This is a genomic window from Streptomyces sp. NBC_01142 (assembly GCF_026341125.1).
In the GTDB taxonomy this organism is placed as follows: domain Bacteria; phylum Actinomycetota; class Actinomycetes; order Streptomycetales; family Streptomycetaceae; genus Streptomyces.
The window spans coordinates 56,635-111,525 of record NZ_JAPEOR010000006.1 but is presented as its reverse complement, the minus strand read 5'-3'; the positions used below and the strand labels follow the sequence as shown (position 1 = coordinate 111,525).

The 54,891-nt window shown below is 70.1% G+C and carries 65 protein-coding genes and 1 pseudogene (1 of these 66 only partly in view); 41 read left to right on the top strand and 25 right to left on the bottom strand.

Annotated features, from left to right (window positions below):
* On the bottom strand, positions 1 to 643 hold the 5' portion of the coding sequence (locus OG883_RS44925; protein ID WP_266554471.1) for a hypothetical protein. The gene continues 290 nt to the left of window position 1, outside the view; only the first 643 of its 933 coding nucleotides appear in the window; its start codon is at positions 641 to 643; its stop codon lies off the left edge, out of view.
* A gap of 65 nt (positions 644 to 708) precedes the next feature.
* Positions 709 to 1,110, bottom strand: a complete 402-nt coding sequence (locus OG883_RS44920) for a hypothetical protein (RefSeq protein WP_266554469.1) — start codon at positions 1,108 to 1,110, stop codon at positions 709 to 711.
* A 173-nt stretch (positions 1,111 to 1,283) separates the two neighbouring features.
* Here OG883_RS44920 and OG883_RS44915 point away from each other — a divergent pair, with 173 nt between their 5' ends.
* The 6 genes from OG883_RS44915 to OG883_RS44890 all read left to right on the top strand — a co-directional run bounded on the left by OG883_RS44915 (position 1,284) and on the right by OG883_RS44890 (position 4,950).
* Complete coding sequence (locus tag OG883_RS44915; RefSeq protein WP_266554467.1) at positions 1,284 to 1,610, top strand: hypothetical protein; 327 nt, start codon at positions 1,284 to 1,286, stop codon at positions 1,608 to 1,610.
* Positions 1,611 to 1,762: 152 nt separating this feature from the next.
* Entirely contained in the window at positions 1,763 to 2,026 is a 264-nt protein-coding gene (locus OG883_RS44910; RefSeq protein WP_266554465.1) for a hypothetical protein, read from the top strand.
* A 58-nt stretch (positions 2,027 to 2,084) separates the two neighbouring features.
* The gene (locus OG883_RS44905) at positions 2,085 to 2,654 is read left to right on the top strand and encodes a hypothetical protein (protein WP_266554463.1); all 570 of its coding nucleotides are present in this window, start codon (positions 2,085 to 2,087) and stop codon (positions 2,652 to 2,654) included.
* The gene (locus OG883_RS44900) at positions 2,651 to 2,890 is read left to right on the top strand and encodes a hypothetical protein (protein ID WP_266554461.1); all 240 of its coding nucleotides are present in this window, start codon (positions 2,651 to 2,653) and stop codon (positions 2,888 to 2,890) included. The genes OG883_RS44905 and OG883_RS44900 overlap by 4 nt, the downstream gene beginning before the upstream one ends.
* Positions 2,891 to 2,981: 91 nt before the next feature.
* Positions 2,982 to 3,956, top strand: a complete 975-nt coding sequence (locus OG883_RS44895; protein WP_266554459.1) for a hypothetical protein — start codon at positions 2,982 to 2,984, stop codon at positions 3,954 to 3,956.
* A gap of 313 nt (positions 3,957 to 4,269) precedes the next feature.
* Entirely contained in the window at positions 4,270 to 4,950 is a 681-nt protein-coding gene (locus OG883_RS44890) for a hypothetical protein (protein ID WP_266554457.1), read from the top strand.
* A 29-nt stretch (positions 4,951 to 4,979) separates the two neighbouring features.
* On the opposite strand, the gene OG883_RS44885 is transcribed toward OG883_RS44890, so the two are convergent.
* Both OG883_RS44885 and OG883_RS44880 read right to left on the bottom strand, forming a co-directional pair.
* A complete protein-coding gene (locus tag OG883_RS44885; RefSeq protein WP_266554455.1) occupies positions 4,980 to 5,357 on the bottom strand; it encodes a hypothetical protein in 378 nt (125 codons plus the stop codon).
* The gene (locus tag OG883_RS44880; RefSeq protein ID WP_266554453.1) at positions 5,354 to 5,557 is read right to left on the bottom strand and encodes a hypothetical protein; all 204 of its coding nucleotides are present in this window, start codon (positions 5,555 to 5,557) and stop codon (positions 5,354 to 5,356) included. The genes OG883_RS44885 and OG883_RS44880 overlap by 4 nt, the downstream gene beginning before the upstream one ends.
* Positions 5,558 to 5,881: 324 nt before the next feature.
* Between OG883_RS44880 and OG883_RS44875 the strand changes: the two genes are divergently transcribed.
* Both OG883_RS44875 and OG883_RS44870 read left to right on the top strand, forming a co-directional pair.
* Entirely contained in the window at positions 5,882 to 6,496 is a 615-nt protein-coding gene (locus OG883_RS44875; protein WP_266554451.1) for a DUF262 domain-containing protein, read from the top strand.
* Positions 6,493 to 7,041, top strand: coding sequence for a DUF6248 family natural product biosynthesis protein (locus OG883_RS44870; RefSeq protein ID WP_266554449.1), 549 nt, complete (start codon positions 6,493 to 6,495; stop codon positions 7,039 to 7,041). Before OG883_RS44875 ends, OG883_RS44870 begins: the two co-directional genes overlap by 4 nt.
* Positions 7,042 to 7,136: 95 nt before the next feature.
* Here the strand turns inward: OG883_RS44870 and OG883_RS44865 are convergent, their stop codons facing one another.
* Positions 7,137 to 7,766: a hypothetical protein gene (locus tag OG883_RS44865; protein ID WP_266554447.1), complete on the bottom strand. Its 630-nt coding sequence runs from the start codon at positions 7,764 to 7,766 to the stop codon at positions 7,137 to 7,139.
* 52 nt (positions 7,767 to 7,818) lie between these two features.
* On the opposite strand from OG883_RS44865, the gene OG883_RS44860 reads away from it, so the two are divergent.
* The 4 genes from OG883_RS44860 (at position 7,819) to OG883_RS44845 (ending at position 11,379) form a co-directional block, all read left to right on the top strand.
* Positions 7,819 to 8,196 (top strand): hypothetical protein, encoded by a 378-nt coding sequence (locus OG883_RS44860; protein WP_266554445.1) that lies wholly within the window; start codon positions 7,819 to 7,821, stop codon positions 8,194 to 8,196.
* A gap of 106 nt (positions 8,197 to 8,302) precedes the next feature.
* Entirely contained in the window at positions 8,303 to 9,202 is a 900-nt protein-coding gene (locus OG883_RS44855) for a radical SAM protein (RefSeq protein WP_266554442.1), read from the top strand.
* Positions 9,203 to 9,215: 13 nt separating this feature from the next.
* Entirely contained in the window at positions 9,216 to 10,394 is a 1,179-nt protein-coding gene (locus OG883_RS44850; RefSeq protein WP_266554440.1) for a methyltransferase domain-containing protein, read from the top strand.
* Between the two features lie 328 nt (positions 10,395 to 10,722).
* A complete protein-coding gene (locus OG883_RS44845; RefSeq protein ID WP_266554438.1) occupies positions 10,723 to 11,379 on the top strand; it encodes a hypothetical protein in 657 nt (218 codons plus the stop codon).
* Positions 11,380 to 11,504: 125 nt separating this feature from the next.
* On the opposite strand, the gene OG883_RS44840 is transcribed toward OG883_RS44845, so the two are convergent.
* The gene (locus tag OG883_RS44840; RefSeq protein ID WP_266554436.1) at positions 11,505 to 11,717 is read right to left on the bottom strand and encodes a hypothetical protein; all 213 of its coding nucleotides are present in this window, start codon (positions 11,715 to 11,717) and stop codon (positions 11,505 to 11,507) included.
* Positions 11,718 to 12,191: 474 nt separating this feature from the next.
* Here OG883_RS44840 and OG883_RS44835 point away from each other — a divergent pair, with 474 nt between their 5' ends.
* On the top strand, positions 12,192 to 13,802 hold the full coding sequence (locus OG883_RS44835) for a hypothetical protein (protein WP_266554434.1): 1,611 nt from the start codon (positions 12,192 to 12,194) through the stop codon (positions 13,800 to 13,802).
* Positions 13,803 to 13,910: 108 nt separating this feature from the next.
* Here the strand turns inward: OG883_RS44835 and OG883_RS44830 are convergent, their stop codons facing one another.
* The 3 genes from OG883_RS44830 to OG883_RS44820 form a co-directional block, all read right to left on the bottom strand.
* Positions 13,911 to 14,129 (bottom strand): hypothetical protein, encoded by a 219-nt coding sequence (locus OG883_RS44830; RefSeq protein WP_266554432.1) that lies wholly within the window; start codon positions 14,127 to 14,129, stop codon positions 13,911 to 13,913.
* A gap of 128 nt (positions 14,130 to 14,257) precedes the next feature.
* The gene (locus OG883_RS44825) at positions 14,258 to 14,794 is read right to left on the bottom strand and encodes a hypothetical protein (protein WP_266554430.1); all 537 of its coding nucleotides are present in this window, start codon (positions 14,792 to 14,794) and stop codon (positions 14,258 to 14,260) included.
* Between the two features lie 73 nt (positions 14,795 to 14,867).
* Positions 14,868 to 15,035 (bottom strand): hypothetical protein, encoded by a 168-nt coding sequence (locus OG883_RS44820; protein WP_266554428.1) that lies wholly within the window; start codon positions 15,033 to 15,035, stop codon positions 14,868 to 14,870.
* Positions 15,036 to 15,200: 165 nt separating this feature from the next.
* On the opposite strand from OG883_RS44820, the gene OG883_RS44815 reads away from it, so the two are divergent.
* From OG883_RS44815 to OG883_RS44800, 4 genes and pseudogenes are all read left to right on the top strand, one after another.
* A complete protein-coding gene (locus OG883_RS44815) occupies positions 15,201 to 16,013 on the top strand; it encodes an RNA ligase family protein (RefSeq protein WP_266554426.1) in 813 nt (270 codons plus the stop codon).
* A 200-nt stretch (positions 16,014 to 16,213) separates the two neighbouring features.
* A complete protein-coding gene (locus tag OG883_RS44810; protein ID WP_266554424.1) occupies positions 16,214 to 16,690 on the top strand; it encodes a hypothetical protein in 477 nt (158 codons plus the stop codon).
* A gap of 101 nt (positions 16,691 to 16,791) precedes the next feature.
* Positions 16,792 to 17,463: pseudogene (locus tag OG883_RS44805) on the top strand (DNA methylase); the annotation flags it as partial.
* A gap of 185 nt (positions 17,464 to 17,648) precedes the next feature.
* Positions 17,649 to 18,083, top strand: coding sequence for a hypothetical protein (locus OG883_RS44800; protein WP_266554422.1), 435 nt, complete (start codon positions 17,649 to 17,651; stop codon positions 18,081 to 18,083).
* Positions 18,084 to 18,132: 49 nt separating this feature from the next.
* Here OG883_RS44800 and OG883_RS44795 read toward each other — a convergent pair whose 3' ends face one another.
* The gene (locus tag OG883_RS44795) at positions 18,133 to 18,306 is read right to left on the bottom strand and encodes a hypothetical protein (protein ID WP_266554420.1); all 174 of its coding nucleotides are present in this window, start codon (positions 18,304 to 18,306) and stop codon (positions 18,133 to 18,135) included.
* A gap of 269 nt (positions 18,307 to 18,575) precedes the next feature.
* Between OG883_RS44795 and OG883_RS44790 the strand changes: the two genes are divergently transcribed.
* The 6 genes from OG883_RS44790 (at position 18,576) to OG883_RS44765 (ending at position 23,379) form a co-directional block, all read left to right on the top strand.
* Complete coding sequence (locus OG883_RS44790; RefSeq protein ID WP_266554418.1) at positions 18,576 to 18,968, top strand: WGR domain-containing protein; 393 nt, start codon at positions 18,576 to 18,578, stop codon at positions 18,966 to 18,968.
* A gap of 51 nt (positions 18,969 to 19,019) precedes the next feature.
* Positions 19,020 to 19,991, top strand: a complete 972-nt coding sequence (locus tag OG883_RS44785) for an AAA family ATPase (RefSeq protein WP_266554416.1) — start codon at positions 19,020 to 19,022, stop codon at positions 19,989 to 19,991.
* Positions 19,988 to 21,787: a VWA domain-containing protein gene (locus OG883_RS44780; RefSeq protein WP_266554414.1), complete on the top strand. Its 1,800-nt coding sequence runs from the start codon at positions 19,988 to 19,990 to the stop codon at positions 21,785 to 21,787. Before OG883_RS44785 ends, OG883_RS44780 begins: the two co-directional genes overlap by 4 nt.
* 85 nt (positions 21,788 to 21,872) lie before the next feature.
* Complete coding sequence (locus OG883_RS44775; RefSeq protein ID WP_266554412.1) at positions 21,873 to 22,505, top strand: hypothetical protein; 633 nt, start codon at positions 21,873 to 21,875, stop codon at positions 22,503 to 22,505.
* Between the two features lie 178 nt (positions 22,506 to 22,683).
* The gene (locus OG883_RS44770) at positions 22,684 to 22,998 is read left to right on the top strand and encodes a hypothetical protein (protein WP_266554410.1); all 315 of its coding nucleotides are present in this window, start codon (positions 22,684 to 22,686) and stop codon (positions 22,996 to 22,998) included.
* Between the two features lie 99 nt (positions 22,999 to 23,097).
* Positions 23,098 to 23,379: a hypothetical protein gene (locus tag OG883_RS44765; RefSeq protein ID WP_266554408.1), complete on the top strand. Its 282-nt coding sequence runs from the start codon at positions 23,098 to 23,100 to the stop codon at positions 23,377 to 23,379.
* An 86-nt stretch (positions 23,380 to 23,465) separates the two neighbouring features.
* Here the strand turns inward: OG883_RS44765 and OG883_RS44760 are convergent, their stop codons facing one another.
* Positions 23,466 to 26,078, bottom strand: coding sequence for an MXAN_6230/SCO0854 family RING domain-containing protein (locus OG883_RS44760; protein ID WP_266554406.1), 2,613 nt, complete (start codon positions 26,076 to 26,078; stop codon positions 23,466 to 23,468).
* A gap of 661 nt (positions 26,079 to 26,739) precedes the next feature.
* On the opposite strand from OG883_RS44760, the gene OG883_RS44755 reads away from it, so the two are divergent.
* From OG883_RS44755 to OG883_RS44745, 3 genes are all read left to right on the top strand, one after another.
* A complete protein-coding gene (locus OG883_RS44755; RefSeq protein WP_266554404.1) occupies positions 26,740 to 27,189 on the top strand; it encodes a hypothetical protein in 450 nt (149 codons plus the stop codon).
* Between the two features lie 70 nt (positions 27,190 to 27,259).
* Positions 27,260 to 27,580 (top strand): hypothetical protein, encoded by a 321-nt coding sequence (locus OG883_RS44750; protein WP_266554402.1) that lies wholly within the window; start codon positions 27,260 to 27,262, stop codon positions 27,578 to 27,580.
* Between the two features lie 237 nt (positions 27,581 to 27,817).
* Positions 27,818 to 28,288, top strand: coding sequence for a hypothetical protein (locus tag OG883_RS44745; protein WP_266554400.1), 471 nt, complete (start codon positions 27,818 to 27,820; stop codon positions 28,286 to 28,288).
* 343 nt (positions 28,289 to 28,631) lie between these two features.
* Here the strand turns inward: OG883_RS44745 and OG883_RS44740 are convergent, their stop codons facing one another.
* Positions 28,632 to 29,483, bottom strand: coding sequence for a DUF4238 domain-containing protein (locus OG883_RS44740; RefSeq protein ID WP_266554398.1), 852 nt, complete (start codon positions 29,481 to 29,483; stop codon positions 28,632 to 28,634).
* A gap of 267 nt (positions 29,484 to 29,750) precedes the next feature.
* Between OG883_RS44740 and OG883_RS44735 the strand changes: the two genes are divergently transcribed.
* A complete protein-coding gene (locus OG883_RS44735) occupies positions 29,751 to 30,377 on the top strand; it encodes a hypothetical protein (protein ID WP_266554396.1) in 627 nt (208 codons plus the stop codon).
* Between the two features lie 49 nt (positions 30,378 to 30,426).
* Here the strand turns inward: OG883_RS44735 and OG883_RS44730 are convergent, their stop codons facing one another.
* From OG883_RS44730 to OG883_RS44710, 5 genes are all read right to left on the bottom strand, one after another.
* Entirely contained in the window at positions 30,427 to 30,846 is a 420-nt protein-coding gene (locus tag OG883_RS44730; protein WP_266554394.1) for a hypothetical protein, read from the bottom strand.
* 53 nt (positions 30,847 to 30,899) lie between these two features.
* Positions 30,900 to 31,481 carry a hypothetical protein gene (locus OG883_RS44725; protein ID WP_266554392.1) on the bottom strand — a complete coding sequence of 194 codons (582 nt, stop codon included), beginning with the start codon at positions 31,479 to 31,481 and terminating at the stop codon, positions 30,900 to 30,902.
* A complete protein-coding gene (locus OG883_RS44720) occupies positions 31,478 to 33,640 on the bottom strand; it encodes a hypothetical protein (RefSeq protein ID WP_266554390.1) in 2,163 nt (720 codons plus the stop codon). The genes OG883_RS44725 and OG883_RS44720 overlap by 4 nt, the downstream gene beginning before the upstream one ends.
* Positions 33,641 to 33,678: 38 nt before the next feature.
* A complete protein-coding gene (locus OG883_RS44715) occupies positions 33,679 to 34,455 on the bottom strand; it encodes a hypothetical protein (protein WP_266554388.1) in 777 nt (258 codons plus the stop codon).
* 173 nt (positions 34,456 to 34,628) lie between these two features.
* Positions 34,629 to 34,910 (bottom strand): HU family DNA-binding protein, encoded by a 282-nt coding sequence (locus OG883_RS44710; protein WP_266554386.1) that lies wholly within the window; start codon positions 34,908 to 34,910, stop codon positions 34,629 to 34,631.
* Between the two features lie 530 nt (positions 34,911 to 35,440).
* On the opposite strand from OG883_RS44710, the gene OG883_RS44705 reads away from it, so the two are divergent.
* From OG883_RS44705 to OG883_RS44670, 8 genes are all read left to right on the top strand, one after another.
* Positions 35,441 to 35,926, top strand: a complete 486-nt coding sequence (locus tag OG883_RS44705; RefSeq protein WP_266554384.1) for a hypothetical protein — start codon at positions 35,441 to 35,443, stop codon at positions 35,924 to 35,926.
* A 72-nt stretch (positions 35,927 to 35,998) separates the two neighbouring features.
* A complete protein-coding gene (locus tag OG883_RS44700) occupies positions 35,999 to 36,508 on the top strand; it encodes a hypothetical protein (protein WP_266554382.1) in 510 nt (169 codons plus the stop codon).
* Between the two features lie 68 nt (positions 36,509 to 36,576).
* A complete protein-coding gene (locus tag OG883_RS44695) occupies positions 36,577 to 37,320 on the top strand; it encodes a hypothetical protein (protein WP_266554380.1) in 744 nt (247 codons plus the stop codon).
* A gap of 246 nt (positions 37,321 to 37,566) precedes the next feature.
* Entirely contained in the window at positions 37,567 to 38,172 is a 606-nt protein-coding gene (locus OG883_RS44690; protein ID WP_266554378.1) for a hypothetical protein, read from the top strand.
* A gap of 45 nt (positions 38,173 to 38,217) precedes the next feature.
* Positions 38,218 to 38,673: a hypothetical protein gene (locus tag OG883_RS44685; RefSeq protein ID WP_266554376.1), complete on the top strand. Its 456-nt coding sequence runs from the start codon at positions 38,218 to 38,220 to the stop codon at positions 38,671 to 38,673.
* Positions 38,674 to 38,740: 67 nt separating this feature from the next.
* A complete protein-coding gene (locus OG883_RS44680) occupies positions 38,741 to 38,947 on the top strand; it encodes a hypothetical protein (RefSeq protein ID WP_266554374.1) in 207 nt (68 codons plus the stop codon).
* A 145-nt stretch (positions 38,948 to 39,092) separates the two neighbouring features.
* A complete protein-coding gene (locus OG883_RS44675; RefSeq protein ID WP_266554372.1) occupies positions 39,093 to 39,584 on the top strand; it encodes a hypothetical protein in 492 nt (163 codons plus the stop codon).
* 67 nt (positions 39,585 to 39,651) lie between these two features.
* Complete coding sequence (locus OG883_RS44670) at positions 39,652 to 40,131, top strand: hypothetical protein (protein WP_266554370.1); 480 nt, start codon at positions 39,652 to 39,654, stop codon at positions 40,129 to 40,131.
* A 265-nt stretch (positions 40,132 to 40,396) separates the two neighbouring features.
* On the opposite strand, the gene OG883_RS44665 is transcribed toward OG883_RS44670, so the two are convergent.
* On the bottom strand, positions 40,397 to 41,140 hold the full coding sequence (locus OG883_RS44665; protein WP_266554368.1) for a nuclease-related domain-containing protein: 744 nt from the start codon (positions 41,138 to 41,140) through the stop codon (positions 40,397 to 40,399).
* Between the two features lie 450 nt (positions 41,141 to 41,590).
* Here OG883_RS44665 and OG883_RS44660 point away from each other — a divergent pair, with 450 nt between their 5' ends.
* Positions 41,591 to 44,248, top strand: a complete 2,658-nt coding sequence (locus OG883_RS44660; protein WP_266554366.1) for a hypothetical protein — start codon at positions 41,591 to 41,593, stop codon at positions 44,246 to 44,248.
* A gap of 428 nt (positions 44,249 to 44,676) precedes the next feature.
* Here OG883_RS44660 and OG883_RS44655 read toward each other — a convergent pair whose 3' ends face one another.
* The 4 genes from OG883_RS44655 to OG883_RS44640 all read right to left on the bottom strand — a co-directional run bounded on the left by OG883_RS44655 (position 44,677) and on the right by OG883_RS44640 (position 47,408).
* A complete protein-coding gene (locus OG883_RS44655; protein ID WP_266554364.1) occupies positions 44,677 to 45,633 on the bottom strand; it encodes a hypothetical protein in 957 nt (318 codons plus the stop codon).
* Complete coding sequence (locus tag OG883_RS44650) at positions 45,630 to 45,851, bottom strand: hypothetical protein (protein WP_266554362.1); 222 nt, start codon at positions 45,849 to 45,851, stop codon at positions 45,630 to 45,632. Before OG883_RS44650 ends, OG883_RS44655 begins: the two co-directional genes overlap by 4 nt.
* A gap of 5 nt (positions 45,852 to 45,856) precedes the next feature.
* Positions 45,857 to 46,387, bottom strand: coding sequence for a hypothetical protein (locus tag OG883_RS44645; RefSeq protein WP_266554360.1), 531 nt, complete (start codon positions 46,385 to 46,387; stop codon positions 45,857 to 45,859).
* A 313-nt stretch (positions 46,388 to 46,700) separates the two neighbouring features.
* On the bottom strand, positions 46,701 to 47,408 hold the full coding sequence (locus OG883_RS44640) for a hypothetical protein (protein WP_266554358.1): 708 nt from the start codon (positions 47,406 to 47,408) through the stop codon (positions 46,701 to 46,703).
* A gap of 227 nt (positions 47,409 to 47,635) precedes the next feature.
* Here OG883_RS44640 and OG883_RS44635 point away from each other — a divergent pair, with 227 nt between their 5' ends.
* From OG883_RS44635 to OG883_RS44620, 4 genes are all read left to right on the top strand, one after another.
* Complete coding sequence (locus OG883_RS44635; protein WP_266554356.1) at positions 47,636 to 48,427, top strand: hypothetical protein; 792 nt, start codon at positions 47,636 to 47,638, stop codon at positions 48,425 to 48,427.
* Positions 48,428 to 48,550: 123 nt separating this feature from the next.
* Entirely contained in the window at positions 48,551 to 48,799 is a 249-nt protein-coding gene (locus tag OG883_RS44630) for a hypothetical protein (protein ID WP_266554354.1), read from the top strand.
* A 165-nt stretch (positions 48,800 to 48,964) separates the two neighbouring features.
* A complete protein-coding gene (locus OG883_RS44625; protein ID WP_266554352.1) occupies positions 48,965 to 49,459 on the top strand; it encodes a GIY-YIG nuclease family protein in 495 nt (164 codons plus the stop codon).
* Positions 49,460 to 49,585: 126 nt separating this feature from the next.
* Positions 49,586 to 50,203 carry a hypothetical protein gene (locus tag OG883_RS44620; protein WP_266554350.1) on the top strand — a complete coding sequence of 206 codons (618 nt, stop codon included), beginning with the start codon at positions 49,586 to 49,588 and terminating at the stop codon, positions 50,201 to 50,203.
* Between the two features lie 167 nt (positions 50,204 to 50,370).
* Here OG883_RS44620 and OG883_RS44615 read toward each other — a convergent pair whose 3' ends face one another.
* Positions 50,371 to 50,829, bottom strand: a complete 459-nt coding sequence (locus OG883_RS44615; protein WP_266554348.1) for a hypothetical protein — start codon at positions 50,827 to 50,829, stop codon at positions 50,371 to 50,373.
* A 296-nt stretch (positions 50,830 to 51,125) separates the two neighbouring features.
* On the opposite strand from OG883_RS44615, the gene OG883_RS44610 reads away from it, so the two are divergent.
* The gene (locus OG883_RS44610; protein ID WP_266554346.1) at positions 51,126 to 52,115 is read left to right on the top strand and encodes a hypothetical protein; all 990 of its coding nucleotides are present in this window, start codon (positions 51,126 to 51,128) and stop codon (positions 52,113 to 52,115) included.
* A 112-nt stretch (positions 52,116 to 52,227) separates the two neighbouring features.
* Here OG883_RS44610 and OG883_RS44605 read toward each other — a convergent pair whose 3' ends face one another.
* The gene (locus OG883_RS44605) at positions 52,228 to 54,243 is read right to left on the bottom strand and encodes a hypothetical protein (RefSeq protein WP_266554344.1); all 2,016 of its coding nucleotides are present in this window, start codon (positions 54,241 to 54,243) and stop codon (positions 52,228 to 52,230) included.
* 216 nt (positions 54,244 to 54,459) lie between these two features.
* Positions 54,460 to 54,792 carry a hypothetical protein gene (locus tag OG883_RS44600; RefSeq protein WP_266554342.1) on the bottom strand — a complete coding sequence of 111 codons (333 nt, stop codon included), beginning with the start codon at positions 54,790 to 54,792 and terminating at the stop codon, positions 54,460 to 54,462.
* Positions 54,793 to 54,891 lie beyond the last annotated feature (99 nt).

The window sequence follows — 54,891 nt, the reverse complement described above, 5'->3', positions numbered from 1 at the left end:
CGTGGCACTTCACCCCAGCAAGGCGCCGGGCGCCGGGCGCGTACAGCACGTGCCGGGTGTGATCCCGGTAGTTCTTCGTGTGGACGACCGTCTGCTCGGCGCCCGGGTTGAGCCGGACGATCCAGAAGGCGTCGCTCTCCTGGTCCTGGAACTGCCAGGTCATGCGGATCTCGGCGGCGATGGCGAGGTCCGGCCAGTCGACGGCGACGCCGGTGTCCTGCCCCTGCCAGGTGTGCAGGTGCACGCTGCTGCGGCCGGCGGCCGGGTCGGCGATCCACATTCCGGGGGTACGCGGCCAGTCCCGCACGCGGCCGAGCAGCAGCACAGACTGGTCGGGCCAGTTCGGCAACTGCGGGTGCTCGCGGGAGTTCTGGTAGACCGGGCAGGCCCCGCACTGCACACGCGGCGTGTCCGGCGAGGCGTTCGGAACCGGCCGTGAAGCGAGCTTCGCGCCCATGCACCGCTCGAAGCCGCCCCAGCGCTGTCGGCCGGTGCGGGCCTCGAAGAGCGAGGCGAACCGGATCGGCCGGAGCCCGCAGTGGGCGGGGGTGTCGAAGTGGGCGTTGAGCGACAGCCTGTTCCACCCCTGGCCGTCCGGCCCGCGCGGGCTGTACTCGTGGGGGTTGTCGAGGTAGATGGGCACAGGGCCTCCGTTCAGAGAGCGCTTGGGCATGCCGGAGTCAGGCGGCAGAGCGGGGGGATGTTTGATCAGATGCCGGAGCCGTAGGCCGCGCGAGCGGGCCTCTCGCCGGCAGTGGAACGGCCGGGCAGCGGCACGGGGTTGAGCATCGGGTCGTCGAGTTGGGCGTACCAGTCCTCCTCGTCGGCGAAGACGGTGTCGCATCCGGCGGTGCAGATCAGCTGGCCGGGCTTGAGGAGCCTCTGCACCTCGTGCACCGCCGGGTGGCCGTAGCCGATAGCGGATCCGTGGTTGCAGAACCCGCGGTCACGTACCGCGTGCCACGCATCGGCCTCGGCGTTCATCTGCGCCATCTCCAGATCGACGTCCAGGCGCTGAGTGAGAACGGCCTCCAACTCGTCGGCGCTGCTCTCGTCGGCGTACAGCAGGTTGGCTCCTTCGTAGGGGTCAGGCCCCGGCGCGATGAGCACCGGCAGAACACCTAATGTACGCAGACAGGTGACGTTAGTCAAAATAAAAGGGTCACCCCCCAGCCACCCTCTTTGAGTGACCCTTTTAATTTGACGCACAATCGCTATATGAGTACATTAGTGCTTGTGAAGGGTGGGAACGGTCCCCGCACCCGGACGACGAGGAGAGCGTGATGGAGCAGTTGCCGGTCGAGATCACCATCCACCGGGTCTACGAGGACGGAATCGTGGAAGACCTGATCTGCCCGCAGGGTCATGACCTGTGGCGGGCCCTCGACTTCGTCCAGCGGGTGATCGCGAAGGGGCACTGGGTTCTCATCGTCCCGGACCAGGGATCCGGCCTCATCGCCGAGGTCTCCGCCCCCATCGCGCCGGGCCTGCTGTCGGAGATCGTGTCCAAGGCGATCGACGCGGGCCAGAGCACGCTCGTCCTGCCCCAGACCATCGACCGGTCAGGCATCCTGCCGGTCCTGCGGAGCCTCTCCGCCGATCCGTCCTAACGAAGACGCGTCGCCTGCGTACTCGGACAACGGCGCAGCCACAGACCCCTGATCAGCCGCCCGGCGCCGCCACCGGAAGCCGAGCTCCCCCACCCCCGACGTCGCGCGCCACCGCCCGCGAGCTGCGCGCCCCCAGTCGAAAGGCCCCGTAAATGATCACGAACGTCGAGAGTCTCGCCCCCGCCCACGTCGTCGGGGAGATCCTCGTTGCGGCGATCCACAACATCGCCGAGCAGAACATCGACGGGCATGACCTCACCGCCGCCAGGAACCGGCTCGACGGCAACCTTTCCGCCATCGTCCGCTCGGCCAAGACGTACGCCGAGTCGGTCAAGGACGGCAAGACCGACGAGGAAGCCAAGCGGGACGCCGCCATCGCGGTCGTCAACAACTACCGCCTGCAGCACAACCTTTAGCCCGTCACGGGCAGTTCCGGCCCTGCCTAACGAAGTGCACCCAACAGAAGGAGACTGCGTGACCGACCTGACCACCCTGCCGCTGACCGGCCTCGAAGTACCGCACGCCCGCTACCGGATCACCAGCCTGCAGCAGGTGACCATGAGCTGCGGCGTCGCGTTCAGCGCGAACGTGCGCCAGGGCCGCGCTCTTGTGGGAGTGATCGAGAACCACGGTCGCGGCGGCGGCACTTGGTTCACCCCGGCAGACCGCACCGGCCGTCAGGGTATGGCCGAGTTCACGCGCACCTGCCGCTGGAAGGGCGAACCGATCGGCGAGGAGGAGGTGTACGAGCACCTCATCGACGAGTACGACCTGGCACGTACGGCCAAGCGGAACGCACGGAAGCGGACGAGCCTGGTGCGCGGGCTCGACGCCGACGGGTACACCGAGCACATCATCGAGGCCAAGGTCCCCGCCGTCTGGCTTGCCAGGGGCGACTACCCGTACATGGACCAGCTGGCCCGCGGGCTCTCCCGGCACCAGCCCGCGCCCGAGGTCTGGCAGGTGTGGGACGGCGAGCAGTGGCAGGAGCTCGTGCTCCCCCACACCGCCAACAACTTGTCCACGGCCAGGTGTTCGGCATGACGGCCGTCTGGTACCGGGCGAACGACGACCGGCGCATCATCGTCCACCTGGAAGACCCGTCCTACGGCATCGACAACGCGCGCTTCGCCCGGTGCGGAACCCTGCTCGCCGAGATCGCACCCCCGCTCGGCGAAGGCGACACCCGGCGCCTGTGCCGTACGTGCGGCCTGAGCGACGACGAGCTCGGCACGACTCGCTCCGGCTTCCATCGCATCCAGCCGATCGCCGTCGGGTAACCCGCTGCCGCCACCGGTGTGGCATTCAGGTCGGCCGTGCCGTGCCCGGCGGTACCTCCGGTGGGCGGGCAGGGCCGGTACGGTGCCGGGCATGCACAATTCCACCCCGCCCCCGGGCGCCGGCCCCGTGCCGGGACAGTGGCGGGTGATCGAGGCCCGACCGCGCCCGGAGGCGGAGGAGTTCGCCCGGACTGCGCGGATCACACGGCACGCCCAGCGGGAGTACATGGGAACGCACATCGTCTCGGAAGGAACGGCTGACGCCGAGATCCGGCAGCTCCTGGAACGATTCCTCGAAGTCGGGCGGCTGGCCCAGGACGCCGGTGGCACCGTGCGGGTGCGCAGCCCCAAGGCCGACGGGGACGACGCCTATTCCTTCCTCCTGTACCTGGAATCCCGGCACATCATCGGCTACCGGGGCCCCGAGCTCTCCTGGTTCGAAGGCGTCCACGCCTCGCTCGAGGACCTCCGCCGGGAGCAGGCCGAGCGACGGGACCGCGACCAGCAGCGGCAACAACAGCGTGCGGCACAGGAGCAGCAGCTGCGGGAGCGCCGTGCGGCGCACGAGGAGCGGATGCGCGAGCAGCAGGCGACGGCCGCGGCCCACCGAGCGGAAGCCCTCAAGCCGACCTGGCCGGTGCTTCCGGCCAGCCACTACGACCGCATCGGCAACGCAGCGCCGGCGCCCGCCCGCCGGCGGCCGATCACCGACGAGGCTCGGATCCGCCACGTCGGTCGACAGCCGCATGTCGTGTACTCCGCCGACGCGCTGAACAGCTCATTCTTCCGCAACGTACCCCCGGAGCACCGGTGTGAGGCCCTGCACCGTGTGCTCGACGTCCTCCTGCGCGCGCCGAGCAAGGGCACGGTGGTCATTGACAACAGCGCCATCACGGTGACCGGCAAGAAGGTCACGATGACCCTCTCCCCCGACTGCGCCGCCGTGCGCACCCTGAACCCGCCCCGGCCGGGCAACAAGAACGAGCCCCCGTGCTACCGGGCCGCAGTCTGGACCAAGGCCCGGGAACGCCGGGAACGCCCCCGAGAGCCGGACCACGAACCGTAGGAACACGGTCCGCCCGGAGCGTCGTGCGGGTCCGGTTCTCGACCGGGCGCGACAGCCCGCCCCATACGCGCGGGCCCAGATCGGCCGGCGGAACCCGCTCGCCGACCGCGCCCCGGATGGGGTGTTGCGATGCCCCGCCCCGCGCGGAGGTCTGCGCCGTCCGTTAAAGGGCGCCTCGGGCGGGCCGCCGCGGAATCAGGTACGAAGCCCGGCGCGCCCCAATCTGAATGACGGCAGCGCTCTTGACACTCTTTCAGGTGTTCTGTCATGTTCTGGCCGCAGTTTCGCGGCAGATGGTCGAGAGGGGATTGCCATGGTGCGACGAAGTGAGTACGACGACGGCCAGGCGGCGAAGCGGCTGAAGGTCCCGGTGGCCGCCTTCCGATGGGCACGCCACTGCGGGCTCGTCCCGGAACCGGATCTGCCTACCCGCCGGTGGTCGCCAGCCGCCGTGGCGGCGATGGACCCGGACGCGATCCGCGAGGCGCTTCCGCGGACGCCGATCTCCGGTGCTGCCGCCGCGAATCAGATCGCCGAGACGCTCGGCACCCCGAACCTGAGCGGCGAGAAGGCTGCCGTCACCGCGTTCGTCGTCCGCCGGCTGATCGACCTGCGGCTCCTCACCGATCTCAGCGCCAATCCGGACGGGTCCCTGGTCAACCCCGACCAGGTGGACCTCGTCTGCGCGCGCGAGGATCTCGCCGAGCTGGTGGCCGCCCACACCCCGCTGGGCCCCGACCAGGCCGCGCAGCGGCTGTCCGTCCGGCGGACCGACTTCGACCACATGTTGCGTCTGGGGTGGATCAAGCCGGCCGATGTCATCGAGGTGCGGTTCGGTACCTCGCGGGCCGGGGCGGTCGACGTCGCTCTGTTTCGCACGAGCGACGTCGATGGCCTGCCGGCCGCTCACCCCGAGATCGGCTGGGCCGCCCTCCGCACCCTCGGAAAGGGGCAGCGCTCGCCACTCGCCGCTCTTCCGGCAGCCACCGCCTGATCGCAGCCGGTGACACCGGGGCTCTGGTGTCAGGTCCAGGACCGGAGGGCGCGGGCGACCCCGCGAAGGTCCTCCTCGCCGGCGCGGACCGCTCCTGCGAGGGACCACAGGGCATCCGGCTTGGCTGCGATGGCCTGCCCGGACATCTGGAGGTAGGCGTCGGCGGCCGCGTAGCCGACGACCAGGTTGTAGTCCTCGAAGGGGCGCAGGACCAGGGCGTGGTGCAGGAACGTGGCCGCTCGGGATACGGCGTCCTCGTAGTACGGCTGTCCGGCGATCTGTTCGTAGCGGTGTGCACTGCCGGTCCAGTGGAGAGCTCCCCAGTCGGCGATGCCGACGTTCCTGGGGGCGGCCTCCTCCTGGATGGCGAGGAGCCATCCAGGGTCGACGTAGACGATCGGGCTCACCGCATACCCTCGGGCGCGTCCTTCACAGCTTCAAGGGCGGTGGGCAGAGCGGTTCGCGCAGCGGTGAGGAAACGGGCCTTGTCGGCGTCGCTGATCAGCAGCTGCTTGGCCCAGGAGCGGGTGGACACGCCCAGACTTTGGGCGTGCTCGTTCACCCGGGCCAGTTCTTCGTCGCTGAGATCCACAGAGATTTTCGGCATGCTCCCACCGTACCGCGCGATGCCTCCACCCGTGGAGGCATTCGCGGAGGCATTGCCCGGTTCCTGGCGGTGCGCAGGCGGACCACCACTGACGTGAGGCCAGGTCGCCCGCCGCGACCCACTTACCCCGATCGACCCAATAATTTTGACTAAACCCCCGGATAGAAGTACATTATACATATCTACGGTGCTCCGCGCGAGGCCAAAGCATCGCGCCGCGTCACCGAGCCCTTCTTCCGCCCGTCCGGTCGGTGGCGCCCATCCCGGGCCGCGCCGACCGGGCTCTTCTGTCCAAGACCGCCTGACCATCTCGGGGAGCCATCCATGACTCGTCAGACCAGTCGCCCGCTTGAGCACCACAACCTGCGCACCTCGGACCGCTCGCCCCGCGAGATCAGCACGAGCTTCCGCGACACCTTCGGGCTCGATCTCGATCCGGACTACCAGCGCGGTGACGTATGGAGCGGCGACCAGCGCATCGCGCTCATCCGGTCGTGGCTGACGGGGACGCCGACCGGTGTGGTGATCCTGAACGACCGCACCACACCCGAGTGGAAGGAAGCCAACGGGTACGACCCGACGGACCGCGGCGAGGCGATGTACGCGTGCATCGATGGCAAGCAGCGCATCACCGCGGCCTACCTGTGGTACGACGATGAACTGGCCGTCCCCGCAACCTGGTTCCCCGCCGACGACGTGACCGTCACCGAGGAGACCGACGACGGCCCCTACGTGCGCCTCTCGGGCTTGAGCAAGCCGGCCCGGCTGAAGTTCGCCAACCGCGCGCACCTGTCCATCGCGATGGCCAAGGTCGCCACGGTTGCCGAGGAAGCCGAGATCTACCTCCTGGTCAACGGTGGCGGCACCCCGCAGAGCGACGGCGACATGGACAACGCGGCCCGCGTCGCGTCGACGGGCTCCCCCAGGGCGGCCCGGTGACCCGTCCCGTCCGGCGTCCTCAGCGCCAGCTCACCGAGGCTGAGCTCGAAGACGTGCGCGGGGTGCAGACCCTCAATCTGCACCGCATGCTCCACCTCGGCCTTGTCGATCCGGTGCCCAACCCGTCCCCGATGACCGAGGACGAGGGCGCCCGGGTCCGCGAGCACGTCTGGCCGGCGTTCTTCCACCGGATCGACGACGGATACGCCTTCGGATTCTGGCGCTGGGCCTTGTGCGAGAGGGGCACCTGCTGGAACTGTCTGGCCGGACGCTGCGAGTGGTGCATGCACCGACAGAAGGGCCGCCCCGACGCCTGCGACAACGCCGAACCCGTACACAACCAGCACGGCCGGACCGTCGCCACCCTCATCCCCCGCCCCGGCGGCGAGCCGTGCGTGTGGTGGTGCCGGTGCCCCTGCCCGAAGGACGACGCCCGGCCGCCCACCGGCCCGGCTCTCACGGTCGCTACGCCGCGCCAGAGCGGCTCGCTCACGCTCGGCTCCGGAAGCGGACCCGACGGCCAGGACCCGCTTCCCGGCCTGTGAAGACTCGCTCGGCACGAGTGCAGCGGGCCACGAATGTCCCCGTGGCCACCGCGTCCGTCCCGACCGTTCCTCACCCGCCGCCGGGGCCACCGCTCCTACTTCTTGGCCTGGTCCGAAGCGGTAGCCGTGGCGCGCTCGCCGTCCTGCACCTGCTGCAGCCGCTTGAGCGTGGCGGCCAGGACATCCTGGGCACCGGTGCTGTCGCCCCCAGTGCCGTCGATCTTCACCCTGATGTTGATGTTGCCCGAGCGGCTGAAGGCGTAGAGCGTGTCCTTGCTCAGGCCGGGATTGGCGACGAGCACGGACTCCTCCCCCACCTGCTTCTTGAGGTTCTGCTCCTTGTCCGACTCCTTGCCCCTCCACGCCGCGTAGGCGGCCTTGGAGTTCTCCGCCGAGTCGTACAGGCAGATCCCGACGTCCATCATGTTGTCCGTGGAGCCGTTGTAGATGAACCACGCGGATCCGCCGCGTACCCAGCCCTTGGGCGCGGCGGTACTGCCCGACGCCGTGCAGTTCGTACCCTCCGAGGTCACCCGCTTGCCCTTGTAGGGCTCCCATCCCGAGAGCACGTCTCCGGTGCCCGGCAGCGCCTGCGATATCTCACCCTGGGCGAGCTGCTTGGTGATGGGCTTGTCCGACTCCTCCCCCGAGCTGTCCGATGAGCAGGAGGTGAGGGCGGCGATGCCGAGGACGACGACGAGGGCTGCGGGACCTTTGCGTGACATGCCCACACCCTAGATCGTTGGTGAACCGCGCAGCCCAACAGCCCTTTTGACTGTGACCGGGATCGCCCCCGGAGCGCTACGCGGGGCCGCACTGCGGTTCATTTTCGGCCCAGCCGCCGGTTTTCGGCCGCTGTTGTCGCGTGTGCGGGCAAACACCGTGTGCACCCGCGCCGCGGCGGCGAGACTGCGGTCGGTTGCCGCCGATACCGAAGGGAACCGGGTAGTGATCGGTCGACTCGCCGAGTCGGAGCTCGCGGCCGATGCGCTGGCGGCACGCGAGTTGTCGACGGTTGGCCGATCCCGCGCGAACGAGCCGCTGGAAATGCTGACGCCTGCTGCGCATGACGCCGCCGCCCAGGCTCGCGCCGCCGCGCTCCTCTTCCCCAGGTCGATCACGACAGCCGCACGTCCGCCGAGCTTCTGTCCATGACCGCCGAGGGACTCCTCGCCGAGTAGCAGCGCCGAAGGATCGGCCGGGCTCTTTCGCCGAAGAGTGCGGCTGGTCCACCGTGGAACGCAACCGAAGGGAAAGGCTCGTGACGATCGCACCCGAATCCCCGACGACGACAACCCCTCTCATCCCGGGCTTCCTTGAGTTGGAGATCACCCGCCGCTGTCAGCTCATGTGCGCCTCGCACTGCTACGCCGAAGCGGGCCCGACGCAGGGGCACGGCATCATGACCAGCGACGACTGGAAGCGAGTCATCAGCGAGGCCGCCGCACTCGGCGTCAAGAGGGTTCAATTCATCGGCGGCGAAGCCACGCTCCACCCCGACTTCGCCGAACTCGTTGAGCACGCCCTCGCGGAGGAGCTCGGGGTTGAGGTGTACTCGAACCTGTACCGTGTCCGCCTCGAACACTGGGCCCTCTTCACCCGGCCCGGCGTCACCCTGGCTACCTCGTACTACGCCGACACCGACGAGGGACACGACCAGGTGACCGGCCGCAAGGGCTCCCACGCCGCGACGCGTGCGAACCTCATCGAGGCGCGCCGGCGCGGCATTCACGTACGGGTGGGGATTGTTGACGTCCTCGACGGGCAGCGCGTCGACCAGGCCCGCGCGGAACTGGAAGCGCTCGGCATCACGGACGTGCACACCGATCGAGTTCGAGGCGTCGGCAATGCCGTCCAAGGCGGTGGCCTGCCGTCCACATCCGCGCTGTGCGGCCGGTGCGCCAACGGCATCGCCGCGATCCTGTCGGACGGAACCGTGACCCCCTGCGTGCTGGGCCGTTTCCTGCCGGCCGGGCAGGTCCAAGGAACCGCACTGGAGCGGGTGTTCGCCTCGCCGCGGTGGCAGCAGGTCGCCGCGAGTATCCCGGTCAGCCGCCACGACCCGTGCGGTCCCGACTGCGGTCCCAACGACGACAGTCAGGGCGGCGGCGGAACCTGTGGCCCCGCCGACGACGGGGTCATCCCGAGCACCGCAGGCTGAAAGGACACCCCCGATGGACTGGGAATCAGCAGCGCGACGGCTTGCCGCCGAGACCGTGATCCGGCCCGAGTCGCGCTGGTTCCAGGCCCTGGCCACCACGCCGAGGCACCTGTTCCTGCCCCGGTGGTGGACCAGGACCACCAGCAGCAGCAGCAGCGAGCATGTGTGGGAGCTGCGTGACGGTGCCGGCGACACCGACGCATGGCTGCGGGACGTCTACGCCGACACCACGCTCGTCACCCGTGTCGGCCCCCACCACGCCGACCACGCCGAGATGGGCCAGACCCTCCCCGGGGGAAGGGACCTGCGTTCCACCTCGTCCTCCACGCTGCCCGCACTGGTGCTGCTGATGTACCGGGCCGCGTTCATCACCGACACCTCCCGCCTGCTGGTGACCACCGGCAGCGGCTACGGCACGGCCCTGGCCTGTGTTCGTCTCGGCGAGGAGCAGGTCACGAGCGTGGACGTCGATCCGTATCTGGTGAAGGCGGCGCGGGAGCGGCTGGCCGCTGCCGGCCACCATCCGAGGGTCGAGGTCTGCGACCTGACCGGCGACCTGCCCGCGGGCAGCTACGACCGCATCATCTCCACCGTCTCGGTGTCCGCCGTGCCCGTCTCGTGGTTGAAGGCGCTCGCCCCCGGCGGACGGCTGGTGACCACCCTCGCCCACACCGGGCTGGTCATCGTCGCGGACAAGGCCCCAGACGGCGGCGCCGTCGGGTACGTCGCACCGGAGGCGGCCGGGTTCATGAGCGCACGCCATGGCGAGGACTACGACGACACCTTCCCGGAGAACCCCCAGGTGTGGCAGACCGCCCAGCACGCCGAGGGCGAGAGCATCACCACCAGCCGCTATCCACTGATGTACGTGCCGGACACCTGGGACGTGCGCTCCACGTTGGAACTCCTCGCGCCCGACATCGACCACCGCCAGCACAAGTCGGACGACGGCACCCGCACCGTCTACATGCTCCACGCGGACGGCTCCTGGGCCCGCGCCACGGCTACGGGACGCCGAGAATCCCCAACCGTGCATCAGGGCGGGCCGCGGCGGCTGTGGGACGAACTGGAGCGCATCCGCACGTGGCTCGCCGTGGACGGCGACCTCCCAGTCCGGGGCGCCACGGTGACCATCACCCCCGAAGGGGCGGCCACGTTCTCTCGCAGGGGCTGGTCGGCCACCATCACCTGAGCAGTAGCGCCACCTCGACAGCCAACGTGCCATCTCAACTCACCTGGCTCCGCCATCCGTTCTACTCCGCGCACGGTGCCGAGGCCAGCCGCCCGGCGGTGGCGCGAAGCAGCCCCTGCGCCACAACGGCCAGGGACGCGTTCTTGGCCGCCCCGCGGCGTCTGGGCCCGGGGCGCCCAGCGTGCTCCCCCTGCATGGGTCCCGAGGTGCGGCCTCTATCCACAGGGGCCTCGTTCGAGCATCGGCACGCGGCTGTGAAGAGCCGCGCCGATGTGCTCCGCCCCGCCTGGCGGCGAGCGGGGCGGACCTACGCGAGCAGGAGGCCCTCATGGGCAGGTTCAAGCCGAGGAAGCAGCGCCACAGCCGGTTCCAGGTCGACGGGCGCCCGGTGGGCCACGCCCACTTTGCGTCCCACGTCACTGCGGTGGCCGACACGCTCGACAACCACGGGCGGGTGACGTTCTGGGACGACCCCGCGCTTCAACTCGGCCAGGTCGCCAGCGGCTTCGACCTCGAGTCCGGGGCGGTGACGGTCGATCCCGGTGAGACCGGCCAGTTGCCGGCGGCGTTGTTCGAGCCGGAACGGGCCTTGATGATGCGGATCCCCGGTCAGCCTGATCGGGAGCAGCAGGCGGAGGCGGCGATTGGCTTGGGTATGGGACGGTTCAGCCGCGGGTTCGCCGCGCTGCGCCCCGCGCCCGGCTGGACCCTGCACCGGCTCGCCGACGAGCAGCTGGAGCTTCGGAGTCCCAATGGAGAGGCCTTCTCGCGGATCGCTGTCCCGCTCAATCCCGCCTGGATCTCCGCCGCCGTGTCCACGGGGTTCGTCCTGTGCCTCTATGGGATCCAGCTCGGCGTGCGTACTCCGCCGGGGATGCCGGCGGATCAGTACACGGACCAAAAGCGGCTGGAGGAGTTCCGCCGAGGCCGCGGACTGGGATTCACGGCCGCGGGCCTCGTTCCCTACGTGAACAACCGCGGGTAAGCCGTTCCGCCGCCCGTCGGCGGGACAGACGGGCGGCGGACGCTCTACGCGGCGCCGGTCACCGCGAGCTGCCCGGCCCACAGGAGCGGGTTGAGCAAAGGGATCTCCAGGGGCCGCGGGGGACTTCAGATCTTCTCGACCAGGTCACCGTCGTCGGTGAGCGTGAGCATCAGCTGCCGGTGAGCGTGCGGTGCGTCCCAGGCCACGCGGAGCTGACGCAGGCCTGGGAACGGGTTCCATGAACGAACGGTTCCGGTGGCGCCGACGGGCAAGGGATCGAACTCGTCGGTGCACCGAAGCACCCGAATGCGGTTCCCTTCAACGAACTCCTCGTCCACGAGGGCTCCTTCATGACTCGGCGGGTGGTGCTGGGGCGGCGTGCGGGGATGGGTGAGCCGCCAGCTGCGCGGCGCCGCCTCGCGAGGGCAGGGCCTTCGAGGTGAGATGGGCCGGACTGCTCCATGAGGGCTGCCATCACGAGGCGGAACCCACTCCGATAGCCCTCATAATTTAACTCACCAGGCGATCCAGATCAACTTAATTGCGTCACCCTGAATCCTCGGGCCACCGGCCCGTCGGGCGGATCGACGCCAGGCCAGAACGTCGCGAAGGGGCACCCTGTCGCACAGCGCGGCCGCTCAACTTCGAGCGCCATGGCTCCAACTCTCTTATTTTTGATGCTAGTTGACATATTTTGCGCCTTATGTCAGTTTCTGGCTGCCCGCATCGCAGTGGGTACTTGCGAGAGGACGTACGCAATGACGAACCGCACCGAAGGACCGGGGCCTGCGGCCACTACGCGGCCCCCGGTCGTGAACAGCACGCAACTGGCCGACGAGCTCGGTCTCCCGATGTGGATGGTGAAGCGAGCTCAGGAGCTGGGGCTTGTTCCGGCCCGGGACAAGCCGCGTGGATGGTCGCGGGCCGTAGCCGATGAACTCGCGCCCCGCGCGCAGGAGATCCGCGAGGCGATCGAGGACAGGGAGGGCCTGGGAGCGCACCGCCTGGCCGAGGAGGTGCTCTCGGAGTCGGCCGGCTGCACCGTGAAGTCGGCCGACATTCCCGCGCTGGCCGAGCTGGGCTTCCTTCGGATCGTCGGGTCGTACAACGGCTTTGCCCTGTACTCCGTGAAGGACGCGAGGGCACTGTCCGATGCCGGGCGGGCCTCACTGGCGGAGGTTGTTCGTGCGCGCGAGGAGGCGGATGCCCGCCGGGAGGCAGAGTGGCAGGCGTGGGCCGCGGTGAGCATGAAGCCCGCGGACGCCGCCGACCGTCTGGCGTGGCGCGTTGCCGAGTTGGAGAAGATTGCGGCGGAGGGCGTGATCAGCGCGGGGCGGGGCGGCCGGTACGCGACGGCCGACCTGGACGCTCTCGCTGCCGACGAGAAGCTGTGCGAGCGCGTCGTCGGTGACCGGCTCATCGGGTCGGACGCCGCGTGCGGCCTGCTGGAGATCCGGTCCACGGACTGGAAGTACGTCTTGGACGCGGGATGGATCACCCCGCAGACGTACGTCGAGTCCAAGGTCGGCAGGAGCCGGTGGATCGACGTCCCGCTGTTCGCCACCCGCGACGTCGAGGCACTGCGGGACCTTCCCGGGGTGCCGTGGGAGGAGGTCCGCGGCGTGCGGCCGGGTGCCCCCAGCCCGCTGCGCGAGTTGGTGAGCAGGCAGCCGAGCCGGGGCGAGTTGATCCACGCGTTCGCCGGTGGCCTGGCCGACCGCCACCAGGTCGAGGTCTGGGCGCACCACGATGAGCGGACGGGCGCCTGGGAGCTCGACTGGGTGCGTGACTCCGAGGGCGCCCCGGCTGCCGACGCGATCGCCGCGGAACTGCGTGCAGAGCCGGCTGTCGCGCGGTTCCAAGCGGAGATCCGGGTCGGCGGCACGTTGTGGGGGCGCCGGGCCCGGTGGGCCCGCCCGCTTCTGGAGGACGGCGCGGGTGTCGTTCTGTGCACTCGCACGTCCGGTCCGCCCACCGCAGCCGGGGAGGCGGACGAGATCGTCGACATCGCGGTCGTCGACATCGCTACCGGCACCGTGCTCCTGGACCGCCTCGTACGGCCGTTGTCGCCCCTGGGCAGCCGACGGCTGCAGGGGGTGACCGACCAGGACCTCGAGAAGTCGCCCCCGTGGGTGAAGGTGTTGCCGATGGTGCGACGTGTGACGCGCGGGGGGCTGATCGTGCCGTGTCGGCCGGGGTGGGATCTCCGCTGCATCACCGCTGACACGGAACGAGCCGGGAAGCGGCTCATGCACCTGGGTTCCTCGGCGTCATGGGCTCTGCCGCCGGAGGAGCGGCCGTTGGAGAGCGTGGCCGGCTGGTCTGCGCGCCGTGGCGCCGAGTCCGTGCGTGAGGTGCTTGTCAGGGTCGCGCGGGGGCGTGGCCGGACCCACGTTCCCCAGAGTCCTGGACCTCACGGTTGACGAGCCTTCCACCGGGCGGCCGGACGGTTTCGGTGGCCGCAGATGCCCGCACCGGGCTCGCACCGTATGGCAACAGCCAGGGCGAGTTCGGCGCGGGCGCCAGACCGATCAGTCCCCGGCGCGGGCCCAGGACTGTGCGGTGCGGGAGTCCACACGCACGCTGACCGTCAGGTTGCCGTCCGCGCCCCGGCGGACGACGGGAGCGGCTTCCTCGGAGTCCACCTCGATGAACAGCACGCCGTCTTCGGTGATGTACGTCGCGATGCGGAGTCCGACGAGAGCCAGGACGGGGACCGCTTCACCGGGAGCGTCGGGGTCGGGTGGCAAGTAGAACGCGGCCTGGTGCAGCTCGTGGATGAGTCCGGGAGTCAGGGGGGTCAGGGGGTCTCCTTTGACGGGCGGATGGGGCCGCGGGCGGTGTCGGCCCGCGGGTTGAATGGTGTGTCGGGCCAGGGTCAGCGGCCGGGGCTGGGGAGCTGGCGCGACCGCGCCCAGTCGTCTGCCAGGCGCCGGATGCCGGCCAGGGTGTCGTCCAAGGCGGCGGGCGAGATGCCTCCGGGGCCGATGCTCGCCAGGAGCAGCTCCCGAAGCGCGTGGTCAAAGCGGTCGTCAGCCTGCGCGCGGGAAGCGCGCTGTGCGCCGGCCGTCGGGGTGTGGTGGCGGTGGGTCTGGCGGGCGGCAAGCGCCTCCTTCCAGACGGTGTCGGCCGTGCCGAGTCCGTGCTGGGCGACGAGGCGGTCCCAAACGTTAGGGAAGGGGGCCTGGACTCCCTGCTCGCCGTCGTCCATCAGCGCGAGGAGCGTCCCGGCTTCGGCGTCCAGGAGCGGCAGGTGAAGCATCTCCGGGGCGAAGGGGACGATCTCGGCGGTCGCGGCGGCCTGTTCCGGGATGGTGGTGTAGCGGGTCAGCGAGGTGTGGATCGCGTCGGCTACGTCCGGGGTGAGGATGGGGCCGATCCGGGTGACTGCTCCGTCTGCCCTCGTGACGACCACTGCGAGCGGTGCGGTTGAGGTGGTGGTCAGGGCCTCTCCAGATGTGGGTTGCGACGGGCAGGTTCGTTCGCGGTCATCCGGCAGTGGCGGAGAAGCGGATGGCCGACTTCTTGGCGGCGTGCCGGTTGCGCTGGCGCTTCGGACCGCCCGCGTGAGCCCCGCTGGCTCCCGAGCGGCGCAGGTTCTGTGTGGCAACGGCGTGGGCGCGGTTGCGGGTGTAGTCGCTCAGACGGGGCTTCATCGTGGGTTCCTTCCTGGTCAGCGACCCGAACAAGGTAATCACTAATTTACTCCCCACGCGGTTCTATGTCAACTTAATAGCGTCACACCCGAAGCGGCCACCTCTCACTCTGACGTAATAAATTTGACGCATACCCCTCTGTGTCGTACTTTTGAGTTACGCGGGGTGCTCACCTCGCTTGTCGATGCCGGGAACGCCCGGCCCACGGAGGACTTCTTGCTCAATCTCGACGCGCTTGATCTCGACGCTCTGAACTCGGCGACGAAGTACCCGCCCATCCCCACGTACCACGAGATCGACCGCGGCACCTTGCTCGACAACGTGGTGGCCTTCAGCGACGACGTGGTTCTCACCGAGAAGGTGGACGGCACGAATGCGAGGGTCGCCGTCCTGCCTGACGGCGATTACGTGATCGGCAGCCGGGAGGACCTCCTTCACGCACGCGACGACCGTGTCATCAACGAGACCGACAGCATCGTTCCTGCCCTGCGGTCGCTGGCCGATCGCCTGACGGCGCCCGCAGCGGGCATCCGCGTCTACTTCTTCGAGGTCTTCGGCGACAAGATCACCAAGGCCAGCAAGCAGTACACCGGCAATCGCGCGGTGGGATACCGCCTCTTCGACGTCGCTGCCGTGGACGCCTCGGTCCTGGAGCGCCCGCGCCCCGCGATCAGTTCGTGGCGCAAGAACGGCGGCCAGCAGTTCCTCGCCGAGGACGACCTCGCTCTCGCGGCCATGGAGAACGGCATCGAGCTGACGCCGCGCCTGGACCGCATCACCGCGGACCAGCTCCCGACCGACCTGACCGGGATGCAGCACTTTCTCGCCACCCGCCTGCCCAGCACGCGCGTCGCGCTGGACGACGGCGCCGGAGGTCGTCCGGAGGGAATCGTTCTGCGCACGAGCGACCGTTCCCTGATCGCCAAGGCCCGCGTCGAGGACTACGCCCGCACGATGCAGCGCCACGCCGCGCGCTGACCATCACCGGGTCCCGGTCACCGCGGGCTACTGCCGTGACCGGGACCGGTCCGCGCAGGACGATCACCGTTCCCCGATAGGTCAGCACGGCAGCACGCCCTGCTCGCGCACATCCCGCGCGTTCCCGGTAGCTCCCCGCGCTCGCCGCGCCGCCCCAGTTCCCCTGACGCAAGGAGATTGCTCTGTCCGGCAGTTCGCAGTTGCAGGTCATCATCTACGCCGTCGATGACGGCGAAGTCCACGCCGTGCTGGCCGCCTTCCATGCCGGCGAGGTGACGACCGACTACGGCCTTGGCTCTACGCCTGTGCGCCTGGACCTCGGCTTCGTCTACAGCACCGGCGAGGTGGCGGCCGGGTCCGCCCGCGCCCTGGCGGACGCGCTCGTGAAGAGCGCCCCCTCGGCGGCGTTCGTCGTCTGGCAGGACCCCTGCTACCCCTCCATCGGCTCCTACGTCGCCCACGTTCCGGGCGTGGGGGTCCTTGATGCCGAGTGCAACGTGCACGGCACGCCGCTGATCTCGCTGCGGAAGGTCATCCCGTTCTTCAATACCTCCCGTCGTGGGGCGTGGACGCAGACGGAGGACAACGAGGCCGGCCAGGTGCGGCACGCGGCCGAAGTGCTCGACGCGCTTGCCGTGTTGGCCCGGCGCCTGCCGGGTGCCCCGGAGGCTGAGTGACCGGGCCGCTGACCTTGCTGCGCGCGCCGTCGGTGCGGTGGCGGCCCGGACGTGTGGATCTGCCGTGTTGTGCCGCGGGCGCCTGCCGGCCGTCGCGGCGCATGCGGCTGCCCAGGCGGCCGTCCTTCCCCGGCCGGCGGCCGCGCGTGCTGGACCTGTTCTGCTGCGCGGGCGGGGCCGGGATGGGGTACTACCAGGCCGGTTTCGACGTCGTGGGCGTCGACATACGCGCGCGGCCCAACTACCCCTTCGAGTTCCACCGGGGCGACGCCCTGGAGTTCGCCCACGCTCATGTCCAGGAGTTCGACCTCGTTCATGCCTCGCCGCCGTGCCAGCACTCGTGCACCTTGACCAAGGGCACGAACAAGGGCCGCGAGTACGTCGACCTGATCCCGGCCACGCGTGAGCTGTTCGCCTGGTACGGCGTGCCGTCCGTCGTCGAGAACGTCCAGGGGTCCCAGCTGCGGCGGGACCTGGTCCTGTGCGGCGAGATGTTCGGGCTGGGCGTCCTGCGGCACCGGTACTTCGAGATCGACTACTGGCCCGCCAACGAGCGTCCGCACCAGCCGCACCGGGGATACGTCCGCGGCATGCGGCACGGCGTGTGGCGTGACGGCCCGTACATCGCCGCGTACGGGAAGGGCGGCGGCAAGGGCACCGTCCGCGAGATGCAGCAGGCCATGGACATCCACTGGACCGACGTCCACGAGGAGCTCACCGAGGCGATCCCGCCCGCGTACACCGAGTACATCGGCAACGAGTTCCTGACCACGGGCGAGTGGGGCGCTATCGCGCGCGGAGTCCCGGACACGGCTCCCATCCCGGAGATCATGCGCCCCTACCTCCAGCTCAACGCCGCGGGCCGGCTCGTCGCGACCCGGCCCGGCCCCCAGCCCTCCGCTCCCCCGGCGGCGCCCCTCATCCCGCCGTTCCCCGTTCCCCTTATGAAGGAGGCCAGTTGACGACGATGTCCCCGCATTTCGCGGAGGCTCCGTACAGGTACCTGGACGTGTCCGTCCCCGACGAGATCAGGCGCCAGTGGCACAGCTGGGAGGCCGCGGCGTGGCGCCGCAGCCGTCATATGGACACCAACAACCTCTTCCCGCCCGATCAGCGCTACACGGTCCGTCCGCCGGCCGCGATGTGCCCGCATCACCGCGAATCGTGGGTGGGCTACCGGAACATGAACTTCGACCCGGTCAGCGGGAACCGGTGGCCGGGCCACCCCGGCTCTCCGTTCGTCCCCGTCGGCCGGGACCTGAACAGGGTCGCCGAGGAGCGCCGGTGCGAGTGGGACGAGAAGGCCTCCGCGCAGATGCGCCTGATCGAGCAGATCTGCCTGTCCGGCCGCTCCCCGCAGTGTGACCGGGCCGGCGACAGCCCGGCGGCGTGACGCGGGAGCCCGGGGCGGCGAAGCACCGATCGCCCGGCCGGTCCCGTCGTCAGCCGGCGTCGGCGGCGATCAGGCTGAAGTCGAGGGCCGGGCCCGCCTCCCGCAGTGCCTGCTCTGCCGTGCGACGGACCTCGGCGAGGACGTCGCCGCGCTCCTCGACAAGGCCGGCGTAGATCGGGGCGTCGCCGGCCTCCGCGAGGCCGGCGGTCTGCGGTGTGTTCATGGTGGTGCTCTCCCCCGGTGCTGGAAACAGGTGCCGAGTGTACGGGCCGGGAGGGACGCGGCCGTGCCCTTGGTCTCAGCTGCGAAAGCAGCGATGTGCACCGGGGCGCAGCGCACCACTTGTGACCCTTTTACGTTGACGCATAATCTCACTTGGAGTACACTTGTGCGTATCGGGCGGCGCGTTCGCCCCGCCACTCCGGCCGCGATGCGGCATCCCCCACACTCCCGGTGACGCAAAAACTTTTACCCACATGGAGGGTCCTTCATTTGACTTCCAGCGACGACGTACCCGGCTTCGGCTGGGAACTCCACGACGACAGCGGCAGCAGCGACAAGTTCTACCGCCTCATCGTCGTCACCGGGCCCGAGCCGCTCGCGCTCGGCCTGCACGGAAGCCGCGGTCAGTCCGGCCAGATTGGACTGCTGCGTACGGGCATCACCGCAAAGGAAGCGCTGAACGAGGTGGTGAAGAAGTCCCGCGAGAAGGAGAGGAAGGGCTACGAGGCGAGCCGGGAGTTCACCGTCTTCCACGTCCCCGCCTCGATCGCCGGCCCCAACAGCGCCAAGGACAACGCCCGCGAGATCGCGCGCTACTTCGGCAAGTACGCCAGCCAGGCGGGCACCGAGCTCCCCAACGCCTCCTACATCCCGACCGTCTAACAGCTCCGGCCCACCACCCCGCCCCTCGGCTTCTCACACCACAGGAGTCCCTTGTCCACTCCGTTCACGAACCAGATGGCGCAGCGCGGCCGCACTGAACTGGAAGAGCTCGAGCGCCAGCACACCCAGCGGCGCAAGCCCGCCTCCTCTCCCCCCGTTCTCTCCTCGGCGCTCTCTCAGGTCGGCCCTCAGATCCGTCCGAACGGACAGCTGTACCAGCCCCGCCTGCTCGGCGGGCTGGAGGACCTCGCGTTCCTGCGCGACGCGCGCAGCCACCGCGAGCACGTCCTGCTCGTCGGACCGCCGGGCACCGGCAAGACCGCCCTGAGCGAGGCCGCGTTCGTCCTGGACGCCGTCCCCGGCCAGCACTCCGGCCTGGAGACGATCGTCGGCACCGCCAGCACCGAGGTCGCGGACTTCGTCGGCACCTTCATCCAGAACCCGGCCACGGACGCCTTCGAGTGGGTCCCCGGCCCTCTCATCCGCAGCATCGAGAACGACGTCCCACTCCTGGTCGACGAAATCGCCCTGATCGACCCCCGGGAACTGACCGTGCTGTACGCGCTCATGGACGGTCGCGGCGAGCTGCACGTCACCCAGAACCCGGCGCTGCCCCCGCTCAAGGTCGGCCCCAACTGGTTCGTCATCGGCGCCTGCAACCCCGATGTGCCCGGCGCGCACCTGAGCGACGCCCTGCTGAGCCGGTTCCACCACCACGTTGAGGTGACCACCGACTGGGACCTGGCCGCCGACTTCGGCGTACCGGTGGACCTGATCACCGTGGCCAAGAACCTGGAGAGCCGCAAGCAGCAGGAGACGTACGAAGGCTGGATCCCGCAGCTGCGCGACGCGCTGGCGTTCACCGAGACGAGTCGGCGGTTCGGCCAGGACTTCGCCGTCGCCGGCCTGCTGCGCAAGTGCCCGCCCCAGGACCGCGGCGAGTTCGCCGCAGTCATGAAGGAGAGGTTCGGCGAGAGCGCTCCTCTGTCCCTGGGCACCCGGGTTCCTGCGGGGCGCCGGTGACGAGCGCCCCGGCGTCCGCGCCGCCCGCCCAGCATGAGGAGGCCGATGCGGACCTCGCCGACGCCCGGGTCGCCCTCGCCCGTCGGCTCGGCTCCATCATCAACACCCTCGCCGACCGTGACGACGTACTGCTCACGATGGTGTGGGACAGCGCTCCGACGGCCGACGCAGCATGGTTCGACCCGCGGCTGATCAAGGTCACCGTCAACGGGGCGGTCGCCCTGAAGGACGGCATCCACCCGGACCAGGTCGACCCGCTCAGCATCTCGGGCAGGCTGCGGCATCCGGTGATCGTGGGGATGTCGGCCCACGAGGCCGCTCACGCCCGCAGCACCCGCTGGGGCGACTGGGACACTTCAGCGGGCCGGGCGGTGATCCGCGCGGCCGTACTGCTCGAAGAACCCCGGATCGAGTCCCGGCACCTTCAGGAACGCCCGGGTGACCGCGTCTTCCTGCGCGCCTGCGCGAGCAACATCGTGCTGCCCGCCCAGCGCACCGCCTCCCCGCTGTACGACCGGTGGCGGGCGGCGGCCGGCGCCGCCCTCATCCTGGGCCGGGTCGACGCGGGTGTTCTCACCCGGGCCGAAGCCCAGCCGGTGAGCACGGCCGTCGAGGCTGTCCTCGGCACCGACGATCTCGGCGCGCTGCGTGCCCTGTGGCAGGAGGTCCTGACGCTCGACGACGGCGACCAGGACGGCCTGCTCGACGTCGCCCGCCGGTGGGTCGAGGTCATCGGCGCGGATGCCGACGAGGACCTTCCCGGCGTCGGCTGCGCGGCGGGCGAGCCCCGTGCCGAAGCCCCCACGGACGACGCGGACAGCAGCGACGTGATCGGCGCAGCCGTGGTCGCCGTGGCCGTCGCCGCCTCGGTCCAGGCCCAGATCTCCACGGGGGCGTTGCCCGACCCCGAGCAGGAGCGCCAGGCCGAGGAGGATGCCGCCCGGCGTCAGCGCGAGCGCCGGGCCGAGGCGGCCGCCCAGCAGGCCGCTCAGCAGGCGGCCCGCCGGGTATTCACACCCGCCCCCGCTCCGTCCTCGCGCCGCTCTCGGCCGCGGAATCCCGTCAGCGGCCGCCGGGCACCCACACCGGTGGAGCGGGCAGCCGCCCGGCGGCTGGGAGCTGCCCTCGCGAAGGCACGGTTCCGCGAGCCCGCCCGTGTCCGGGTCGCCTCCGCGCTCCCGCCGGGCCGCCTGTCCGGCCGCGACGCCATGCTCGGCGCGGCGCAGCGCACCCTGGGGATGCCGGTGACCGCCCGCCCCTTCCGCTCCAAGACGCGCACACACTCGCAGGAGCCGCCGGTCGCCGTCGGCGTGGCCGTCGACGTCTCCGGCTCGATGCGCGCCTACACCCCGATCATCGCTTCGACGGCCTGGATGTTCGCGCACGGAACCCGCGAAGTCGCCGGGAAGGCCGCGACGGTTGCCTTCGGCACGGCCGTCACCCCGATCGTCTCCCCCGGACAGCCGCCCTCCCAGGTCACCGAGTTCCACGCGAACGACGGCAACCACCGCTTCACCGAAGCCACCAACGCCCTGGACGGCGCTCTGAACCTGTCCCGCCACGACGGCGCCCGCGTCCTGGTCATCGTGTCCGACGGCCACTGGGAGCCGGAGGAGCGCATCGGCGGCGAGCGTCTCGTGCGGCGCCTGATCCGGGCCGGAGTGCATGTGCTCTGGTTCTGCCTCGATCCCGGATCGGACGTTCTGCCCGGGGCTCACCGGGTGGACATCACCCAGGTCTCCGACATCCCCGCCGCCCTGAGCAACGCGCTGGTCTCCGCGCTGCGCCAGGCCTGATCGACCGGCGAGCGGGCCACCACAGGCCCGCCCGCCTCGTCGGGCGCCGCCGGACGACGGCGCGCCCCTCACACCAAGGAGCTGCGTGCCCATCACCACCCAGGAACAGGCCCGCGACGCCGCGAGGCCCCTGTCCGAGGCGGGCCCGATCGCCGAGTTCGCCGGCGGCGACACCCCGGGCTGCTTCGCCCGCCTGCGGCTGGCCCTGGCCGGCATGCGGCGGGAGAGCCTGGCGACTTCGGCGATGCTGGATATGACCGACGGGCCCGACGACCCCCTCATGGAGCGCGGGAAGGAGGAGGTTGCCGAGATCACCTCCGCCATCGGGGCCCTCCTCGCCTGGGTCGAGGAACAGTTCTGCGAGGTCGAGGTCTGTGAGTGCCGCGCCGACCGTCTGCTGCGCCATCTGCTCGAGGAGGCGCACGTGCCCGGACAGACGGGCTACTCCCCCCAGTTGGGGCGCAACAGCTGCATCATCGCCGGCTCCTTCGTCCGCGAGCCGGACGAACGGATGGCGTACGTCCTCATCGAACACCGCAATCACATCGAGCATGCTGTTCGCGCACACCGCGGGTGGCGGGCGCGCCTCGTCACGGCCGACGGGGTCACGCCGCTGTACGAGTCGCCGGGCTACCCGGAGACGCCGGTGTCCGTCTACCGCGAGGACACCCTCGGCTGTGTCCGCGCCGTTGCTGACGCTCTGTACCGCGCGGCATGAACCAATCCTCGCCGCCCCTTCCTCGAAGGAGCCGGCCGGGGCTCTGTCGGCGGCCCTGCGAGAGTCGGTTGTACTGCGGCGGCCTCTGTCCACAGGCTCTTGCGGCGAAGCTCGCTGGGGTCGGGGCGAGGCCGAGTGCCGCCCCGGCTTCAGAGCTCTGAAACCGAGGAGACCGCCCGTGGTGATCGCCGTGCTCGACGTGTTGCTGACCATCCTGCTGCCGTTGCTAATGGGCGCGGCGATCACCTACACCAGCCCGAGCGGCGCCTTGTTGACGCGCCCGCCGGAGCAGCACCTGCTCGGGCGGGGCGGTTTGGACCCGGTGCGCGTGCTGCTCCTGCTGCTGCCAGTGGTGTGGCAGCCCGTGGTAGGTACGTTTCTGCTCGTGGAGCGGCTGTTTGCGGTGTTCGTCATCGCCGCCATCGGGATGGGCCTGGGCCGGATCGGCCGCGCGGTGGCCGGGCGGCTGCTGCATACGCGGAGCGGCAGTTGAGCGCCCGCCCGCCGGCGCGCGCCGACAGCGGCTTCCGCGGGCCCTGACTGCCCAGGAGTCCGAGCCAGTCGGGGCGACGTGATGGCGCGGTCTGCTGCCGTGTCTCCCCGCCGGGACCGGCCGGGGCGGGATCTGATGGTCATCTGGGGCGGCTTCGCGGTCGCCCTGCTCGTCTGCGCCGCCGGCGCGCGCGTCACGCCGCATCTGGTGGCCGCGATCGCCGGCGGGACCGTGCCGGTCCCCATCGCGCAGGTCCTCGCCCTGCTCCTCCTGGTCGGGCATCTGGTCGGTTTGGCCGGGCTGTGCTTCTACGGCTGGCACGTTCTTTTCACCACGCCGGTGTGCGTGATCGCCGCCGTCCGTGCCAGGCGGCGGACCTGACCGGGAGGACGCATGCAGAAGCCCCTGACGACGTCGCGCGGATGCACGGCGTCCTCAAGGGCCTCTGTCCTGCTGCTGGTTGACCGCTACTGCGGTGCGAGCGCGGAGACCAGGTCGGAGGCGCCGAGCAGGCGCACCTGCCGGGCGTCCAGTCCTGCCGGGTACAGCGCGTACGCCTCACCGCCTTCGGCCAGGGCCAGGTCGCCGCGCACCAGGTAGGCGAGGTGAACGTCGGTGGCGTCCAGGTCCAGGCCCTCGTCGGCGTGCGGAGTGCCGATGCGCGCGGCGAAGGCCACGGTGGTCTCCTCCGTGCGGCGCCGGTAGGCGGTGGTGGAGCCGTCCAGGTGGCGGACGACGACGGTGCGGGCGCGGCTTGCCGCCTGCCAGGTGGCCAGTTCACCGAGTCCGACGCGGGCGCCGGAGGTGAACAGGCCGGTCAGGCCCTCCCCGAGCGTGGCGAGGTCGCTCGCGTGCCGGTGGACGGCGTGGTTGGTCCCGGTGACGCCCCGGACGATGTCGAGCCAGCGCATGGTGCGTCCCTTCACGTCGATCAGCAGGGGAACGCTGGCACGGGACTGGCCGGTCAGGTCGAAGCGCTGCTCGACCTGGCGCGGGTCGAAGGCGGCTCCCGTGTTGCCGTCCTCGTCGCGGGCCATGAATCCGGCGAAGGCGTCCGCGAGGTCGTCGAAGGCAACGTTGTTGTAGGAGAAGACCACGGCGACGAGGTAGCGGACGCCTGCGGCGGCCAGCTTGTCGAGGTCGAGGTCGACGAACTCGCTGGCGCCCTGCGGCGCGGGTGCGCTCTGCAGGTCACCCGAGTGCACGGCCGCCGACCCCTCGTAGCGGAGGCGGGTGTAGTCGCAGGTGCCGACGTGCTGCCAGTCGTCGTTGAACATCGCCGCCGACAGGTCCAGGTCGGTGCGACCCGAGGTGGCGCTCTCCATCCAGTGGAGGAAGAGCCGGACCGTGCGCCCGTCGGGCAGGGGCAGCTCGCTGCCGCGCGGCAGGGTGACCAGGGCGCGCGAGGCGGTCCGCTCGGCGAACGGCGCGATCACGCCGTCCAGGCCCGCGTCGATGACCGCGGTGTCCACCGGGGTGAGCCGGCCCGCACGGCGCAGGATCTCGCCGGTCAGGATGGTCACGGCATTGTCGACGACGGCGCCCGCGAGCGAGGCGCGCTCGTCCGCGACGATGTGCGCCTTGGCGTTGCCGCCCTTCGGGAAGAAGACCCGCTCGGTGCCCTTCCGGGCCCGGGTGCGGATCTCACCGAGCGCGGACAGGACCACGGCCGGGGCAACGTGGGGTACAGCCCGCTCCAGGGCATCGAGGACGATGTGCGCCCGGTCGCTTTCCGCGAGACGCAGTACGTGGTCCAGCCGACGCAGGAATTCGCCAGGGCGCTGCGCCAGCAGGGGCAGCACACGGTGCACGTCGGCCGAGGCGAGGGCCGTCTCAACCTGGGCGGACCAGAGCGCGAGGGCGACCTTCGGCCGGTTGGTGTTGGCGATCGGCACGTTCCGGGCCGTGGCGCGCAGCGAGCGGGAGAGGGCGTCATCGGTGAGGGTGGTCTCGCGCAGCGCGGCGAAGGCGAGGGCCGCGTACGGATAGCGGGTGGCGTACTCGAAGGGGTGCAGCCGCTCAGCCAGGTGCTTCCACCCCTGCGCGTGGCGGTCCATGTCCTCCGCAACCAGGGTCACGTCGAGGTGGTCGAGGGCCTGCAGCAGTGCGCGGCGCAGCGGGCGCGGGATGGCGGTGAAGCGGGTCGGGTTCACGAGCCCTGCGTCGCCGCCGGAGCGGACGGCCGCAAGGCGCAGCACGTCGGTGGCCGTGGTGATGCGGGAGATCACGGCCGGGAGCACGACCTTGTACTGGTCCGCCTCGTCGAGGAGCCAGGCCAGGACGCGGGCCTTGGTCTCCCGGCCGGGGATCGCCTCGGGCAGCCACGACACGTCGGTGCGGTCGCCCGCCTCGTCGAGGAGGGTCGCCAGGTCGTCGGTGTCCTGCGGACTGAGCGCGCCGGTGCGGGACAGCAGCCCGGCCAGTTCGGCAGCGGCGTCGGCCGTGCGATCCGTGAGGCTGCCGCCGTAGTTGAGGACGCGCAGCCGGTCGGGGAGCGCGCGCCGGAAGCCTGCGGAGCGCCGGTGGTGCTGCGGGCGCAGGAACGGGTCGTCGGCGTCGATGCGGCGGTGGCAGATCGGGCAGGCCGAGAAGTCGGCGCCGTCGAAGCAGGCCGTGCAGACCAGGTGCGCACACGGGGCCACCGCGTGCACGGTGTCGTTCGCGCTGCACAGGACGCACGGCTGCTCGGGAGCCTGGAGGAGAACGGACAGCACCCGGTCGACGTAGAAGGAGAGGGTGTCGGCGGGGGTGCTGGCCGGGAAGCTGCGGAACAGGGGCGTGTGGTCGCGGTCCGCACCGAGGGCCGCGTCGACGTCGGCGAGCAAGGCGCGGCCGGCGGTGACGAGCTGGGTGTCGGTGCTGCGGGCGAGGGCCTGGCGCAGGTCGTTCGAGACGAGGAAGCCGCGCTCGAGGAGATCGGCCTCCAGCAGGGTGATTCCGGCGAGGGAGTCGGCGGACGTCTTCGGCGTGGCCGGCGCGGGGGCCGGGGCGTTCAGGTAGACGGATCCACGACGGGACAGGAGTGCCGCGGCCAGGCCGCGACGGGCTCCGGTGGTGGTCGTGATGGTCGTGGTCGTCATTGTCGTCCTCCCCCTGTCCCGGCGTTGTCCGGGCCTGCAGGGCCCTGTGGTGCAGGGCTTCGTCTTCTTGAGCCGCAGCGGACGGGCCGTGTCCGTCCCGAAGGGGGAAGGGCGCCTGAGAGCCGCTCGGCGTCGCCGAAAGTTTCAACCTCGTGGTCAACGGGCGCAGCGGAAGCGCCGGTTGTTCGTGCGCGGGCACCCAGTACGGGTGAGGCTCTCGGATGCGGGGCGGGAAGTGAACGCGCTGAGTCTTTTCCAAAGAGTAGAGAAGGAAGCACGTATCGGAGCCGCCCCGCAGCCGGGACACTACCAACCGCTGGATTGCCGCTGCACAGGGATTTCGTGGTCTGCCCGAAGGGGGTTGAACCCCAACGCGCCCCAGGTGGGACTGCGGGCCTGCCGCTGCGGGGCCGGAACCTCGCTTCGACATGGAAGACAGTACCCACATCGGGGGTGTGCGTCAACTTATTGGGGTCACCTTGAGTCCATGGGTCGAGCCACCCCAACGGAAGGGCGCCGTACACACCACGGCACCGCAAGACGCGCGACCCTGTGCGCCCCAACCTCCAGGTGACCCTATTAATTTGATTCTGATGGCAGGATGGAGTACATTGGAGATATGGGCCTGCCTTGGCCCTCCCCCCGGACCAGGAAGGCTGCCTTGACTGCCACCTCGCGCTCCTCCAGCGACGACCGCCCGTTCACCTCCGGCCCTGTTCCCTTGGAGCTTCTTCCGTTCCTCCCGGAGGACTTCCACGACGGAGGTGACGCCGACACGTGGCTGGCGCACATTGAGCCCTGGGGATGGACCGGCATCCGGGACTGGGGCACCGATGGGTGGGACCTCGGCAACTGGCCCTACCAGGCGGTCGCCCTCTACAACTCCCCGTTCGAGCTGTGCTACGCGCTCGCGGTCTACACGGAGGGCGACGTGAGCGTCGAAGCCTGGGCCACCCGCGAGGAGCGCGACTCCTCGGTCGATTCCCTCGCCCTGTCCTACTGGAGCCACTCCGACCGCGGCCCGGCCGATGCGCCCGACCCCAGCACGCCGCCCAGCGAGATTCCCGCGCAGTTCCGCGGCCCGTACGTACCCGGCGACACCGCGACCTGACCTTCCTGCCCGCGAGCCTGGCCACCGCGGCCCGTCTCCCGCCGCCAACCGCCTGAGAGAACGGAGCAATATGCCCGCGACCGACGACCTGCACGACACTGAGCGCACGACCGAGGAACTGGCCGAGGTCATGTTCAGCGGCAACGTCATCGAGGTGTTCTTCGACACGCTGCTCACCTTCCGTGTCTCCCTCAGCGGCGTTGACGTCTTCGTCCGCCATGCACTGAACGCGGAGCAGATCGCCGACTTGACCGCCGGCGTTGGCCACGGCGAGGTGCGGCTCGCCATGCCCCTCGCTGCCCAGGCCGGCGGCCCGCTGGTGGTCGATCCCGGCGAGGCTGCGCTTCTGAGCCGCGCCCTCGAAGCGCGGAACACGCTCCTCGGCGGGTAGCCGATCCTCCGCGGCATCGAAGGGTGACCTGTGACAGCGATCGTTGACCGATTGCCACTGAAGGCTGATGGATGGCCGTTCGTGTCATCGAAGGATGACCGCGCAGGTCAGCGGCCCGGCGCTGCTGGTTCTGTTGCAGCGCGGCAGTGGAATTGCGGGACTTACCTCCGCCGCTTCGCACGCCGCGAGACGATGAAGACGCTCTTCGGCGACACGGCACCCCTGCGGAGGAACTTCGTGGCCAGGATCCTTCTCACCACCGACCACGTCCACGGCCCGGGGCGCCGACGGTACTCCCCGCCCGCCGCCTCCGAAGAGAAGAGGCAGGGCGCTGTCGTCGGCCTGGTGGCGCAGCTCTACGACGCTGTCCTGGACAACTGCGCACAGTGCCGGCAGGAACTGCTGGCCCACCTCGCGAACGATTCCGCGACCGCGGGCGTGCTGGTCGGCTGGGCCTGCCTGATCGTCTCCGAGACGTACGGCGGAGTGCCGGAGCTCCTCCTGGACGGAAGCGAGCGGGACGACGCCCCTTTCCACCCGACCGCCGCGTTCCGCGCCATCGCCTGCGCCTACGAGGACACCGGATCCGACGGCGTACACGCCGCCTGCGAAGCGTGCACCGGCGAAGAACGGCTGGACGCAGCGCAGACAGCTCTCGAACTCGTCGTCGGTCTCGCCGACTTCGGAACCGACTTCATCAACCAGTGATTCCTTATCGAAGCGCCCTTGTCTCGTGTCGACGAATGGTGATCGCGTGCCACGGCGCCCTGTCCTGCGCGGTCATCCTTCGATGACACGAACGGCCATCCATCAGCCTTCAGTGGCAATCGGTCAACGATCGCTGTCACAGGTCGAAGGGCTGAAGCGGCTGCTCTCCATCTGTTCGCGCAGGTGGCGCAGTGTCACGCCCGGCCGCGTGACAGCGAGCGTGACACCGTGCGTGACACCTTTCCGTTCCCCTCGTCCCGACGTGGGGCGATCTACGTCCCGTGCCCTTTGACACTGGACCTGGACCGTTCGCCAGGGAAGTTGGACAACCCGACGTGGAGGCTCATGCGCCGGGGTGGCCCATGCCCTCCCACCGGACTTCCCCGCGCCGTGGTCCCGGCAACTCGATCCCGTGCAGCGGATCATCCTCGGGATGGTGGAAGATGCAGTCGCGTGCCCACTGAACGGTCGCAGAGTTGAAGAGGCGGGCCAGCAGAGCATTTCCCCGCATCATGCGGTCGCCCTCCGGGCTGGTCCCGGGCGGCCCGATGAACAGCGCCGTACGGCGGGCCAGCGGGAGGTACATTCCACCGGGTGACATGAAGCCGGCGGCAGTCCGCGGTGTGACGCCCTCGTCGGGCAGTACCACGACTGGGACGTCGGAGGTCGCGAGTGTTTTCAGCTTGAAGTCGAGGATCGTCCAGGCCCGGTTGCAGAGTGCTGCCGCCCCCTCGGGCAGGGCCTCACTCACCATCGAAGCGCCGTGCAGCAGCGGTACGTCAAGGTCCTCGAACTCCGCCGGAAAGGTCAGGCCAAGGATGTCGGGCAACTGCGCGACCATGCTCGCGTAGAGGTCCCGCGCCACCGGGACGCGCATGAACTGGAACGCGATGAAGAAGGCGAGGGACAGCCGATCGTCGTTCGGAAGAGGCCACCGACGCTTCTGCGGATCGATCAGCCTGAGCAGCGGCTGGGCCGCACGTCCTTCGATCTTGGTGGCTATCTCCTCGACGTACAGGGTCTCCTCGCCATCGACGGTGAAGCGGTGGAAATGGTTCTCCGCCGCAATCGTGTTGATCCGGGCCGTGTTCGACGTCTGTTGGGCAAGCCGCACGACCTGCGTTCGGTTGTCCGCGTCCGCGAAGTTCCGCAGGTACATCTGCGGAACATAGTGGTGCTTCTTAGGCTTGCTCACCAGCACATCGTGCCACCGGTTGACGGCGCGCCGGCTGGGGATTCAGAGCAGTGCTGTGCCCTGTCTGGAGGCGGAGACACAGATCCCGAGCCGGCATCGCCCCTGCCGGCGGTTCCCTGTCACCGTGCAGCGGGCGGGGCCCGGAGCCCGGCGCGCCAGTAGCCTGGCCAACTGTCCTTTGCAAAGTGCGACGTTAGTTGGTGAGCGGCAGTGGCGCAGGGAACGACGGCGGCGACGGCATGGGTGGTCGCGGGCACTCGGAAGCGGATGAATGACGCCCTCGGTGTGGAGAAGAGCCGCCGCATCATCCTTTCGTCGGGCTCGGATTGGCAGACCCGGGGTCTGTCGCGCGAGGGCGCTGCCGCGGTTCGTGACCGCTGGCGGCTGGAGGTGCATCGTCTGCGCGGGTCAGCGGAGTTGCTCGACACGATCGATACCCTCGCGGCCTGCGGCATCGGGCAAGAGCTCGAGGAGCGGCGATGGTCTCGGGACTGGCCTGCGGTTCCCTCGGAGGCTCGGGCCCTCGGCGGCCGGTGGCCGGGATCGCGGACCGGCGGCTTCGCGGAGAGCATCCCGCTGCGCCTGCCCAGCGATCTTGCCGAGCGGGTGCTGGCTGCCTGCTGGCATACGTCGGTCGAGTCCATCCGGAAGATCCGCAGGCGGCGTGACGCATATCCCGGTCTCGTCCCGACGGCTGCTGCGCCCAGCGCGGAAGAGCTATCCACGCTGCCGGATCCCTTGGCTGAGTACGAGCGGCTTGCTGCGCAGGTCACCACCGTCGGCGACATCTACCGGTCCGGGATCGAGCGGGGCATCAAGGCAGCGCGGTTGCTTTCCGCTACGCGCTACCCCGAGCACGACAGCACCGACGGCGAGCCCTCGCGGTCCGCCTGACATCAGCCCGCCCCCGAGGGGCTTCGTCGACGGCTCGTCGCGTCGGCGGCTAGAAGAGGACGTTGTCGTCCGTCGGCGGCACGGCGCGTTCCGTGGTGGGCGGCCGGTAGTAGATCTCCACCCAGCCGCTGCGCCGGTAGGCCGTCATCTCGTCGCACTGCGGGCAGCGCACCGCGTAGTGGGTCTTGCACCAGTACGGCCTGCCCTGGACGCGCGCCCACTTGGACCGCTGGCCGAGGCGGGACCGCTGGACGCGGACCAGGGTCGGTTCGGGCGTATACCAGGTCTCGCCGAACGCTGTCGCCAGCGGCCCGGGGAAGGCGCAGGTCGTGCACGTGGGGTCGATGTGGGTGGCCTGGAGAGCCGGTTCCCACCGGCCCCAGCGGATCTCTCCCGCCTCCGGGTCGGCGTCGGGGAGCGCCGGCAGGATGCGGCGCACGGCTCCTTGCGCGGTCGGTGCGGTCTCCATCCGGTCAGTCTGTACTACGGCACTGACAGGGCGGCATGCCGTTCGGCGGCGGCTCACATGCCCTTGAAGGTGACGTCGTTGATGTTGAAGGTGAAGTCGCTGGGGCTGAAGCCGCCGGATACGCGGCCGCCGTTCATGTAGGTGGCAATGCCCTCCGCGATGACCACCTCGATCTCGGCCTCGTCCATGGTGCGGGCCAGCTTGGCGACCTGGCTGCTGGTCAGGTCGATGGGGATGTCGCGGCTTCGGAGCGCGCTGGAGCCCTGGATGTCGAAGCTGGTGGCGCGGTTGACGGTCGCGCCGTAACCGGAGGGAAGCCCCTGCCGGTCGCGCTTTTCCATCTCGCGGGCACGGCGTTCGCGGCCCCGCGCGGTGGTCTGCACCTCGGTGGCCTCCTCCCGCAGCTGGGCGGCGTTCGAGCCGCGCGGAGTACGGGTGCCGTCGATCCACCGGCCAACGGTGCGCGGGGTGACGTTGTAAGCGGCGGCCATAGCGGCCGTATTACCGCCGTACTTACGATCGCGGACGTGCTCGGACTGCGTCGTGGCGCGCGCCGGGGTCTTGCGGGAAGGGAAGAGCACTTCCTTGACCTTGGCGTTGGCTCCGGGGGTGGGCGTGCTGTCCTGACCGCTCATGCGCTCGCGGCCTCCTGCTTCTGCTCTGCGGCGGCGATGGCGGCGCCGTCAGTGTCGTAGGCGTGGGTGAGGCGGGACGGGTGGTCGTCGCTGCTCATGAGCTCCACGATGGCGTCCATGGGGATGCTCGACTCGTGCTTGAACTGGCCGGGCCCGATGCCGAGTCGAAGGACGCCGAGGACGGGCTTGCCGTTCTCCGGCGGGGTCAGCAGTTCCAGCGGCGACGGCTGCTCTGTGGCGTACAGATAGGAGTCGACGTTGATCGCGAAGGGGGCACGCCCGGTCTTCTTGTACGTCTTGCGCATGCGCCGGTGGTTGGCGATGCGGGCGGCGGAGATGATGTGGAAGCGCACTTCGGGCCGGTAGGACCAGTTGGCCACGATCTCCTGGAGCCACACCTCGTCGTCGAGGTGCTGCGCTCCGTCGGTCCACTTCCCGATGCCGCCCTTGTAGATCGCCTTGTAGAGGCCCGCCAGCACCAGGGCGTCGGTGCGCTCGAGGTCCTGGGCGTCGAGGTCCTTGTGCACCGCGTACGCGGCGAGGAACTCCTCCGGCTCCTGTCCGTCCTTGAGGCCGAGCAGGGCGTAGACGCGCTTGTACGCCTCGCGCAGCCGGACCGTCCATTCCTTGAGGAACGGCACCGTCAGGGTGGACAGGTACGCCTCGGTGATGGTGGCAGGGTCGAAGCCGTACTCGGTGACCATGTAGGCGACGGTCGGCGTGGCATACCAGCCGGGCCCGGCGGGGGCTTCGCCGTGGAACGTCGCCGGGTGTGGCAGCAGGGGGTCAACCTCGACGTTGGTGAAGTCGCACCACCACAGCCCGGCGGGGGCCGACTTGGTGTCCCAGACCGGGTCGGTGTGGTGCTCCAGCGGGCCGACGGGGAGCCGCAGGGACATGGTGACCGACAAGTACGAGGCGCACACGTCGCACGCGACGGCGTACGGCATGGCCGCTTCGGCTTCTGTGAGCGGCCTGGCCCACCACTTGAAGTCTTCTTCTTCGCACAGTGCTTCGCCGCGCTCCTGGAGGTCGCGGGTCAGTGGGTGGCGGGCGCCGGCGGCCGGAGGCACGACGGTGTCTCCGCCGGGCAGTGCTCCGTCGCGAAGCCGGGAGCGCCACTCGCCTCCGTCGTCCTGGAACGGCTCGGAGCGGGGGCGGACGGAGTCGAGGAGCAGCTTGCTGGTGGTGGCCGGGGTGATGCCGGGTGCGATTCCGAGATCGGCGACGTAGGTGCGGATGCGTCGGGCAAGGGTCAGCGCGTCGAGTTCGCCGGTGGGGGTGGTGGCGAGCTGGGCGATCAGTGCGCTCGTCACCTGCTGCTTCTCGCTGCCCTGGCCGATCCACGGCGTGATCACCACGCGCAGGGACGACTTCGGGCCTCCCGCGGCCCCCACGCGGCGGAACGCGTGGAAGATGGGGCCGATCTCCTGGGAGAGCTCCATGCCGACGCTCGCGGCCGCCGTGGTCAGCTTCTTCGTGAGCGCGGCCAGAGCCTTCTCGGTGGTCGGGAACGAGGCGGGCAGGCCAAGGGCCTTGAGCGCTGTCGCCGACAGGCACACCATGCCGTCGCCCGTCCGGCCCGCGTCGTGAACGCGGTCGATGCGCAGCGGCAGGCCGGTGCCGAGCCAGGCGAACCAGTCCGTGAGCTTCGTACCGGCAGGCCGCGGGACCTGGGCGACGTCCAACTCCCAGCCCTCGGCGCCGTGGTCGAGTGCGACGGCCGGCCACCGGCGCGGCGGATTCACGGCCGGAGGGGCGCTGCGTCCGCTGCGGGCCGGGGCACTCCGCCCGCCGGATCGCGCGCCTCCCGCTTCAGCGCGGCCACGGTACGCGGAAGTAGGGCGCGGGCTGGCGGGGTGACGCACGGGCTGTTCCTGCGCGGGCTTGGGGCAGGCGGGTTCTGGGACCGGATCCGGGTGCGCGGCTGCCGCTGGGGCGGCCGCAGCCTGGCTACGCCGGGCGGCCTCGGCTTCCTCCTCGGCGCGACGGCGGCGGAGACGCTCGATGGTCGCGGCGCGGGACTCAGCGGTGCACTTCTCCGGGCAGCGCTTCCACTCCCACAGCATCTGCTCACCGTCGACGTCCCATACGACGACGTAGCCGGGCCGGTCGCTGCCAATGCAGCCAGCACACCCGGCGAGGCGTGCCTCGGTCATCGTCTGTCCTGCCCTTCCGGTCGTCTTTCAGAGGTTCGTCACGTGTTCTGGGGTGCTGCGATACCGAACATCTGCTCGGCGGGGGCGAGTTGCGCGGCGGCTTCGGCCGCCTGGCCGCGGGCGTCCTGATCCGCGGGGAGCAGGCGGTCGAGCTCTCGCTGGGCCGCGGCTTGTATCCGTGCCGCGCTGACAGGCTTACTGCCGGCCAGGCCGGGGATGTTGAGCGCGATGCTGGTGAGCAGCGCGTTGATCGCGTCGCCGTCACCATGGGCCTCGCCAGCGGCTCCCGCCGCGGCGTCGGCCAAGTTCACCGCCATGGTCAGGTAGTTGACCTGGTCCGTTCCGGGGGCGAGGAGTCGCTGTTGCAGCGGCCAGTCGGAGGAGACGAGCACGGAGCGGGCGGAGCGGAAGGTCTCGGTGTGCAGCGCGGGGCACACATGCGTCCGCGTGCTCCTGCGGCTTCGGAAGCTGCGCTCCTCGTCCCGTCGGAGGCTTGCCATGCGGGACGCGCCCAGGGGCGCGCCACCGAAGAAGGCGTCGTGCACGGTCCGGATGGTCTTCTGCCTCGCCGGTGCCCCGATCAGGGTCAGGGTTTGCAGCACCTGCTCGCGGACGGATTTCAGAGGCCGCGGTGCGGCGGGCGCAGCTGGGGAGTCGACGGAGGCGCCGAACAGCGCGAACCAGTCGTCCTGCGCAGCCTCCAGTCGCGAGCGTAGCTCGGAGAGGCGGGCGGAGCCGGAGGTCTCGGCTGCGGTCCGCATCTCGGTCCGGAGCCGGGACATCTCCCCTTCGATCGCGTCCAGCGCCTCATTCATGCAGCACAACATACCAGTGTTTTCTCATGTATCCCTGTGTTTTCTTATATTCGCTCGGCGGGGCCGGGTCCTTGCAGCGATGGGGCGGCCCGGAATCATCCGGGCCGCCCCATCGGCAGCTCAACGGCGGGCCGGCGGGCTCGGACGCCCCTGCCGATCGCCAGGAAGGCGGGCTACTGGCCCTTGGCGGCGTCCTTGAGCTTCGAGCCCGCGGAGACCTTCACGCTGTAGCCGGCGGGGATGGTCATCGGCTCGCCCGAGGCGGGGTTGCGGCCTTCGCGGGCGGCACGGTGGGTGCGCTCGAAGGTGAGGAAGCCGGGGATGGCGACCTTCTCGTCGCCCTTGGCGACGACGTCGCCGACGGTCTCGGCGAGAGCGGCCAGCACGGCGTCGGCGTCCTTGCGGGTCACCTCGGCGCGATCGGCCAGCTGGGCCACCAGCTCACTGCGGTTCATATGGGGCTCTCCATGTTCGTTCTGCCTGTGCGGCTGCGACCCCTTCATGCTGCCAGGCCCCACTGACAATCCCGCCCCGCACCACGGTCCGGGCCCGACGTCCGGCTGGGGGCGAGGTAGTTGCCATCTGGGCGCGACGTCCGTCACCGGTTGATTCTGCGGCGCGCTTCGCCTGGTCGCCGTACGCGGGTGCATGCCCTGGTGACAACTTCGGCGCCTACGAGGTGACAACCATCGCGCTCAGCCCGACGCTCGGACCAGGTCGCCGGGAGCGACGGTGCCAGTGGCCGCGCTCAGCCACACGACGGCAGCCTCGGGTCGGCGAGGCCCCTTCTCGGCCACACCACCGACGACCCGAATAATTTGACGCATAATTGAGTTGTGCGTTAACTTTTCAGCGTCGCCTGATCGTCTCCGCGACCCGCTCCACGCACCCCACCCCCAGCCGCCTGCCCTTGGGACGCATCCGACCGCCTTCGGCCGCTTGCCGTCCGAGCAGATCCGGCCGCCCTCGCGAAAGGACTTCGACCATGAGCTCGTCCGCCATATCGCTCCTGCCCCGGATCCGGTTCACGCTGAAGCGACCCAGCCTTCCCGGGCGGGCCAGCCACGCCCTTCTGCAAGACGACGCCTGGAAGGCGATCGCCTTCTCCGTCGACCGCGCGGCCGCCGACGTCCTGCCGCTGAGCGCCTCCGGCGCCGGCAGCGTCGTCGCCGGAAGCCGGGCCCTGGCCTCTCTCGTCGGAGGTCGCTTCCTGCTCGAGCGCGTCCACGAGCGCAACGAGCAGCGCATCGGCGAGGCCTGGACCCGCCGGGAGCGGCGGCAGCGGCGACGCGCGGCCGAGGACCTTCGCTCGTACCTGAGCGCCTTCCAGGAGGCCATCGCCTACGCCCGCCGGGTCGCTGACGGCGAGCCGGCGGCTGCAGAGCTGCCGGCGCTCCTGCAGGGCGGCCCGCGTCTGCGGCTGATCCAGCGCTTCCGCGAGGACCGGCAGGTCCTGGCACAGACCGTCTGACGACTGCCCCGCTCTGGAGAAAGGCACGACGTGAACCGTCCTGACCCTCACGCCCTTCCTCACAGCTCCGTCATGGCCCTTCGGGCCGTGTTCGACGGAGTCCGCCACGCCATCGACGCGGCCCGGACCGTCGCGCTGGCGACCATGGCCGACGCCGCAGGGGGCCATCTCCGCCAGTACAGCGGGATTCCCGGCGCACTGCACACCGTGATGACCTCGGGCCTGGGTACGGCCCGGATCGTCCCTGATTCCCAGGGCAACCGGGCCACTCTGGACATCCGTGTCAGCCCCGCGGCCTACGAGCAGATCCGGGAGCGCCTGCAGGAGGAGTGCTTCCACGACGATGCCTGCGACTGCGAGCAGGACCCTTGGCCCACCCTGGCATCCCTGGCCCGTGATGAGCAGATGGAGATCCTCAACCTGGCAGGCGACGGCCTCGGGACAGCGACCCGCTCACCGTTCGGCCGCGGCGATGTCCATCTCAAGCTGGATGACGAGAGCGTCTTCAAGGCCGCCGAGGTCCTGCGCATTGCCGTCGCGCTCGCCCCACAATCCCCGGCGGACGAAGCACCCCGCTCGTAGTCCACCCGACGCCCGACCATTCACCCGCCACCTCCACGAGGAGAAGACTCATCTCGGACCTGCAGGCTGTGCGCGCCCTCTCCGACGGCCTTGGGCGTGCCCTCGTCGACCTCTTCAACGGCCACGGCATCGAGGGCGGCGGCTGGACCCATCACGCCCCGGAGCGGTCGCACTTCTGCTCCACCACCCTGTTCCACCCGTCCGGGATCGGCATCGGGATCCGCCACGGGAACAGGCACCGCAAGGGCGACGCGGGTCGGCGTCTGACGGTCGAGGGCATCTACCCGCTGAGCCATTCCGGGCCGCGGGCAGAGTCGATCACGGTTGGGATGAGCCAGTCGCCGGCCCGGATTTTCAGCGAGATCAGACGGCGCGTACTGCCTGACTACCTCAAGACGATCAGCGCGGCGCTCGAGGCCGCCGCCGACTCCGAGCGGGCGCGGCAGGCCCGGATGGCCATGAAGCGCCGCCTGGAGCAGGTCCTGCCGGATCTCGGGCACCGCGCCGCGTCACACCAGGAGCCTCCGAGCCTGCCCAGGTCGCACCGGCCGGACGCCGAGGCCGGTCTCCCGGACCGGCCCGCCGTCGTCTCCTGTGGGGTGAAGCTGCGGCACGACGCGACGAGCATGGACATCACGCTCTCTGACGTGCCCGCCGAGCTGGCCTTTCGGCTTCTCGCGCTGCTCGACCCGCGCACGGCCCTGGAGGGAGTCATCGTCCCGCACGAGGGGGCCCCTCCGGCGATCGACCACGCCCCGCACACCATCCAGGGCGAGGTCATCGGGCCCGGCGAACAGTCTTCCCTGCCATAACCGGCGGCCCTCAACGGCCTCCTGTTCACACGGAGCCGATGACCCTATTAACTTGATCAAAGAGTGGCTTTGGATTAAACTAAGAGCGTCAACCTGGTTGGGGGCGATCTTCCGAGAGCTCCCCCTGGCGTGACTCATCAGCCCGCCGTCCGGTGCTCTCCTAGGCCCGCCGGACGGCTTCCTCCGACGGGCCCGCCCAACCCCCCGGGCGGGCCCGTCGGCCCCTGACCGCCGCAAGGAGCCGACGTGCCTGATTCAGGACTTCGCGAGGAACACACCACCGCCCGCGACCTCGGTCCCTACGGCCGGCTCGACATCGCCGCGCGCACCGACGTCCGCTCCGGAAGCGTCCTGTACCGGCTCCACGGCCCACACGTACGCGGCTGCGTGATGCTCTCCCCCGCCGCCTCGGCGGACGACCCCACCATGCCCGACCAGGGGCCCGCCGAACTCCTCATCAATCCCGACAAGTTCGCACCCGCCTTCGCCCTGCACGAAACTCGGCCGCTGTCGGTGAACAACATCCTGCTCACCGGACCGGTCCGCATCGCCTGGGAGAACGCCCCGGACTTCCGGCCCCTTCGCCGGGGCAAGACCGGACGCCCCGAATGGCTTCCGCCTCGCACTCACCGGCACGCACGGGCCGTCCTCGACGCCGTCCTCGATACCTGGCGCGAGCGCCAGGACCTCGACGAGCTGACCACCGCCGCCCGGCGGCAGGCCGCACAGGTCTTCCTGAAGACCTACACCGCCCAGCTCAGCGCGCGTCGCGAGTCGGCGATCCGCGCGCTCATCGCCGTGACCGACGCCGAGCGCCGTGTCAACGAACTGCACGCCCTGGTCACCGCTTAGCCCCCGCCGCCCGTCAGCCGACTCCTCAAGAGAACGGACTCCTCCATGCCCACGACCGCCCAGGCCGACCCGGCCGTCTCCGCCGTCCGTGCCGCGCTCGATGCAGCCGGCCATGAGCTGAGCGAACTCCGCGTCTTTCGCCCCGACCACGGCGCAGAACACCTTGTCGTCCAGTACAACCCCCTCAGCTCCGACACCTGGGAGCTGGAAGAGGACCAGAACGCCGCCTACTCCAAGACGCTGCGCCGTGCGGGATGGGAGAGCGCCGTCGATCTCGGCACCCTGGTGTTCATCCCCGACGTCCCTGCGCCTGCGACGGCCCCGCGGACGTTCGTCGCGACCTGGCGCATCGCCATCGACGACGTCGCCGACGTCCAGCAGGCCGCCGACGAAGCCCGGGGCCGCCAGCTCGACCCCGGCATCACCGAGTCCTTGTGGACGGTGACCGACGCCGTGGGGCGTACGAGGACGGTCCACTGCACCGATCCCGACCTGACGTGATGCACGAGCCGGACTGCCACGACGGGCGCACCAGCCGCTTCACCATCAACGAGAAATGAGCACCCCTGTGCCTATGTTCCTTGCCTCCGATGCCGATCTCTCCAGCGTCACGGAGCTGCCCTGGTGGCTCCAACTCATCATCGGACTGGGGCTGCTGTTTGCCGCAGGCGGGCTCCACGCAGCCGACAAGCGCATGGACTCCGACTTCCTGGAGCTCGGCGCGGTCGTTGTCGGCTTCGCCGGCGTCTATGTCGTGGTGTCCGCAGTGCTGTGACATCGAGCCGCGCCTCGCCGAGCCGCGCAGCAGCCGCACCCACTGCCGCCGGGCTCCGCTGAGCCCGGCGCCCGCAGCGCCGGTCGCCCCGCCGTGCACCCCAGCCCAGGGGCGGCCACCCGTTCATCCTCTTGAAGGAGGCTTTGTGCACCTCAAGCCCGAGGCACCTCGTCAGGCCACCGCCCGCGAGGTCGAGTACCTCAAGGCCGCGTCGGTCCACCAGTACGGCCACCTCCCGCCGCGGGTGTCGCCCCGCCTGCTCAAGGCCATGCTCGACGCGGAGTTCATCTACCGCGAAGATTCCGACGGATACCGGCTCACCAACGTCGAAGCACTCGCCTACACCGGGCCGACGACCTGGCGGATCACCTGGACGGGCCGCCGCGCCGCGCTGAGCGCGGCCCAGTGGCGCGACCTGACCGAACGGGTTGAGGAGAACGGGGCCTTCACCAACAAGGTCCACTGGGTCACCCGCAACGGGCTTGCCGTGCTGGGCCTGGCGGAGTACCGCGACGACCACGGCGTCGTCCAGCCGAACGACGGTGGCTCCGGCGTACACGGACCGCGCTTCCGGGCCTTCCGCACCGAGCTCGGCCACCGCGTCGCGCAGCTGGCCGAGGCCGACACCGTCAAGTGACCTCCCTGGGGGCCGTGGACCGCGTCCGCGGCCCCCAGGCGTTCCGGGCCGTCCCGTGAGGAGTTCGTTGAATACCCGCACCTTCACCGTCGAGGAGCTCCGTGCCGTCGGCGTTCCCCACGACCTTCCCGAGCACGCCGCCGTGGCCGACTTCCATGTGTCCAACGGCTGTTGGGCGGAGACCCGGCGGTGCGTATTCCGGCACGAGGGTGCCTTCTGGGCCGTCGACTACGATCAGCCGCTCACCGAGCAGGGCGTCGTGGACCACGGATGGGACCGCAGTGTCGAGGCCACCCGGGTCGTGTCCGCACGCGTGCCGACCACCATGTGGGTGCCGGCCGACGCCGGAGTTGAAGCCGAGCCTGCCGTGGACGCCTGGATCGCCGAGGTCCGTCACCCGGCTACCGGCCGATTCCGGTTCAGCTACCGCGACGACGAGTACGAGTTGGCGAAGGAGCGAGTGCACGAGCGCCGGCGGCACTCCCCCGAGGCCGAGGTACGCCTCGTCCGGATGACCATCACGTACACCGTGGTCAGCCCGGACTAGTTGCGCGCCCCGCGCGCACCGGCTGCAGAAAAGGCTGTGCCCCGGGCCGCGTACTCCTGGGAGCAGAGGCGGACACCGGGGCCTACCAAGCTGTGCCCCGGACAGTGTGCGGGGGGGGATCGCAGTGACTGCGACCCGGGGCTCACATACATCACAGTAGCCACAACTGCTTCTCAATGCACGTGAATTACATCGTTGCGGGACGCGTCGGCGTCGAAAGCAGCGCCGCGCGGCACACCCGCCGGCTTCGCCCGCTCGTTGTCCGTCAGCTGGCGGGCCGGAGTTGAGTGTCGGCGAGCCGGTAGGCGCCGGCGATGCGCCTGCGGTTCCAGCCGGGCTCCTTGGGTAGTGCGCGCAGGAATCGCCGTAGCTCGCTGGACTGGATGATCGTCACCCCCTGGCTGATCAGTCCGCCCGGAGGGACAGCGGCGTAGTGGACGGCGACGACGGCCTGGACAGGGTGGCCGAGCGCTTCCGCCACCCGGCTGGCCTCCCACAACACCGTGTCGATGGAGTCCTTTTGGGGGTGGTTGCCGTACCAGAGCTTCCCGCTCCGAAGGTGGACCTTGGATTTCTTCGACTTCCAGGTCTTCGTGTCGACGTAGACGGGCCCGCACTTGCCCAGGACGATGTGGTCGAGGTTGGCGCGGGACCGGGGTATTCGGCGGTCGTGGAGGACTGCCCACCGTCCGAACCCGCACCAGACGAGTGGAGCGAGGATCCAGCGCGTACGCCGCTCGCCAGCGGCGCCGGTGGCCCAGGTACTGCCCTTGCTCCGGTAGATGCGGCGCAGGGCGAGCACCGCCGTCACCGCGGCCACCGCGAAGCCCGCCTTCCAGTCGGTCACGGCCGCCACAAGGAACCCGATGCCGAGCGCCACCGGCGCCACGAGCAGCGGGATCGCCCAGGCCGCAGTGCGGTGCTGCTTGCGGCGCTCGGCCGCGCGGATGGTGTCGGCCATGGCCTGGGCGCTCGCTCCGGCGCCGGGTCGGCGCCTCGATCGCGTCATGGGCATGCGGTCTCCTTCAAGATCACGCAGGTGCGGAGACGGCGATGGTGCGCGTGGCGGGCTGTGGACAGAGTCCGAGCAGACGTCGGCGAAGCGGCAGTAGCCGACCGCAAGGCTTGACCAGGCGAGGGCAAGATCGCACGCCTCGTGGTGCCGGTGTATCTCAGGCCATCCCGCCATTTTGTCCGCGACCGAGGCACACCACAGGAGGATCGGCATCAGCGGACACTGCCCTGGGCGGGGAGGCGCCCGGATATCATCGGGCGAACGCACTTCACCGTGAAGCGTGCCTTGCTCGGACCCACCTCCGGGCTCTGGCGAATCCAGCTGCCGCTGGGAGGTGACGCACAGTGGTGACGTCCGGCGCTTTTGTCGTCCTTTGACCGCCCCTTGCGCACTCTGGCGTTGGTCGTGGTGGGACGGCGTGACGCGGAGCGTGCAGGAGCTGTCTTGTCATCGAAGAACATCACCAACCGCCAGCAGATCGCACGGGCCCTCAACAAAGCGACCGGCTGCGGCTACCAGCGGGCTCTGGAGCGCGTCATCGACGCCGCCGAGCGCAACCTGCTCCCCTCGGTCCTGGACGCGGCCGGCCGCGCGGAGGCCGTCCGGATCCTCGCCGACCTGGCGGCGGCCGAACCTGCCCCGGGCCCCCTGCTCGCCAGGGACTATCTCAAGGCCCTGCTCTCGGAGTTCCGTCTCCTGGGATGGGGCGCCGGTCACCATGAGCCGGATCTGGAGGCCTTCGGCCTCACCTCTTATGCGGGACCCGTCGCAGGCCTGAACCTGTCCGTGGGACGTGCAGACGACAACGACGACGGCGAGGAACTCGATCCGGATGATCCGGAGGAATCAGACCTGACCCGGCCGCTGTATCTGATGTCGATGTGCCCGTCGGGCAACGCCACCACCGAGGACTTCGAGGACGGCGTCGCGGACTGCTCCACCGAATCCGTCCGCGTCACCGCGCGCCGCATGGACGCCAAGCTCGGAGAAACTCGACTCGGGCGGGTCCGGGGCGCGGAGGAGTGGTCCACCACGCCGTGCCCGATCTGCGGGGACCGCTACCCCGAGCACCACCTGCTGAAGAACTCCCGCAGTGCCGAACCCGTCTGCCCTGCCTGCATCTTCGACGGCGACCAGGGATATCGCACCGACCTGCCGTACCTAGCGGTCAACCTCGACCGGCTCCTTCACGACGACCTGGCCGCGCCGGCGGGATGGGACGCTGTCGCAGCCGTCCTCGCCCTGTCCTGCGGCCCCGACCTGGGGGCCCGGCTCGACCGCGAGCTGAAGAAGCGCGGCGGCTGGCCGTTTGTCATGGAGCGCTGGGGTGAGCCGCTGGAGCGGTCCTGGATCTGGCTCCCGCCGCCCGCTCACCGGCACGAGGCGTTCAAGGACCTGGGCGCCGGCGCGACGGTGGCCGCACTCGTCGACGCCGTCGACCGGCACGATCCCGCCGCCCGCGCCGCGGCGAAGGCCCTGTGCCGCGAGTCCGGAGTGCGCTGGAGGGACAGCCTGTGGCCTGCCGCCATCGCGTTCGCGGTGGCCTTCACGACCCAGGGCTTTGAGCGCGACCGCCACCGCACCCCCTTCCACGTCGTCCACTCCTTGAGTGACGGCCTCGAGCAGACCATGAAGCCGTTCGCTGTCACCGGGGACGCCTCGAACATCGAGTACGGGCTCGAAGTACTCCTCAAGCACCAGCTGTTCCCGATGCTCCTCGGGCACGGCCTCGAAGAAGAACCCGACGATCCGCGCCGCCGGTACGGGGCGCAGGACGACGACAGCCGCCCCGCCGCGTCCTCCACCGATGCGCACCTCAGCCACGGCATCGACCGCGCGAACCAGGTCGCGGTCGTCCTGGGCACGATCCCGTTCGCTGCGCCCGGTGTTCCCATCTGGGACGGGGCAGCGGCAAGCGGTGGCGATGCCCAGGGCCTGGGCAGTACGGCGCCGGCGAACGACTTGTGCCGGGCGGTGCGGGACGAAGCCCGCCAGCAGGTGGCCGAGGCCCTCTACGACCTCGACGGATGCGAGGCGGTCGATGCCGAGCAGGCGTGGACCCGCAACGGCTGGTGGATTCCCTCCGACCATGCCGTCCACGCGGTGCGCCAGGCGCAGCAGTTCCTCGGCGTGAAGACCAGGGTCCTGGCCTTGTGGTTCGGGCCCGGTGCGCAGTTCCCCGAGCCCGCACAGATCTGCGTCGACATCATCGGCGTGAACGCGCACAGCACCGGCCCCCGCGATGTGCCGTGGCTGCAGGTGTCGGACGGCCGCTCCGTGTTCGGCCTGACGCTGTCCGACGTCGCCCTGATCCGCCGGGCCGAACCGGGTCACGAACTCACCGACGTCTGGCCCTCCGATCGCGCCGCTGCCCGTGAGGACGAAACGACGGTGCACGAGACGAGCACGAACCCGGGTTCGGCGGACGGGGCACAGCCCACGCTCGATGAACTGTCCCTGCTGACGAACCAGTTCCTGCACCTGGCAGGGCACCGGCTCGGCGAGGGATGGAAGGAAGTCGACACCAAGGCGTACGCCGCCCACCAGCGGCTCGAGAAGGCGCTGGAAGCCGAGTACACCGGGTTCCTGGCCACGAGCGTCAAGGTGTGGATCAACCTGTTCGACACCGCGCACCCCTGCCCGAGCGGGAAGACCCGGGCCCTGCCCGCGTACGCGCTGACCGGCAAGCCCTACGAAGTGGAATTCGACGTCCACAAGCATGACCCGTCCTGCGGCTGCGGCCAGGAGTACGGTTTCGGCGAGTTCTCCGACCGCGTCTGCCAGCTCCTCATCGTCCTGTGCCTGTACGGCGGGCTAATCGAGGTCCACCCGATGATCCAAGCCGCGGCCGCAGACGATCCGGACGAGCGCGAAGTCGAGCTGCGCGACATCACCTGGGAGGTCGACGGACCCGACGGCTACGACTTCCGGGAGGTCCAGCGCCGAGTGATCCGGGACATGGACAACGCCGACTCGAACCGGAACACCGACACCAACCCGGCTTACATTCCCCCGTACATGGCCGCCGACGGCTGGTACCTGCCCGAAGGCGGAACCTCCATGATGTTCCACGGACGCCGACACGGGGACGAGACGGGCTGACCCGCAGCTGCCCGCAGGGACGGTTCACAAGGCCGGGCGTCGCGGTCCGACCGCGCTGGCAGTCCGTGAACCGCCCCCACGAGCGCAGACGACGCTGCCCGGGACGCCTGGGCGTCCCGGGCAGCGTGCAGCGTCTCGGAATCTCCTCACCCGCTTCTTGTCGCCGCCGGGCAGCGGGTCGCACAGCACGAGCACCGCGCCGACGGGGAGTTCGTAGGAGACGCCGGCCTCAAGCCAGTCCCCCAGGCAACACATCGCGCCGGACTCGGCTTCGTTCAGGGCGCGCAGCAGCGCAGCAGCTTCCTCCAGGGTCTGACCGCGCCCTCGTCCGCCGTATGGATCGCGACGGCGTACTCCTTGTCCGGCATCCCGGCCACTCCGTCACCGACGGGCCGCACTGACAACGATGCCTGGCCTGCTGAATGCGGTCAGGGTGAGTCCGTGGATGGTCGGCTCTCGCCTCGGCACGCCTCGGCAATTCGCTGCTTCCGGGGCCGCGGGTAGGAAGTGGCGATGATGGGCGTACGGCGGGGGCCGATTGCACGGGCATAACGATGGTTTCCCCCGTGATGCACCACGGTGGCGCCAACCGCTTCGAGCGCTTCAGCAAGCCAGTCACGGCCGGGTTGCCCCGGGCGGCGGCCCGGAGCGCCCAAGTCGGTGAGGCGCTTTTCGGCTCCGCGGTGGCCGACTTCATCGCGGCGGATCTTCGCGGCACTCCGATCTGAGAACACCGTGGCGTCCGGCAGGACGGTAAGGCGACGCGGGCGTGTGCGTCCCAGGTATGCGAAGTCCTGGGCTGCGTACACGTGGCCGATGTGGCCGGGACTGATCAATTCGGCGCCGTGGGGAGTGTGGCGGACGCGCGGTTGTGGATCTGAGTGGGCTACGACGCCGCGTATCCCTCGGCGAGCTGCTGCGGTGAAGGCCCTCGCGCAGAACCATGATTCGGCGTTGGACTCGGCACGGTCGAGGAGCACGAGCCGGTTGAGTTCGAGGGTCTCGGTGTAGCGGGCGGCGCCTTCGAACACGTCGAGCACGGCTCCGTTCATCGGGATTCCGAGGGAGAGCACGCCCAGGAGGCGGCCACCGGCCGGCTCACCGGGGCCGGGGAGCTCGTCGACTCGCTGCAAACCAAAGACGAAGCGGACCGGCGGCCAGGAGCCGCTGTAGTGGTGGCGTTCGACGAAACGGCGAGCGGGGCCTTCCGCGATCACCACGACACGGTGCAAGTCGGGGTCGAAGCCGCCCTCACTGGTGCGCCGCCAGGTCGGGGTGCGCTCGTGCCACCGCTGGCAAAGGTCCTCGGCGCCCGGAAGCTGGAAGGCTTGCTGCTCGGGTCCGGTCAGGGCGTGACGGCGCGGTTCGGTCTGGAGCGGTGTCACTCCTCCTCCTGCTCGCGCTTGGCCCCCGCTGACAGGCCCTCGAGGTAGCCGGCCTCGGCGCCGTGCCGGTAGCCGATGCCCACGGCCGTGGCCAGGATGCGGCGCGCGTGCTCCTCGGCCTGCTCGGGTTCCACGCGTTCATCGCCGCGGAGCAGCGCGGCAAGAGCTTTGATCGCGGGCTCCCCGATGCGGGTGGGAAAGTCGGTGCGGCCTGCCACGGCGCTCACACGTCAGTTTCGGCGGAGGGCGTGGCCGACGCCGGTGCCCACCAGATGGTGGTGCCCAGGCGGCACTGGAAGTGCGTCGCGCCCCCGGTGTCCGGGAGGCTCAGGTTGTACAGGCCCTCGGTGTTGTAGCTGACGTCCACGAGGGTCTCCTCGGTCGGCTCGACCGCGCCCCGGAGGGCCTTGCCGCCGAAGACGATCTGCAGATTCCTGGTGCGTGCGCTCGCCCCGGTCTCCGTGAGCGGGGTCTTGCGCCACCGGCTCATGTCCAGCTCGGGGGTGCGGGCGATCTCTCCGTTGCCTGGGTAGAGCATGACCCAGTTGGAGCGCTCGGGTGCGGCCTCGCGCGCGCCGACGTGAACGAGCCAGCCCTCCCCGCTGCCGTTGTCGTGCTGGCCGGTCTTGGGCTCCGGCGCGGCGAGCAGGTAGCCGGCGCGGGTCACCTGGTGGCCACGGGTGTCCACTCCGGTGGCGTGGACGTGTTCGCCCGCAGACAGGGTGGCGACCGCTATTTCCAGATCAGTGTGCATGGAGGAACTCCTCGGTGGTGAAGGTGTTTGTGATCGCGTGCAGGGATCTCGCCCGTGGCGTGACGGGCAGGTACGTCCAGGCAGGTCGGCGGCCGGGTCTCGGTGGCGCGGTACATCGCCGGGTGCCGCTGGCCGCGATACGGCTGGCGGGGATTCGACGGCGAACGCAGGGGTGCGCGGACCGTCCGGGCTGAGTGACTTCGAGTACGCGGCGAGCCGGGGCACCTCCGCCGAGGGCGGGGAGGTCACCCACCGGTACTGCGGCGCGCCCAGCCCAGGCGGTGCCGGTCGGCACCGCCTGGGCTGGGCGGCGCTACGGCTGAGGGAGGCTGAGGACCACGATCGTCGGGGTCTTCGACTGCGCCGCTGCGGCGATCGCCGCGGTCACCGCCTCGTTCAGGGTGGTCGGACCGGTTGCCTGGCTCTCGTCGAGCTGGGCCGCCGTGACGGGGGTGGGCGCCGTCGCGGAGGCGTCCGGCTGAGCCTCGTGGATGACGCGAAGGAGATGGCGGACGAGGAACTCGGAGTGGGTGCCCAGCTGGGTGGCCGTCCGTCCTGCGTTCCTGATGCGGCGTGCGATGGCCGTCATCTGGCGCGGGGTGAGGCTGTCGATGAGGTCGGTGGTCAGGTGACCGTCGAACCTGTTCCAGAACGCGTCGAAGGCGATCGTGATCGCCTGGTGGAGGTCCTGGGTGAAGTCCGCGACCCACGAGGGCTGGTGGACGCTGCGGCTGCGGCCGGAGGGCTGAGCCGAGTGAAGGGCGAGCAGGATCTCGACGATCAGGTCGGCGGTCGGGCTGCCGTCATCCCGCACCGTCGGAGCCTTCTCGTTGATCCGGCGGGCCGCGAGCGCCATGTGCTCGTGCGTGAGGGTGCTGACCTCGCGCGGTGTGATGACGCCGCCGAAGTGGCTGGTCCGCAGTTCCGCGGCGGTGAGGAGTGCCTTGCGTACCCGGTTGTGGAACTCGTGCGGGTTGTAGATCTCCTTGTCGAGATCCTGGGCAAGGGGCAGGTGAATCATGAAACTCCCGGGTTCGGGGAGCGAGGGAACCCCCTCGCGTGACCCATATAGCTTAAGCTACACTGCCACTTTCAGTCAACTTAATTGAGTCATGCGCAGTGGTCATCCGCCCACACCGCATGCCTCGCGCGGTCACAACAACGGTTGATTCACGCCCAGTTCGACCGCACCACGCCCTTCAGCACCCGCTCGCCGGCAGACACCCGGCCCGCCCTACGGGGGAACCGATGATCTACACGACCCAGCACCCGCCCAGGAGAGCGCGCCCGGCGTTCCTGATGCTGCCCTTCGCCCTCGCGGCCCGCGTCTTCCGGCCGGCCCGGCCCGGCCGGCTAACCGACGGGACGATTGAAGCCGTCCAACTGGCACGGACGGTCATCGGGATCGCGGCGACGATATGGATGATCTACGCGTACCCGATGCAGCAGTCGATGTCCTCGTTCGCCAAGGACAAGGTCGCCGAGATCTTCATCAGCACCGGCGTCTTGGTCGTCGTCGGCCCCCTGGCACTCGTGCTCTTCGTGGCCGCGGCGCGTGCCCCAGGCCGCGCCGTCTACATACGCCGGCTATCAGGCCCGATGACGGGCTTCGCAGCGCTGTTCGCAGCCGTGCTCGTCCTGTTCCTCCTGCTGCAGAACAGCGGCGGCGCCCGCCTGGCTCCGCAGTTCGGTGCGTTCCAGATCGTCTTCCTCCTCGTGGCCCTGGCGGCAGTGCTCTTCGCCGTTCCCTTCGGGCTCGCGTCGGCGGTGCTGTGCGTCCACTACGTCTTCCGCACCGGCGACGTCCACGAGGTTCTCCCCCCGCTGCTCTCCCCGCTGCTGGTCTGGGTGCTGTTCGGCTTCCAGCTCGCCGACGGATCTCCCGTGGCGGCGCCGCCGGCGATCCAGCTGCTCTTCCTGATCGGTCCACCGGTGTCCGTCAGTCTGCTCTCGCTGTTTGAACTCCGTCGTCTGCGAACCAAGTTCGGCGTCACGGTCCTCGGAGCCCTGCACCGCGGGCGCCAGCCGGCGTACTGGTAGAGCCCCGTCCCGGCCAGCCGACCCTCTGCTTGACCGGTGCAGCGGTCGCCACCGCCGCTCGCGTGGCACAGTGGCAGCAGCCGCACTCCTCGCCCGCCTCATTCCCGAACCTGGAGACAGCGCATGCCCGACGAACACACGGAGCGCACCTCGGATCCCGTCCAGAACGACGCGGCGGCCCCCACCCCCAGGCGGCTCCCCCTCGCCTTCGGGATCACCAAGGGCGGTCGGCCCAAGTACGACGAGCCCGGAACACCCGGCTCGCTCTCCCGACTGCTCGCCCTTCAGATCGCCACCCAGGGGACCCGCGTGCACGTGGTTGACGTCGACGCGCAGGGCACCGCCACCCGCCCCCGGTGGGTGGATCAGTAGCCGAGCCCGCCGCACGACGGCACGAGGCCCCCGCAGCCGGCCGGACGGCGCGGGGGCCTCGTGCTGCGACGGTCGGATTCAGGGCCCGCCGATGTTGCCGCGTCGGTGCACTCGGATGGCGGCTCCCCCATGGCCTTGTCACCGCGCCGCTCGCACGGTCGGTACATGGGAATGGACCTGATCATCAAGGTATTGCACATCACGGAGCTCCTGCCGGCGCTGCGCGAGCACTTCGCGGACACACCAGACGCCCCGCAGGAGTTCACGCAGGGGCAGATCCGCCCCGGCTCGCCCGGGGTGTACGTATGGACCGACTCCCGGGGCGCCGTCCTCTACATCGGCTGCGCACTCTGCCTGAGCGCGCGGATCCAGGACCAGGAGGGGTGGGTCGCCGAGTACATTCCTGCCGAGCGGTGGACGCTCAGCGTGATCCATATGCTCAAGGAACACCAGGCCCGGGTGTCGTGGGTGGAGACGCCCGACCACGAAGAGGCACTGGAGCTCGAGCGCCGGCTGATCGAGTGGCACCGGTCCGAAACGGGCGTGGCACCCCCCGCGGTGGGCTGGGAATGCAAACTGGGAAGCCGACGCGAACGGGCACAACTCTGGGCACAAGCCCTGTGGCGTCATGTCCAGGACGTGGAAGCGCGCCTCCCATAGAGCCAGTTGGTGCTGCGCGGCCGGACTCTGTCCACAGGTCGACGGCCGGAGGCTCAGGGACGTCACTGACCGCTGCTCCCCGCGCACCGACTGGGCGTTCCCGGAGCACCCCAGGCAGGAGTTCCTGTGCCGTTCCGAAAGACCATCCTCCGTACCGCCGCGCCGATCGCCGTTCTCGCCCTGGGGCTGACCGCATGCGATGGAGGCGACAGCTCCGACTCCGGGAAGTCGAGCGAGAAGCCGGCCGCGGGCAAGAGTGAAGCGAGCGTGTCACCGCGTGATCCGGCCGTCGGCGAACTCGCGCCGGGCAAGGCCGCCACGGGGAAGGTGAAGGAGGGCAGCCAGAACGTCACCTACAACGTGGTCGCCGAGAAGGTCGACGTGGGGACCGAAGCCGAGGCTCAGAAGCTCGTCTCCGACAAGGAGGCGGCGAAGGGGCTGGTCCTGGCCGTGGCCCATGTGAAGTTCACGCACAAAGATGGCCCCGCGCTCACGGATCGTTCCGAGGCGAACGAAGGCACGACCATCTGGGCCGACGGGAAGCGGGGCGCCCTCCTGATCGGCGCCGCGGACACGGGCCCCGGCTGCGAGGACCCGTACGACATCAAGGGCTGGAAGGCGGGCGAGAGCCACACACTGTGCGAGTCGTACCTGGTCCCGGCGAACGCCAAGTCGATCGAGGTGCACTGGTCCGCGAACGATGAAGGCGACCCGAACATCTGGAAGTTCGCGAACAAGAGCTGACCGGGGAACCACTGCGCCCTGTCCCACCGGGAAGTGACCCGCGGGCGACGATGTCTTCAGGGCGCCGCGGCTCTACAGCTCGATCCGCCGCATGACCGTATGACCTGGCCCCCGTAGCCGAGCGCCGCGGGGGCCTCCTCCGTGGCGGTGCACCAGACGGCCATCGTTCAGCCGGCCCTGCGCACCAACGCAAGGTCTCCTCCCCCGCGTTCGCGCCGGCGCAGCTCACGGTCGTCTCGTCCTTGGAGCCAAGAGAAGACTCGTGCGCCCCGCTCGTCGTCGTCCAGGTACGTGGCAGCCTCTGTCATCTGGTGTGCGTGGTCGCGGTAGTGGTACGTCACCACGGGCAGGAGCTCGCCGGCACTCCGGCCGGTGACCGCCATGACGTACACATAGTCCTCGCCCTTCCACAGCCCCCCGTGGCCGCCGCAGGCGCGCGCGATCTCGGTGCGGGTGAGCAGCATGGTGTGGCCGAGCGGCGGCTTCTTGTCAGGCGAGGGCCAGTAGGTCCAGACGTCGCCGGCCTCGTGGCGGCCCACTGGTGTCGGGCAGACCCAGGTGTTCAGAGAGCCGTCTTCCAGGAGGTCGGCTGACCAGCCCGCCACCCAGCCCAGGCCCGTCTCCACGGCGTGGTGGTAGCGGACGCTGAGGGAGTCGGGGGGAATGACGTCGTCATTAGTCGCGGCAATGGCCGTGTCCCGCAGGAGCGGTGTCGCTTTACAGCGGGGCAGTCGAACGGTGCTGCACGAGGCGGGCCCGGGTCATGGTGTCGCTTTCTGGAGTCCAGTCGCACCCGGCATCGTGACAGACGTCACACCCGTTCTGGCGACGTGGCTCGCGGTCCCGGCGCACGCCGCCGACGACCGGGGCCGCCGAGGGATCGCCATGCGAGCTGTCAGTGCGCGGCGGCATCATGAGAGCCGTGTACGAGGCATTCCAGCATCGCGTCGACCGTCTGATCGTCCAGCACCCCGAGTTCGCCTGCTCCCTGCGCGCCTACGGGTACGAGTCGGTACTGCCGCGGCTCCTGGAGCGGGAGCGCCCGGTCACGGAGTACGTGGTGCGCTGGGCAGTTGCCCGCGTGTCTGCAGCAATCAAGCTGCTCAAGTGGGCACGGGGCCAGCAACTCGCCCTTGACCAGATCACCCAGGAGCACATCGACCGATGGCTCACCGAGGGTCCGTGCACGCGCCACAACGTACGCGACTTCCTCGTCTGGGCCGCCGAGGACGGACGCGCGCAGCCCCTGCTCGTCCCCCACCGCGACAAGCCCGATCCAGTCGGCATGCGGGCCCGTGCGCACTGGGTGGCTCTGCAGCGATGTCTTCGGGACGAGTCCCTTCCGCTGGAAGTACGTGTTGCCGGCGGCATCGTCCTCTTTTACGGGCAGCAGGTCAGCCGGGTGGTCGCGCTCCGCTGCGACTGCCTCCAGCACCGCGAGGACGGCAGCTACCTGACTTTGGGCGAGGTCCCCGTCCTCTTGCCGCCGCCGCTGGCCCGGCTGATCGGCGAGTTGTCCTCCCGCATCCTCCCGGCCGAGGATCACGCTCCATCTGCCGCGTCGCCGTGGCTCTTTCCGAACCCACTCAACGCCGCACAGCACCGATCCGCCCACTCGTTTGCCGCCCAGCTCAACGCGCACGGCATTCGTATCAAGGCTGGCCGTGTCACGGCGCTGATGAACGCGGCCTTGGATGCGTCCGTCGACGAGCTGGCGTCGAAACTGGGCATCCATCGCATCACGGCCGCGCACTGGAAGCGCCTCGCCAACCGGGGGCGGACCGCCCCTGCCGCCGTCCCCTCGCATCGCTCACGCGCTCGCGTTGCCGCGCCTTACGTGCCTCCACTCAGCGTTCCGCCCGCCGACCCTGGCGTTGCGCTCAGGATCGAAGCGGCTCTGCGCGAGGCGTGAGTGCGACGCCGTGACGTTGGCGATGTTCGGAGAGCCTCGACGACGAACGGGGGCCGAGGCAGAACGTGGAGCTCAGACGCCGGCTCGGTGCCCCATGCTGAGTGGCGCCCAGCTACTCCCGTTCTGTTGCTGGGGTTCGGAGGTAGGCGGTCCACGTCCGGGCGGCCAGACGGCGCCACTGCTCGGCGGTGATGAGGTGCATCCCGAGCTTGGCGGACAGCTCGGCGGGCGGCAGGTCCATCGCCGCGTTCATCAGGGCGGAGGCTCGGGCGGGCTTGATGGTGATGCCGTAGGCGTTGAGCAGCGCGGTGACGGATGCGGCGCTCTGGTGTCGCATGCGGTTGCGGGCGTTGGGAAACAGCCAGCGGGAGGTGACGCGCTCGCCGGTGACCGGGTCCTTGTTCTCGGCGGCGGCCAGCTCGGCGATCAGGCGTGCCAGAGCGGGCGGGAGCATGACGGGTGTCTCGCCCAGGACGAGGTAGCTGCCACCCTCGCGGTGCTGGAGGCAGTCCCGGTGCAGGGCCACGATCCGAGTGGCCTGTTGTCCGTACAGGAGCACCAGCGCGCCGGCGACCCGGGTTTCGAGCGCGAGGGCCTCGTCTCGCAGGCACTGCTGGAGCATTTCCCAGTGGGAGCGGGCGGCCATGCCGACCGGGTCGGGCTTGTCGCGGTGGGGGACGAGCAGGGGCTGCGCGCGTCCGTCCTCGGCGGCCCAGACGAGGAAGTCGCGTACGTTGTGGCGCGTGCTCGCCCCTTCGGCGAGCCACTGGTCCACATCGTCCTGAGAGAGCCGGCTCAGGGTGAGGCTGCGCCCGCCTGCCCAGGTCAGCAGATCTACCGCCGAGATCATGCGGGCGGTGGCCCAGTCGGCGACGTACTCCGTGCTCGGCCGTTCGCGGCTGCGGAGACGGGGCAGGACGGACCCGTAGCCGTAGGCGTGCAGAAGGACGGCGAGGCGGGGGTGTGCGCCGATGATCTGGGCGAAGCGGCGCTCGACGCTGGCGGTGTGCTCGTCGCGAGGTGGAAGGACTCCTGCGTCGACCAGGACGTCGCGGAGGTAGCCGGCGGCGTATCCCCGGCCCGGTTCCCGGCAGGCGACGTCCAGCGCTTCATGGGTGATGCGTTGTCCGCCGGCGACGAGCTCGGACAGCAGCCGCGCGGACGCGGAGTGCTTCAGCCAGGAACGGGCAGCCCGCGGCTGCTCGCCGCTCTGGAGCCGGTCGCGAAGGAGCGACAGCTGGGCCTGGGGCGTGGCGGGGAGCGCGTCGAAGTAGTCCGTCGCCTGGTCGTCGAACGCACACTGCTCGCAGAGGCCGCCGACCACCGAGTCCGCCGGGTTCGCACAGCGGGAGCACGCGTAGTCGGTCTCCACTCCGCAGCACGGACCGCAGGCGGGCTCGCCGTCGACCCTTCCGATCAGGGCGCGTGGGCGGTCGCACACCGAGCAGGGAGCCGGGTTGATGCGGACCTGCATGTAGCAGTTCGCGCACACCGGGCCGACCGGCCAGCGGGCCTGGATCTTGGAGGAGGTCCCGCACAACGCGCAGGTGGCGGTCGGCCGGGGGCGGCACGTGTCGCACAGCGACCGGCCGTCGGCTCGTGACTCTCTGCACAGCCGGAACTGGCCGCACGACGCGCACGCCGTCTTCGTCTTCGTCTGGTTCCGGCCGCGCGCGTAGCAGGCGGAGCAAAGGCCCTGGGCTGGCAGGGCCTTCGTCCTCGAGCACTCCCGGCAGACCCCTACCGCGGCGGCGTACGCCAGGGCGCCCGCACAGCCGCCGCACACGCGCCCGCCCTCCACCACCTTGACCAGCGCCCGAATCCGGCCGCAGCGGTGGCACGCCGGCACTCGGACGCGATCGAACCCGGCGGCGGCCAGGGTGTGAATCAACCGCTGTACGGGCGGCGGCGCCAACGAGCTTCCGCTGACCAGCGCGTCTCGGTACTCGCCCAGGTGATCGTGGATCCCTCGGCACGTTCTCCCGCTCATGGCCGAGACGATCTCTTCGGCCTGAGCGCACCCCAGCTCCGGCAGCGCCGCCGTGATCTGCTCGACCACGGCAGCGAACAGCGGAGAAGGCGCGGTGCCCGCGCCCTTGCTGCCGCGGCGACCCTGAGCAACTGCCATGACGTCGATCAACCCCCGCCCTCGTACGGCTACCAGCCGTCAGCCCTGGTGCTCGTACGCGTCATCGTCATCCCAGCCGACTTCGCGGTCCTCATCACGCACCAGGTCCTCCCCCTGCTTCCGCTCCTCGCTCATGGGGGCCATCATGCCGCTGACCACTGACAACCGTCAGAAGGCTGCCGGCCTCGGCGGAGCGGGGGCTGCTGACGGCGAGCGTCAGAACTGGTCGACGAGGTCGATGTCCTCGACCAGCCACTGCCACTTCTGCTGGCCGACGTCCCATGCAGCACGGACGACCTGGATGTCGGCCTTCGCCTCCTGCCGTGCCTGGTTCAGCGTCCGCACGAACTCCAGGTGGAAGCCGGATGGCAGTGGATCGCGCTTGTCGAACCGTGCTGACCACTCCACGAGCGAGACCGGTGTCTCCTGGCCCGCCCACCGAGCGACGACCCGCTCCTTGTCCCACCGGACCCTGCTGATGGCGTCGGCGCGGATCAACTCCCGCTCGTCCTCATCCGTCGGGTTCGTCAGCACCCAGATGTCGGCCACGGTCCCCTCCTCATCGTGCTCGTCTTCTTCTCGTCCATGATGGCCACCCGCACTGACACCGATGGCGTTGCGGTCCGCTGTGCAGCACGCGTGCGACAG

Excerpts from the sequence above, each read along its gene's own strand:
- OG883_RS44795 (WP_266554420.1), bottom strand. The coding sequence starts at position 18,306 with ATGAACACACCGCAGACCGCCGGCCTCGCGGAGGCCGGCGACGCCCCG.
- OG883_RS44720 (WP_266554390.1), bottom strand. The coding sequence starts at position 33,640 with ATGACCGAGGCACGCCTCGCCGGGTGTGCTGGCTGCATTGGCAGCGAC.
- OG883_RS44730 (WP_266554394.1), bottom strand. The coding sequence starts at position 30,846 with ATGGAGACCGCACCGACCGCGCAAGGAGCCGTGCGCCGCATCCTGCCG.
- OG883_RS44865 (WP_266554447.1), bottom strand. The coding sequence starts at position 7,766 with ATGTCACGCAAAGGTCCCGCAGCCCTCGTCGTCGTCCTCGGCATCGCC.
- OG883_RS44900 (WP_266554461.1), top strand. The coding sequence starts at position 2,651 with ATGACGGCCGTCTGGTACCGGGCGAACGACGACCGGCGCATCATCGTC.
- OG883_RS44645 (WP_266554360.1), bottom strand. The coding sequence starts at position 46,387 with ATGCACACTGATCTGGAAATAGCGGTCGCCACCCTGTCTGCGGGCGAA.
- OG883_RS44760 (WP_266554406.1), bottom strand. The coding sequence starts at position 26,078 with ATGACGACCACGACCATCACGACCACCACCGGAGCCCGTCGCGGCCTG.
- OG883_RS44890 (WP_266554457.1), top strand. The coding sequence starts at position 4,270 with ATGGTGCGACGAAGTGAGTACGACGACGGCCAGGCGGCGAAGCGGCTG.
- OG883_RS44910 (WP_266554465.1), top strand. The coding sequence starts at position 1,763 with ATGATCACGAACGTCGAGAGTCTCGCCCCCGCCCACGTCGTCGGGGAG.
- OG883_RS44915 (WP_266554467.1), top strand. The coding sequence starts at position 1,284 with ATGGAGCAGTTGCCGGTCGAGATCACCATCCACCGGGTCTACGAGGAC.
- OG883_RS44635 (WP_266554356.1), top strand. The coding sequence starts at position 47,636 with ATGATCTACACGACCCAGCACCCGCCCAGGAGAGCGCGCCCGGCGTTC.
- OG883_RS44705 (WP_266554384.1), top strand. The coding sequence starts at position 35,441 with ATGAGCTCGTCCGCCATATCGCTCCTGCCCCGGATCCGGTTCACGCTG.
- OG883_RS44700 (WP_266554382.1), top strand. The coding sequence starts at position 35,999 with ATGGCCCTTCGGGCCGTGTTCGACGGAGTCCGCCACGCCATCGACGCG.
- OG883_RS44880 (WP_266554453.1), bottom strand. The coding sequence starts at position 5,557 with ATGCCGAAAATCTCTGTGGATCTCAGCGACGAAGAACTGGCCCGGGTG.
- OG883_RS44685 (WP_266554376.1), top strand. The coding sequence starts at position 38,218 with ATGCCCACGACCGCCCAGGCCGACCCGGCCGTCTCCGCCGTCCGTGCC.
- OG883_RS44630 (WP_266554354.1), top strand. The coding sequence starts at position 48,551 with ATGCCCGACGAACACACGGAGCGCACCTCGGATCCCGTCCAGAACGAC.
- OG883_RS44605 (WP_266554344.1), bottom strand. The coding sequence starts at position 54,243 with ATGGCAGTTGCTCAGGGTCGCCGCGGCAGCAAGGGCGCGGGCACCGCG.
- OG883_RS44845 (WP_266554438.1), top strand. The coding sequence starts at position 10,723 with ATGGGCAGGTTCAAGCCGAGGAAGCAGCGCCACAGCCGGTTCCAGGTC.
- OG883_RS44850 (WP_266554440.1), top strand. The coding sequence starts at position 9,216 with ATGGACTGGGAATCAGCAGCGCGACGGCTTGCCGCCGAGACCGTGATC.
- OG883_RS44715 (WP_266554388.1), bottom strand. The coding sequence starts at position 34,455 with ATGAATGAGGCGCTGGACGCGATCGAAGGGGAGATGTCCCGGCTCCGG.
- OG883_RS44820 (WP_266554428.1), bottom strand. The coding sequence starts at position 15,035 with ATGAAGCCCCGTCTGAGCGACTACACCCGCAACCGCGCCCACGCCGTT.
- OG883_RS44875 (WP_266554451.1), top strand. The coding sequence starts at position 5,882 with ATGACTCGTCAGACCAGTCGCCCGCTTGAGCACCACAACCTGCGCACC.
- OG883_RS44735 (WP_266554396.1), top strand. The coding sequence starts at position 29,751 with ATGAATGACGCCCTCGGTGTGGAGAAGAGCCGCCGCATCATCCTTTCG.
- OG883_RS44625 (WP_266554352.1), top strand. The coding sequence starts at position 48,965 with ATGGGAATGGACCTGATCATCAAGGTATTGCACATCACGGAGCTCCTG.
- OG883_RS44750 (WP_266554402.1), top strand. The coding sequence starts at position 27,260 with ATGCCCGCGACCGACGACCTGCACGACACTGAGCGCACGACCGAGGAA.
- OG883_RS44665 (WP_266554368.1), bottom strand. The coding sequence starts at position 41,140 with ATGACGCGATCGAGGCGCCGACCCGGCGCCGGAGCGAGCGCCCAGGCC.
- OG883_RS44710 (WP_266554386.1), bottom strand. The coding sequence starts at position 34,910 with ATGAACCGCAGTGAGCTGGTGGCCCAGCTGGCCGATCGCGCCGAGGTG.
- OG883_RS44640 (WP_266554358.1), bottom strand. The coding sequence starts at position 47,408 with ATGATTCACCTGCCCCTTGCCCAGGATCTCGACAAGGAGATCTACAAC.
- OG883_RS44895 (WP_266554459.1), top strand. The coding sequence starts at position 2,982 with ATGCACAATTCCACCCCGCCCCCGGGCGCCGGCCCCGTGCCGGGACAG.
- OG883_RS44725 (WP_266554392.1), bottom strand. The coding sequence starts at position 31,481 with ATGAGCGGTCAGGACAGCACGCCCACCCCCGGAGCCAACGCCAAGGTC.